This window comes from Streptomyces sp. NPDC058697 (genome assembly GCF_042715345.1).
GTDB lineage: Bacteria > Actinomycetota > Actinomycetes > Streptomycetales > Streptomycetaceae > Streptomyces > Streptomyces liliifuscus.
The window spans coordinates 1-42,960 of sequence record NZ_JBHXSU010000050.1; the positions used below are offsets into that span (position 1 = coordinate 1).

At 71.4% G+C, this 42,960-nt stretch carries 38 protein-coding genes and 1 rRNA gene; 29 read left to right on the forward strand and 10 right to left on the reverse strand.

Features of this window, described 5'->3' with window-relative positions; genetic code table 11:
• The first annotated feature begins 171 nt into the window (after positions 1–171).
• The 3 genes from rrf to ACFWXQ_RS46900 all read left to right on the forward strand — a co-directional run bounded on the left by rrf (position 172) and on the right by ACFWXQ_RS46900 (position 2,638).
• Positions 172–288, forward strand: a 5S ribosomal RNA gene (gene rrf / locus ACFWXQ_RS46890).
• Between the two features lie 245 nt (positions 289–533).
• Complete coding sequence (locus tag ACFWXQ_RS46895) at positions 534–1,880, forward strand: hypothetical protein (protein WP_386270374.1); 1,347 nt, start codon at positions 534–536, stop codon at positions 1,878–1,880.
• Entirely contained in the window at positions 1,772–2,638 is an 867-nt protein-coding gene (locus ACFWXQ_RS46900) for a hypothetical protein (RefSeq protein WP_383938540.1), read from the forward strand. Before ACFWXQ_RS46895 ends, ACFWXQ_RS46900 begins: the two co-directional genes overlap by 109 nt.
• Before the next feature lie 88 nt (positions 2,639–2,726).
• On the opposite strand, the gene ACFWXQ_RS46905 is transcribed toward ACFWXQ_RS46900, so the two are convergent.
• Positions 2,727–4,016, reverse strand: a complete 1,290-nt coding sequence (locus ACFWXQ_RS46905) for a DUF1015 domain-containing protein (protein WP_383938524.1) — start codon at positions 4,014–4,016, stop codon at positions 2,727–2,729.
• Positions 4,017–4,088: 72 nt separating this feature from the next.
• On the opposite strand from ACFWXQ_RS46905, the gene ACFWXQ_RS46910 reads away from it, so the two are divergent.
• From ACFWXQ_RS46910 to ACFWXQ_RS46925, 4 genes are all read left to right on the forward strand, one after another.
• Entirely contained in the window at positions 4,089–5,117 is a 1,029-nt protein-coding gene (locus ACFWXQ_RS46910; RefSeq protein ID WP_383938522.1) for an HAD hydrolase-like protein, read from the forward strand.
• A 147-nt stretch (positions 5,118–5,264) separates the two neighbouring features.
• Positions 5,265–6,308: a FecCD family ABC transporter permease gene (locus ACFWXQ_RS46915; RefSeq protein WP_383938519.1), complete on the forward strand. Its 1,044-nt coding sequence runs from the start codon at positions 5,265–5,267 to the stop codon at positions 6,306–6,308.
• Positions 6,309–6,394: 86 nt separating this feature from the next.
• Positions 6,395–7,438 (forward strand): FecCD family ABC transporter permease, encoded by a 1,044-nt coding sequence (locus ACFWXQ_RS46920; protein WP_383938516.1) that lies wholly within the window; start codon positions 6,395–6,397, stop codon positions 7,436–7,438.
• A gap of 104 nt (positions 7,439–7,542) precedes the next feature.
• Entirely contained in the window at positions 7,543–8,433 is an 891-nt protein-coding gene (locus ACFWXQ_RS46925; protein WP_383938537.1) for an ABC transporter ATP-binding protein, read from the forward strand.
• A gap of 163 nt (positions 8,434–8,596) precedes the next feature.
• On the opposite strand, the gene ACFWXQ_RS46930 is transcribed toward ACFWXQ_RS46925, so the two are convergent.
• Positions 8,597–8,944 (reverse strand): SCP2 sterol-binding domain-containing protein, encoded by a 348-nt coding sequence (locus tag ACFWXQ_RS46930; protein WP_383938513.1) that lies wholly within the window; start codon positions 8,942–8,944, stop codon positions 8,597–8,599.
• 168 nt (positions 8,945–9,112) lie between these two features.
• Here ACFWXQ_RS46930 and ACFWXQ_RS46935 point away from each other — a divergent pair, with 168 nt between their 5' ends.
• The 5 genes from ACFWXQ_RS46935 (at position 9,113) to ACFWXQ_RS46955 (ending at position 14,517) form a co-directional block, all read left to right on the forward strand.
• Entirely contained in the window at positions 9,113–9,430 is a 318-nt protein-coding gene (locus tag ACFWXQ_RS46935; protein ID WP_383938534.1) for a hypothetical protein, read from the forward strand.
• Between the two features lie 7 nt (positions 9,431–9,437).
• Positions 9,438–10,253 (forward strand): TlyA family RNA methyltransferase, encoded by an 816-nt coding sequence (locus ACFWXQ_RS46940; protein WP_200399172.1) that lies wholly within the window; start codon positions 9,438–9,440, stop codon positions 10,251–10,253.
• Positions 10,250–11,155: an NAD kinase gene (locus ACFWXQ_RS46945; RefSeq protein ID WP_383938509.1), complete on the forward strand. Its 906-nt coding sequence runs from the start codon at positions 10,250–10,252 to the stop codon at positions 11,153–11,155. The genes ACFWXQ_RS46940 and ACFWXQ_RS46945 overlap by 4 nt, the downstream gene beginning before the upstream one ends.
• A gap of 209 nt (positions 11,156–11,364) precedes the next feature.
• Positions 11,365–13,107, forward strand: coding sequence for a DNA repair protein RecN (gene recN, locus ACFWXQ_RS46950; protein ID WP_383938506.1), 1,743 nt, complete (start codon positions 11,365–11,367; stop codon positions 13,105–13,107).
• Positions 13,108–13,377: 270 nt separating this feature from the next.
• The gene (locus tag ACFWXQ_RS46955) at positions 13,378–14,517 is read left to right on the forward strand and encodes a glycosyltransferase family 4 protein (protein WP_383938503.1); all 1,140 of its coding nucleotides are present in this window, start codon (positions 13,378–13,380) and stop codon (positions 14,515–14,517) included.
• Positions 14,518–14,538: 21 nt separating this feature from the next.
• On the opposite strand, the gene ACFWXQ_RS46960 is transcribed toward ACFWXQ_RS46955, so the two are convergent.
• The 3 genes from ACFWXQ_RS46960 to ACFWXQ_RS46970 form a co-directional block, all read right to left on the reverse strand.
• Entirely contained in the window at positions 14,539–16,185 is a 1,647-nt protein-coding gene (locus tag ACFWXQ_RS46960) for a PucR family transcriptional regulator (protein ID WP_383938500.1), read from the reverse strand.
• A 219-nt stretch (positions 16,186–16,404) separates the two neighbouring features.
• Complete coding sequence (locus ACFWXQ_RS46965) at positions 16,405–17,787, reverse strand: FAD-binding oxidoreductase (protein ID WP_383938497.1); 1,383 nt, start codon at positions 17,785–17,787, stop codon at positions 16,405–16,407.
• 128 nt (positions 17,788–17,915) lie between these two features.
• The gene (locus ACFWXQ_RS46970) at positions 17,916–19,718 is read right to left on the reverse strand and encodes a glycoside hydrolase family 15 protein (RefSeq protein WP_383938494.1); all 1,803 of its coding nucleotides are present in this window, start codon (positions 19,716–19,718) and stop codon (positions 17,916–17,918) included.
• 473 nt (positions 19,719–20,191) lie between these two features.
• On the opposite strand from ACFWXQ_RS46970, the gene ACFWXQ_RS46975 reads away from it, so the two are divergent.
• The 11 genes from ACFWXQ_RS46975 (at position 20,192) to ACFWXQ_RS47025 (ending at position 33,413) form a co-directional block, all read left to right on the forward strand.
• Positions 20,192–21,859 (forward strand): CTP synthase, encoded by a 1,668-nt coding sequence (locus ACFWXQ_RS46975; protein ID WP_200401900.1) that lies wholly within the window; start codon positions 20,192–20,194, stop codon positions 21,857–21,859.
• Between the two features lie 123 nt (positions 21,860–21,982).
• Positions 21,983–22,609 carry an NUDIX domain-containing protein gene (locus tag ACFWXQ_RS46980; RefSeq protein ID WP_383938490.1) on the forward strand — a complete coding sequence of 209 codons (627 nt, stop codon included), beginning with the start codon at positions 21,983–21,985 and terminating at the stop codon, positions 22,607–22,609.
• Between the two features lie 255 nt (positions 22,610–22,864).
• Positions 22,865–24,955 (forward strand): tetratricopeptide repeat protein, encoded by a 2,091-nt coding sequence (locus ACFWXQ_RS46985; RefSeq protein WP_383938487.1) that lies wholly within the window; start codon positions 22,865–22,867, stop codon positions 24,953–24,955.
• Between the two features lie 159 nt (positions 24,956–25,114).
• Positions 25,115–26,230 (forward strand): alanine dehydrogenase, encoded by a 1,116-nt coding sequence (gene ald / locus ACFWXQ_RS46990; protein ID WP_383938530.1) that lies wholly within the window; start codon positions 25,115–25,117, stop codon positions 26,228–26,230.
• Between the two features lie 422 nt (positions 26,231–26,652).
• Complete coding sequence (locus ACFWXQ_RS46995) at positions 26,653–27,780, forward strand: ParA family protein (protein ID WP_079053143.1); 1,128 nt, start codon at positions 26,653–26,655, stop codon at positions 27,778–27,780.
• The gene (locus tag ACFWXQ_RS47000) at positions 27,765–28,340 is read left to right on the forward strand and encodes a hypothetical protein (RefSeq protein ID WP_359849781.1); all 576 of its coding nucleotides are present in this window, start codon (positions 27,765–27,767) and stop codon (positions 28,338–28,340) included. The genes ACFWXQ_RS46995 and ACFWXQ_RS47000 overlap by 16 nt, the downstream gene beginning before the upstream one ends.
• 18 nt (positions 28,341–28,358) lie before the next feature.
• Positions 28,359–29,435 (forward strand): segregation and condensation protein A, encoded by a 1,077-nt coding sequence (locus ACFWXQ_RS47005; RefSeq protein WP_383938483.1) that lies wholly within the window; start codon positions 28,359–28,361, stop codon positions 29,433–29,435.
• On the forward strand, positions 29,432–30,088 hold the full coding sequence (scpB, locus tag ACFWXQ_RS47010) for an SMC-Scp complex subunit ScpB (RefSeq protein ID WP_383938480.1): 657 nt from the start codon (positions 29,432–29,434) through the stop codon (positions 30,086–30,088). The genes ACFWXQ_RS47005 and scpB overlap by 4 nt, the downstream gene beginning before the upstream one ends.
• Positions 30,088–31,314 (forward strand): pseudouridine synthase, encoded by a 1,227-nt coding sequence (locus ACFWXQ_RS47015; RefSeq protein WP_383938477.1) that lies wholly within the window; start codon positions 30,088–30,090, stop codon positions 31,312–31,314. The genes scpB and ACFWXQ_RS47015 overlap by 1 nt, the downstream gene beginning before the upstream one ends.
• Positions 31,315–31,611: 297 nt before the next feature.
• Complete coding sequence (locus ACFWXQ_RS47020; RefSeq protein ID WP_383938475.1) at positions 31,612–32,397, forward strand: NUDIX domain-containing protein; 786 nt, start codon at positions 31,612–31,614, stop codon at positions 32,395–32,397.
• On the forward strand, positions 32,394–33,413 hold the full coding sequence (locus ACFWXQ_RS47025) for an ADP-ribosylglycohydrolase family protein (protein WP_383938472.1): 1,020 nt from the start codon (positions 32,394–32,396) through the stop codon (positions 33,411–33,413). Before ACFWXQ_RS47020 ends, ACFWXQ_RS47025 begins: the two co-directional genes overlap by 4 nt.
• Before the next feature lie 71 nt (positions 33,414–33,484).
• On the opposite strand, the gene ACFWXQ_RS47030 is transcribed toward ACFWXQ_RS47025, so the two are convergent.
• The 3 genes from ACFWXQ_RS47030 to ACFWXQ_RS47040 form a co-directional block, all read right to left on the reverse strand.
• A complete protein-coding gene (locus ACFWXQ_RS47030) occupies positions 33,485–33,931 on the reverse strand; it encodes a Rieske (2Fe-2S) protein (protein ID WP_383938469.1) in 447 nt (148 codons plus the stop codon).
• Complete coding sequence (locus tag ACFWXQ_RS47035; RefSeq protein ID WP_383938465.1) at positions 33,928–34,512, reverse strand: DUF6529 family protein; 585 nt, start codon at positions 34,510–34,512, stop codon at positions 33,928–33,930. Before ACFWXQ_RS47035 ends, ACFWXQ_RS47030 begins: the two co-directional genes overlap by 4 nt.
• An 89-nt stretch (positions 34,513–34,601) precedes the next feature.
• The gene (locus ACFWXQ_RS47040; protein WP_383938462.1) at positions 34,602–35,276 is read right to left on the reverse strand and encodes a hypothetical protein; all 675 of its coding nucleotides are present in this window, start codon (positions 35,274–35,276) and stop codon (positions 34,602–34,604) included.
• Positions 35,277–35,588: 312 nt separating this feature from the next.
• Between ACFWXQ_RS47040 and aroH the strand changes: the two genes are divergently transcribed.
• The 5 genes from aroH (at position 35,589) to der (ending at position 40,146) form a co-directional block, all read left to right on the forward strand.
• Positions 35,589–35,951: a chorismate mutase gene (aroH, locus tag ACFWXQ_RS47045; protein WP_383938459.1), complete on the forward strand. Its 363-nt coding sequence runs from the start codon at positions 35,589–35,591 to the stop codon at positions 35,949–35,951.
• Positions 35,948–37,033, forward strand: coding sequence for a prephenate dehydrogenase (locus ACFWXQ_RS47050; RefSeq protein ID WP_383938456.1), 1,086 nt, complete (start codon positions 35,948–35,950; stop codon positions 37,031–37,033). Before aroH ends, ACFWXQ_RS47050 begins: the two co-directional genes overlap by 4 nt.
• A 210-nt stretch (positions 37,034–37,243) precedes the next feature.
• Positions 37,244–37,939: a (d)CMP kinase gene (cmk, locus tag ACFWXQ_RS47055; RefSeq protein ID WP_383938453.1), complete on the forward strand. Its 696-nt coding sequence runs from the start codon at positions 37,244–37,246 to the stop codon at positions 37,937–37,939.
• 62 nt (positions 37,940–38,001) lie between these two features.
• A complete protein-coding gene (locus tag ACFWXQ_RS47060) occupies positions 38,002–38,589 on the forward strand; it encodes a lysophospholipid acyltransferase family protein (protein ID WP_383938527.1) in 588 nt (195 codons plus the stop codon).
• 75 nt (positions 38,590–38,664) lie between these two features.
• Positions 38,665–40,146 carry a ribosome biogenesis GTPase Der gene (gene der, locus ACFWXQ_RS47065; RefSeq protein WP_383938450.1) on the forward strand — a complete coding sequence of 494 codons (1,482 nt, stop codon included), beginning with the start codon at positions 38,665–38,667 and terminating at the stop codon, positions 40,144–40,146.
• An 83-nt stretch (positions 40,147–40,229) separates the two neighbouring features.
• Here the strand turns inward: der and ACFWXQ_RS47070 are convergent, their stop codons facing one another.
• Positions 40,230–40,676 carry a hypothetical protein gene (locus ACFWXQ_RS47070; protein ID WP_383938447.1) on the reverse strand — a complete coding sequence of 149 codons (447 nt, stop codon included), beginning with the start codon at positions 40,674–40,676 and terminating at the stop codon, positions 40,230–40,232.
• Between the two features lie 101 nt (positions 40,677–40,777).
• Positions 40,778–41,569: a hypothetical protein gene (locus tag ACFWXQ_RS47075; RefSeq protein WP_383938444.1), complete on the reverse strand. Its 792-nt coding sequence runs from the start codon at positions 41,567–41,569 to the stop codon at positions 40,778–40,780.
• Positions 41,570–42,154: 585 nt separating this feature from the next.
• On the opposite strand from ACFWXQ_RS47075, the gene ACFWXQ_RS47080 reads away from it, so the two are divergent.
• Positions 42,155–42,775: a transglycosylase family protein gene (locus tag ACFWXQ_RS47080; protein WP_383938441.1), complete on the forward strand. Its 621-nt coding sequence runs from the start codon at positions 42,155–42,157 to the stop codon at positions 42,773–42,775.
• The last annotated feature ends 185 nt before the right edge of the window (positions 42,776–42,960 follow it).

The following is a 42,960-nucleotide window of genomic DNA, read 5'->3' on the forward strand; positions in this document are numbered from 1 at the left end:
GCCGGATGTGGAAGCCCTGTAAGGGGTGAAGCTGACTGGTACTAATAGGCCGAGGGCTTGTCCTCAGTTGCTCGCGTCCACTGTGTCAGTTCTGAGACAACGAACAGTTGTCGGCTTTTGAGCAGAACACCCAACTGAAAAGTGTGCTTGTTCGCTCGAAACCATTAGGGTTTCGGTGGTCATAGCGTGAGGGAAACGCCCGGTTACATTCCGAACCCGGAAGCTAAGCCTTATAGCGCCGATGGTACTGCAGGGGGGACCCTGTGGGAGAGTAGGACGCCGCCGAACAATATTTGGAGGACCTCTGGTCCCAGCGACTCGCTGGGACCAGAGGTCCTTTTTTGTTTTCCGAAGCGCGCTGGGTACCCGGCTGCGCGAGAATGACTTGCGGTACCGATGACAGGAGTCACCCATGTCCACCAACTCTCCCGACGAGCGACCGGAGCGCGACCAGCGACGCCGGGACAGTGGTGACCGCGGCGGGTACCGAGGGGGCCCGCGCCGCGACAACGACCGTGGCGGGAACGGCCGGCGTGACGACCGTCGCGATGACAGCCGTGGTGGCAGCAGCAGCAGCGGCGGCGGGGACCGTGGCGGCTTCCGTCGTGACGACAGCCGTGGTGGCAGCAGCGGCGGCGGGGACCGTGGCGGCTTCCGTCGTGACGACAACCGCGGTGGTGGAAGTGGCAGCGGCGGCGGATTCCGCGGGCGCGACGACCGTGGCGGTGGTGGTCGTCCGCCGTTCCGTCGTGATGACCGTCCCAGTGGGCCGAGTCGTGACGACCGTGACCGCGGTGGGTTCCGTCGGGACGATGACCGTGGTGGCCGTCCGGCGTTCCGCCGTGACGACGAGCGGGGCGGCCCGCGCCGCGACGACCGGCGTGACGACAACCGCGGCGGTAGCAGCAGCGGTGGTGGCGATCGTGGCGGCTTCCGCCGTGACGACCGTCGCGATGACAACCGCGGCGGCGGCGACCGTGGCGGTTTCCGGCGCGACGACAACCGTGGTGGCCCTCGGCGTGATGGTGACCGTCCGCCCTTCCGGCGTGACGATCGTCGTGATGACAACCGTGGCGGCGGCAGCAGTGGCGGTGACCGTGGCGGTTTCCGGCGTGACGACAGCCGCAGTGGCGGCGGTGACCGTGGTGGCTTCCGTCGCGATGGCGACCGTCCGGCGTTTCGCCGTGACGACCGTCGGGACGATGACCGTGGTGGCCGTCCGCCGTTCCGTCGTGATGACCGCCCTAGTGGGCCGAGTCGTGACGACCGTGACCGCGGTGGGTTCCGTCGGGACGACGACCGTGGTGGCCGTCCGGCGTTCCGCCGTGACGACGAGCGGGGCGGCCCGCGCCGCGACGACCGGCGCGACGACAACCGCGGCGGTGGCGACCGTGGTGGCTTCCGCCGTGACGATCGTCGCGATGACCGCAGGGACGACCGTCGCGACGGGGACCGTCCGCCCTTCCGGCGTGATGACAACCGCGGCGGCAGCAGCGGCGGTGGTGGCTTCCGTCGGGACGACAACCGCGCAGGTGGTGGCGGTGGCGGGTTCCGTGGCCGCGACGACCGTGGTGGACGAGACGACCGTGGTGGACGAGGTGGCGACGACCGTCGTGGCGGACCGCGTCGCGATGACAGCCGTGGCCGTCCCGCCGGCGGTGGCGGTGGGTTCCGCGGGCGGGACGACCGTGGTGGACGGGGCGGCGACGACCGTCGTGGCGGCGGGCGCTTCCGTGACGAGCGGGACCGCGACCGCGAGCCGATCAAGCGGCTGCCGATCCCGGACGACGTCACGGGCGAGGAGATCGACAAGGACGTACGGCAGGAGCTTCAGAGCCTGCCCAAGGGGCTTGCCGAGGACGTTGCCCGGAACCTGGTGATGGTGGCCAGGCTCATCGACGAGGACCCCGAAGGCGCGTACGGCTACTCCAGGGTCGCGCTGCGGCTGGCGTCGCGTGTCGCCGCCGTACGGGAGGCCGCCGGCTTCGCCGCGTACGCGAGCCAGAAGTACAGCGAGGCGCTCGCCGAGTTCCGGGCCGCGCGGCGCATGACGGGCAGCGTGGACCTGTGGCCCGTCATGGCGGACTGCGAGCGCGGTCTCGGACGGCCCGAGAAGGCGCTCGACATGGCCGGGGCCCCCGAGGTGCAGAAGCTCGACAAGGCCGGCCAGGTCGAGATGCGGCTCGTGGCCGCCGGTGCGCGGAGGGACCTGGACCAGCTCGACGCGGCCATCGTCACGCTGCAGAGCCCCGAGCTCGCCTCCAACTCCGTTCAGCCCTGGACCGCGCGACTGCGTTACGCGTACGCCGACGCGCTGCTCGCGGCCGGGCGTGAGGGCGAGGCACGCGAGTGGTTCGCCAAGGCCGTCGAGTCCGACAAGGACGGCAGCACGGACGCCTCGGACCGGCTCGCCGAGCTGGACGGTGTGGAGTTCGTCGACGCCCTCGTCGAGGACGACAGCGAAAGCGACAGTGACAGCGACGGCGTTGTCGAGGTCGTGAACTCCGAGGCTCCGGAGGCGAAGTCAGTGCCGGACGCAGACGCGGACGTGGAGCTGGAGCCTGAGTCGGCCGAGGACGGCGTCGACGACGATGGCGAGGACGGCGTGGACGGCGACGAGGGCGACCTGAAGGGCTGACAGCCCCGCAGGAGCCGTACGAGTACGACTACGAGTGCATATGAGTACATGGGCGGGATCCCCCGGGGGGTCCCGCCCATTCGTGTTTTCAGGGGCCCAGGGTGCGCAGTACCAGGCCCGATGCCGGCTTCGGGCCGAACGATGTCGACTTTCGGGGCATCGTGACGCCCTGGCTCGCCAGGTCGCGTACGACCTCCTCGTGGACCGGGTGCATCAGGACGGCCGTGCCGCCGTCGCGCTCCGCCTTGGCGACCGTGGCTGCGGTGTCGTGGATGTACCCGATGTGCTCGGGGACGTCGGGTATCTGCCACACATGGTCGAGGAGCGTGGCGTGCAGGACCGTCGCGTCGAGAGTGCGCCAGGTCTCGGGGCGGTCCGCCGGGATCGTACGGGCGAGCAGGTCCGGGGACGGGCGGTCGACGAGGTGGAAGGTGCCGTCGCCCGCAAGGAGGTATGCGTTTCCCTTGGCGGCCGCTACGGAGAGGGCCTCCAGGGCCCTGGAGAGGGGGCCGTCGATGTGGCGTACGCGGAAGTCGTCGCCGAGGGCGGCCAGGGCGTCGGCCACCGGGAGGCGGTGCAGGAGGCGGTGGATCGCGCGGACGCGCAGGGGGTAGCGGGCGGTGTCGACGAGGAGGACCAGGCCGAAGTCCCAGGGGCTGGGGGAGGGATGCTCCGCGCGTAGACGCAAGTACGTCGCCCAGCGGTGGTGGCCGTCGGCGATGAGGGCCTGGCGGTTGGCCAGGTCTGTCCGGATCTCGGCCAGGTGCGCCGGGTCGGTCACGGCCCACAGGCGGTGGCTGAAGCCGTCCTCCGTGGTCGTGGACAGCAGGGGAGGGCGCTCGGCGGCGCGCTCCACGACGGCGGTCGTGCCGGCGGAGGCGCCGTTGCCGCGGTAGGTCAGCAGCAGGGGTTCGAGGTTCGCGGAGGTGGCGCGCATCAGGGCCGCGCGGTCCGCGACGACGTGCGGCATGACGTCCTCGTGGGGCAGGACCACGCCGTCCGTCGCCTCCGACAGGCGCAGGGCGCCGATGATGCCCCGTTGCAGCATGCCGTCGCCGTGGCGTTGCTCGTAGACGTACAGGCCCGGCACGGAGTCCGTGGTCAGGACGCCCTCGGACAGCCAGCGGTGCAGGGTGTCCGCCGCCTGCTCGTTGCGGACGCTGGGCGTGGTGGCCTGGGGGAGGATCAGCCGGACGATGTTGTGCGGGTCCGCCGATTCGAGGTGGTGGAGACCGTCGGGCCGTACGACGACGTCGTACGGCGGGGACGTGACGGCGGAGAGGCTGCCGACCCGGTCGGGGTCGTAGCGCAGACCCCTGAACGGGGTCAGATCAAGGCCCATGCGTGCCGGTACGTCCGCGGGACCTGCAGTGTTCATTGGTGCATCGTAAGTGTGTCAGTGCCATGCGGGATGATCGGGGGAATGGGATCGAACGAGGAGCGATGCGTAATGAGCCAGACCGTGAGGACGCGCCCCGAGGGCAGTGACCGGGCCCTGAGCGAGGCGTACGACACGGCGCTGCTCGACCTGGACGGGGTGGTGTACGCGGGCGGGAACGCGATCGCGTACGCGGTCGACTCGCTCGGCACGGCCCGGGCGGGCGGAATGCGTCTCGCGTATGTGACGAACAACGCGCTGCGGACGCCCGACACCGTCGCCGCGCACCTCACGGAGCTGGGGATACCGACCGAGGAGCCGGACGTCATCACCTCGGCGCAGGCGGTGGCCCGGCTGATCAGCGAGCAGGTGCCCCAGGGCGCGCGGGTGCTGGTGATCGGCGGGGAGGGGCTGCGGGTCGCGCTGCGCGAGCGCGGGCTGCAGCCGGTCGAGTCGGCCGAGGACGAGCCGGTGGCTGTCGTGCAGGGGTACGGCGGACCCGATCTGCCGTGGGGCCGCTTCGCGGAGGCCTGTTTCGCCATCGCGCGCGGGGTGCCGTGGTTCGCGTCCAACACCGATCTGACGATCCCCAGCGCGCGAGGGATCGCCCCGGGCAACGGCGCGGCCGTGGAGGTCGTACGGATCGCGACCGGCGCCGAGCCGCAGGTGGCGGGCAAGCCGTTGCCGCCGATGCACCGCGAGACGATCCTGCGGACCGGGGCGGAGCGGCCGCTGGTGGTCGGGGACCGGCTCGACACGGACATCGAGGGGGCGTTCAACGGCGGGGTGGACTCGCTGCTGGTGCTGACGGGTGTGACCGACGGGGCGCAGCTCCTGGCCGCGCCCCCGCAGCACCGGCCGACGTATGTCGACGCCGATCTGCGGGGGATGCTGACCGGGCAGCCGGAGGTCGTCGAGGCGGGCGAAGTGTTCCGCTGCGGGGGCTGGACGGCGACGGCGGGCACCGAGCGGCTGGAACTGGACGGTGAGGGAGAGGCGATGGACGGGCTGCGGGCCCTGTGTGCCGCCGCCTGGACGGCTGCCGGGGACGGGGCGTGTGAGCTGGACGGGGGCAAGGCGCTGGCGCGGCTGGGGCTTTGAGCGAGGGCCCGGAGGATTCGGCCGGCCCTTCCGCGGGCCGTCGGGGGCTCTTCGGCGGGGCCCGGGAGCGGGGCCTCAGGAGGGTGGTTGCGCAGGTCACCGCGTACGGGATCGTGGCTCGCGGCGAGGGTAGGCTAACCTAACCGGGTGTTGGTCGACAGTCCCCCCGAACCGAGCGCGGAGACCGCCCCCGCGCCCCCAACCCGCCGGGCGATACGGGCCGCTGGGCTCGTCGTGTCCCTCGCCGTGCTGGTGCTCGTCGCCCTGGCGAGCATCGCGATCGGCGCAAAAGAGCTGTCCCTGGAGCAGGTCTGGCACGGCCTGTTCGAGGACTCGGGGACGTACGGCGACGTCGTGGTGGGCGAGCGGCTGTCGCGTACGGTCCTCGGGCTGCTCGTCGGCGCCGCGCTCGGCCTCTCCGGGGCGGTCCTCCAGGCGCTCACCCGCAACCCGCTCGCCGACCCGGGGCTGCTCGGCATCAACGCCGGCGCGTCCGCCGCGGTCGTCACGGCCATCACCTTCTTCGGTGTCACCTCGCTGAGCGGCTATGTGTGGTTCGCCTTCGCGGGCGCGGCCGTCGTCGGGGCGCTGGTGTACTTCCTCGGTGGCAGCCGGGGTGCCACGCCGGTGCGGCTCGCGCTCGCCGGCACCGCGATCAGCGCCGCGCTCTACGGCTATCTGCAGGCCGTGATGATCACGGACGAGGCCGCGCTCGGCAAGATGCGCTTCTGGACGGTCGGTTCGCTGGCCTCGGCCACGAACACGACCATCGAGCAGGTGCTGCCGTTCCTCGCGGTCGGCACGGTCCTCGCGCTGGCCCTCGCCAGGCCGCTGAACGCCATGGCCATGGGCGACGACACCGCCCGCGCGCTCGGGGCGCATCTGAACCGCACCCGAGGGCTGTCCATGGCCGCCGCGACCGTGCTGTGCGGGGCCGCGACCGCCGCCTGCGGGCCGATCGTCTTCGTCGGGCTGATGGTTCCGCACGTCGTACGGTCCTTCACCGGGCCCGACCTGCGCTGGATCCTGCCGTACGCCACCGTGCTGTCGCCGGTGCTGCTGCTGGGCGCCGATGTGATCGGCCGGATGGTCGCCCGGCCCGCGGAGCTCCAGGTCGGCATCGTCACCGCGATCCTCGGCGGACCGGTCTTCATCTTTCTCGTACGACGGCGGAGGACGGCGCAGCTGTGAAGCCCCCACGCAATCAGGCCGTGCAGGACCGGACAGGACACGATCAGGCAGGACGCGATCACACAGGCCACGATCAGGCAGGTCCGGTGCGGGCCTTCCGGGCTCGGACCGTGCGTACCGGCGGGGGGCTTTCGGTCCGTTTCGATGTCCGGGCGTTCACGGTCGTCGTGCTGCTGCTCGTGGCCGCGCTCGCCGCGAGTGTCGTGCTCATCGGCACCGGCGACTTCCCGATACCGGCCGCCGACGTCCTCAGGACGCTGCTCGGCAACGGCGACGCGGGCCAGGAGTTCATCGTCAACGAGCTGCGCCTGCCGCGGGTCCTGGTCGGGCTCCTGGTGGGGGCCTCGCTCGGGCTCGGCGGCGCGCTCTTCCAGACCATCTCCCGCAATCCGCTGGGCAGTCCGGACGTGCTCGGGCTCGGGCAGGGTTCGACGGCGGGCGCGCTCGTGATGATCGTGCTGTTCTCGGGGAGTGCCGCTCAGGTCGCCGTCGGGGCGCTGGTCGGCGGTCTGGTGACCGGGCTCGCCATCTATCTGCTCGCCTGGAAGCGGGGTATGCACGGATATCGGCTGGTTCTGATCGGTATCGGTGTCTCCGCGATCGTCACGGCCGTCAACGGCTATCTGATCACCAAGGCCGACCTCGTCGACGCGGCCCGTGCCGTCGTCTGGATGACCGGCTCGCTCAACGGCCGTGACTGGGCCCAGGTCTGGCCGCTGCTCGGCCTGTGCGCAGTGCTCGTACCGCTGGTCCTCGGCAACGCGCGCGGGCTGCGGATGCTGGAGATGGGCGACGACGTGGCGTACGCGCTCGGAGTGCGCGTCGAGCGGACGCGGCTGCTGCTGTTGGTGGCCGCGGTGCTGCTCACCGCGGCCGCCACCGCCGCCGCGGGCCCGGTCGGCTTCGTCGCGCTCACCGCGCCACAGCTCGCGCGGCGCCTCACCCGTTCGCCGGGACCCAACCTGGTGCCCGCCATGTGTATGGGCGCCACCCTGCTGGTCGTCGCGGACTGGGCCTCGCAGCGGGCCTTCGGCGCTGACCAGCTGCCCGTCGGCGTGGTGACCGGAGTGCTCGGCGGTGTCTATCTGCTGTGGCTCCTGGTCACCGAGCGGAAGGCGGGCCGGATATGAACGCCGACGCCGACCGCACGAGGAGTACGGCCGACGACGGGACGGCGCGTACGGCCGCCGCCGGAGAGACGAGCAGGATGAACACGACGAGCAAGACGAACTCGATGAGCAAGACGAACACGACGAGTACGGGCTCCGATGGCGGGCCGCACACGAACACCCGAAGGAGCACCGTGAACCGCCTGTCCGCCGAGAACGTCACCCTCGCCTACGACCAGCGCGTCATCGCCGAGCAGTTGTCGGTCGAGATACCGGACAACTCGTTCACGGTGATCGTCGGCCCGAACGCCTGCGGCAAGTCCACACTGCTGCGCGCCCTGTCCCGCATGCTGAAGCCGAACCAGGGCCGGGTGCTGCTCGACGGGCAGGTCATCCAGTCGATGCCCGCCAAGAAGGTGGCCAGGACGCTCGGATTGCTGCCGCAGTCGTCGATTGCGCCCGACGGGATCACCGTCGGCGACCTCGTGGGACGCGGGCGCTATCCGCACCAGGGGCTGCTGCGCCAGTGGTCGACCGAGGACGAGCGGATCGTGCGCGAGTCCATGGCCTCGACCGGAGTCGCCGAACTGGCCGACCGGTACGTCGACGAGCTCTCCGGAGGCCAGCGCCAGCGCGTGTGGATCGCCATGGCGCTCGCCCAGCAGACCCCGCTGCTGCTGCTCGACGAGCCGACCACCTTTCTCGACATCCAGCACCAGATCGACGTGCTCGACCTGTGCGCGGAACTCCACGAGGAGCAGGGCCGCACCCTGGTCGCCGTACTGCACGACCTCAACCACGCGGCCCGGTACGCCACCCATCTGGTCGCCCTGCGCGAGGGCTCGGTGATCGCGGAGGGCGCCCCGGCGGACATCGTCACGGCCGAGCTGGTCGAGGAGGTCTTCGGGCTGCGCTGCCAGGTCATCGACGACCCGGAGACTGGTACGCCGCTGGTGGTGCCGGCGGCGCGCAGAACACGTACGACGGCGGGGGCCGTCGGTGTCACGAAGAGCTGAGCGCTCTGCTGGTGTGCGGTTCGTCTGCCGCGGGCCGGTGGGGGCTGGTCGTGCCCACGCGGCGGAGCCGCATATCGATGCAGCCCCGCGCCCCTTCGGGGCGCTGCCGAACCCATCGGGTTTCGCGGGCCCCGCTCAGCCGAGCAGGGTCGGGAAAGCAGGATCAGAGGAGTTTTCTGAGGCGGAGCAGGTCGCGCAGGCCCGCTTCGAGCTTGACGCGGCCCGAGCCCCAGGCCTTCGCGAAGTTCAGCTCGCCGTCGACCATCGCGACCAGGTCGTCGCCGGTCATCGTGAGCCGGATCTCGGCCTTGTCGGGCGGCGGGCCCTGGAGCGTGTCGAGCACCTCGATCCGGCCGTCCTTGAGACGGCCTACGAAGGTGATGTCGAGGTCGGTGATACGGCAGGTCAGCGAGCGGTCCAACGCCGCCGCGCTGCGTACGTCGCCGTCCGCGCCCGCCATGTTGTCCGAGAGCTTGTCGAGTGCGCTGCGGCACTCCTCAATCGTGGCCATCGCGATCGACGGTACCCCAGCGCTTCGCGGTAGCGTCGGGTCATGAGCGACTCCATGACCGGCCCGGAGACGGGGACCTTCGACACAGGCCCCCTCGGCGCGGAGGCCCGGCTTCCGGGCGAGCCCGTGCCCGAGCCGCTGCCGGTGCCGTCCGCGGACCCCGAGGCCATGGCCGAGCCCGGGCCCGGGCCCGAAGGCGAGCCCGATGCTCAGGCCGAGGCCGGGACCGCCGATGAACCCGAGGACGACCCCGCCGCCCCCGCTCCCCTCCACGTGCCGCGTACGCCCACGGGCAACGCCGAGACCGACGCGCAGCTCGACCGGTTGGCCGATGTGGACCACCTCGCCACGGACGGCCATGTGGAGGTGTACGAGGATGTGCACAGGGGGCTGCGCGACGCGCTCACCGCGCTCGACGCCCGCCCGGGACCTCCGGCGCCCCCTGCGCCGCACAGCAGCAACGACAGCAACAGCAACAGGAGCTGAACCGAACGTGGCAGGAGTGGCACGACGCCGCCTCGACGCCGAACTGGTCCGACGTAAACTCGCCCGTTCGCGCGAGCACGCCGGACAGCTGATCGCCGCCGGGCGGGTCACCGTCGGCAAGACCCTCGCGACCAAACCCGCCACCCAGGTGGAGACCGCCGCCGCCATCCTGGTCACCCAGGACGACGACGATCCCGACTACGTCTCGCGAGGCGGCCACAAGCTCGCCGGGGCGCTGGAGGCCTTCGTACCGCTCGGTCTGGCGGTCGAGGGACGGCGGGCTCTGGACGCCGGCGCCTCGACCGGCGGGTTCACCGATGTACTGCTGCGCGCGGGCGTCGCCCACGTCGTCGCCGTGGACGTCGGCTACGGGCAGTTGGCCTGGTCTCTTCAGAGTGATGAACGCGTCACCGTCAAGGACCGTACGAACGTACGCGAGTTGACGTTGGAGGCGATCGATGGGGAGCCGGTGGATCTTATTGTCGGTGACTTGTCCTTCATCCCACTCGGCCTGGTGCTGCCCGCCCTTGTGCGGTGCGCGGCGCCCGGAGCCGACCTGGTGATGATGGTCAAGCCGCAGTTCGAAGTGGGCAGGGAACGGCTCGGGAGCGGCGGAGTCGTCCGCAGCCCCGAGCTACGGGCGGACGCCGTGCGCGGTGTGGCCCGGCAGGCGGGGGAACTGGGACTCGGGGTGAACGGCGTGACGGCGAGTCCATTGCCCGGGCCCTCGGGGAATGTCGAGTACTTTCTGTGGCTGCGTGCCGGGGCACCCGCACTGGACCCGGCCGACGTTGACCGTGCAGTGGCGGAGGGGCCGCGTTGACACAGACCCGAGCTCGTACTGTTTTCCTGCTCGCCCACACCGGACGGCCCGCGGCCATCCGCAGTGCCGAGCTCGTCGTCGAGGGGCTGGTGCGTTCCGGTCTCGGCGTACGGGTCCTGGAGGCGGAGGCGGCCGATCTGCCGTTGCCGGCGAGTGTGGAGCTCGTCAAGGAGGCGACACCGGAGTGCCTCGACGGGTGTGAGCTGTTGATCGTCCTCGGCGGTGACGGGACGCTGCTGCGCGGCGCCGAGTTCGCCCGCGCCTCCGGGGTGCCCATGCTCGGCGTCAACCTCGGGCGGGTCGGCTTCCTCGCCGAGGCCGAGCGCGACGACCTCGACAAGGTCGTCGACCGGGTGGTGACGAAGGCGTACGAGGTCGAGGAACGCATGACCGTCGACGTCGTCGTGCACAGCAACGGCGATGTCGTCCACACGGACTGGGCGCTCAACGAGGCCGCCGTGCAGAAGGCGGGGGCCGAGAAGCTCCTGGAGGTCGTGCTGGAGATCGACGGGCGGCCGGTGACCGGGTTCGGGTGCGACGGGATCGTCCTGTCGACGCCGACCGGGTCGACGGCGTACGCGTTCTCCGCGGGCGGGCCCGTGGTGTGGCCGGAGGTCGAGGCGCTGCTCATGGTGCCGATCAGCGCGCACGCCCTGTTCGCCAAGCCGCTGGTGACCTCGCCGAACTCGGTGCTGGCCGTGGAGGTCCTGCCGCACATCCCGCCCGGGGTGCTGTGGTGCGACGGGCGCCGCACGATCGAGCTGCCGCCCGGGGCGCGGGTGGAGGTGCGGCGGGGGGCCGTGCCGGTGCGGTTGGCGCGGTTGCACCATGCGTCGTTCACCGATCGGCTCGTCGCGAAGTTCGCGCTGCCGGTGGCGGGGTGGCGGGGCGCTCCGCACTGAGTGTTCCGCAGGGGGGCGGGGGATGTTGTTGGTTTGGTGCGGGCCGGTGGGGGTTGCTCGCGCAGTTCCCCGCGCCCCTGAAAGACGGGGCTGCGCCCCTGTCTTTCGTCCTTCGCGCCCGCAGCCGAAGGACGGGCAATTCGGTCAACCGCACCAGGGCGTATGTGGAGGGACTGGGGCGGCGTCGCGCCGGGTGGGGGAAACCTCGTATGGTCATGTCCGTGTTGGAGGAGATGCGGATACGGTCGCTCGGAGTCATCGACGACGCGGTCGTCGAGCTGTCACCCGGCTTCACCGCCGTGACCGGTGAGACCGGCGCGGGCAAGACGATGGTGGTCACCAGCCTGGGCCTGCTGCTGGGCGGGCGCGCCGATCCGGCCCTCGTGCGGATCGGGGCCAAGAACGCGGTCGTGGAGGGGCGGATCTCCGTACCCGACGGTGCCTCGGCCGTCCTGCGGGCCGAGGAGGCCGGCGCCGAGCTCGACGACGGGGTGCTGCTCATCAGCCGTACCGTTTCCGCCGAGGGGCGCTCACGGGCGCACCTGGGCGGGCGCAGCGTGCCGGTGGGGCTGCTCGCCGAGCTCGCCGACGACCTGGTGGCCGTGCACGGCCAGACCGACCAGCAGGGGCTGCTCAAGCTGTCCCGCCAGCGGCAGGCCCTCGACCGGTACGCGGGCGACGCCGTCGCCGTGCCGCTCGCCAAGTACGCGGGCGCCTACCGACGGCTGCGCGCCATCTCCACCGAGCTGGACGAGATCACCACGCGCGCGCGGGAACGCGCCCAGGAAGCCGACATGCTGCGCTTCGGGCTCGACGAGATCGCCGCGGTGGAGCCCCGCCCGGGCGAGGACGTCGAGCTGGCGGCCGAGGCCGAGCGGCTCGGGCACGCGGAGGCGCTCGCGTCCGCCGCCACGGCCGCGCACACCGCCCTCGCGGGCAATCCCGAGGACCCGGAGGGCATCGACGCCGCGACGCTCGTCGCGGGCGCACACCGGGCCCTGGAGGCCGTACGGTCCCACGACGCGGCGCTCGGCGCGCTGGCGGGCCGCATCGGGGAGATCGGGATCCTGCTGGGCGATGTGGCGGGGGAGCTGGCGGGGTACGCCGACGACCTCGACGCGGACCCGCTGCGCCTCGCGGCGGTCGAGGAGCGGCGCGCCGCACTCACCGCGATGACCCGCAAGTACGGCGAGGACGTCGGCGCGGTCCTGACCTGGGCGGAACAAGGGGCCGCGCGGCTCCTGGAGTTGGACGGCGACGACGACCGGCTCGGCGAGCTCACGGCCGAGCGGGACGCACTGCGCGCCGAACTGGGCGGACTGGCACAGGCATTGACCGACGCCCGTACGGAGGCCGCGGAGCGCTTCGCCGCCGCCGTGACCGCCGAACTCGCCTCGCTCGCCATGCCGCACGCGCGCGTGTCGTTCGAGATCCGGCAGACCGAGGACCCGGAGGGCGTCGAGGTCGGCGGACGTCCGGTCTCGTACGGGCCCGCCGGCGTCGACGAGGTCGAACTGCTCCTCGCCCCGCATCCGGGGGCGCCGCCGCGGCCCATCGCCAAGGGGGCGTCCGGTGGTGAGCTGTCGCGCGTCATGCTCGCCGTCGAGGTCGTGTTCGCGGGTACGGATCCCGTGCCGACGTATCTCTTCGACGAGGTCGACGCGGGTGTGGGCGGCAAGGCCGCGGTCGAGATCGGGCGGCGGCTCGCCAAGCTCGCCAAGAGCGCGCAGGTCGTCGTCGTCACCCATCTGCCTCAGGTGGCCGCCTTCGCCGACCGGCAGTTGCTGGTCGAGAAGACCAACGACGGGTCGGTCACGCGGTCCGGGGTGAAGGTCCTGGAGGGCGAGGAGCGGGTGCGGGAGCTGTCACGAATGCTGGCCGGCCAGGAGGACTCGGAGACGGCACGGGCGCACGCGGAGGAACTGCTCGCGACGGCCCGGGGCGACGGGTAGCCGCCGCCCCGCGGCGGGGTGCCGCGTGCGGTTCCGCGGCGGCGCGCGCCTGCCGCTCCGCGGGCCGGCCGCCGTCCACCTCTCACTCATGTGAGTGATCACCCGCACCCCATCTCCGCCACCCACCCCCACCCCACCCCCTCGATGGTCCGCAACTCCCGCGAGCCCTGGCATCCTTGGAAGAGGACCCCGAGCGGTACACCCCCACCGTGCGATCCTTCTGTACGTTTCTTCGTGACCGCCCGACGCCGAACCAGGAGCTCCGGCCACGTGATCCACGTGAGCAGCCACTCACCGCCAGGACAGTCGCCGCTGCGCACTGTCCAAGTGCTCGGCGGAGGCAGCGCGGGCAGCTGTGCCCATGTGCGGTCGCTGACGTCGGGGCTCGTCGCCCGGGGCGTGCGGGTCACCGTGTGCGCCCCGGCCGCGGCCGACCACACGTACGACTTCAGCGGCGTCGGGGCCGACCACGTGCATGTGCCGAGGCGGAACGACCCGACCTCCATGGCCGTGCTGCGGGCGGCCTGCGCGGACGCCGACCTGGTGCACGCGCACGGGCTGCACTCCGCGCTGCGGGCCGCGCTCGCGCTCAGCGGACGGCGCGTCCCGCTCGTCGTCACCCTGCACTCCCGCCCGTACGCCGAGGGCGCGCGGGCACATCTGCTGCGCCTCCTGGAGCGGCGCGTGGCCAGGGCCGCGTCCGTGGTCCTCGGATCCTCGTCCGACCTCGTGGACCGGGCCCGCAGCAGGGGAGCGCGGGACGCCCGGCTCGCCGCCGTCGCGCTGCCCGCCCCGCGCCGGCCCCTCGCCGAGAGCGAGGACGCCGACCGGCTGCGCCCCAAGGCACGCGCCGAACTCGGCGCGACCGACCGGCCGTTGCTGATGGCCGTCGGCTCCCTCGACCGGCACCGGGGGTACGACACACTGCTGGACGCCACGCGCGCGTGGCGTCGACTCGACCCCGTACCACTGCTCGTGATCGCCGGGGAGGGGCCGCTGCGCGGTGAACTCCAGCGGCGCATCGTGAACGAGGGGCTGCCCGTGCGTCTCGTCGGCCCGCGTGACGACATCGGGGAACTGCTCGCCGCCGCCGATCTCGCGCTGCTGCCCGGCAGCTGGGAATCGCGATCGGTACTCGCCCAGGAGGCCCTCCACGCGCGCGTGCCGCTCGTCGCGGCGGCCGCCGGAGGCATCCCCGAACTCGTCGGCGACGCGGCCGAACTCGTCCCGCACGGAGACTCCGAAGCGCTCGCCGAGGCCGTCCAGGCTCTTCTCGCCGACCCCGCCCGGCGCGAGCTCCTCAGGGACAAGGGCACGCTCCAGGTGGCCACTTGGCCGACCGAGGACGAGACGGTGGCCCAAGTCCTCAGCGTGTACGACGAACTGACGAAGCCCTTGCCGCTGCCGTAGGCCCTGGCACGGGGCCTCGCGCTACGGGACGAGTCTGCGGGCCCGCAGCGCCAGACTCAGGGCCAGTACCGTCTGCGGGTCGTCGAGGTCCGTTCCGAGCAGCTCCCCGATTCTCGCGAGGCGGTTGTAGAGCGTCTGCCGGTTGAGGTGCAGTTCGCGCGCGGTCTCCGCCTTGCGGCCCGCGTGCGCCAGATACGTCTCCAGGGTGGGCAGCAGCGGCGGCTTGGAGCGGTTGTCGTGGTCGCGGAGCGGGCCGATGGCGCGGTCCACGAAGGCGGCCAGGTCCCGGTGGTCCCGCAGGCGCCACAGCAGCAGGTCGATGTCCAGGCGGCGGGCGTCGTACCAGGGGCGGTCGGACAGTCCCTGGGCCGCCGTGGCCGTCTCGGCCGCGTGCCGCAGGCTCGCCGACGCGGCCGTCCAGCCGCCCGCCACGCCGACCACCACGACCGGCGGCTGCGCCCCCGGACGCTGCATGCCCGCCCGCTCCACACCGGCCCGCAGCGCCGCCGCGACCCGGTCCGCGACGGTCGTCCGCTCGGACTCCGCGCGCAGGCCCACCAGCAGCGGTACGCGGCCCTCGACAGGGCGTACGCCCAACAGGACCGGCACCCCCACAGAGGCCAGCTCCTCGGCGACCGCGCGCGCCAGGACGGCCCAGCCCCCGCCGGGAGGCAGTCCGTCGGCCAGCCTCATCACCACCGGGAGCAGCGGACCTGGACCGGGCTTGAAGCCGAGCACGCGGGCCTGCGCGGGCGCGTCCTCGGCGGCGATACGGCCCTCGGCGAGGTCGGTGAGGAAGTCGCCGCGCCCGCGTGCCGCCAGTTCCTCCTCCTGGCGGGCCTGCATCAGGACCACGGCGAGGATCCCCGCGGCCCGTTCCGCCGCGATGCGGTGCACGGGTGCGAGCGGGGCGCTGGGGGCGTTCACGGGCAGGAGGACGAGCCGGGCCCGGACCGAGCCGGTGCCGGGACCGCCGCCGGGCACGTCCACGAGGACCGACCCCGCCGGCGGATCGTCCTGGTGCTGGCCGCGCAGCCCCTCCCACACCTGGAGCGGGTCGGCGTTCGCGGGGCCGGTCCCGGCGGCGTACAGGAGCTGTCCGTCCGGGGTCTCCAGGAAGACCGGGTTGCCGCTGAAGTCGGCCAGGATGCCGAGGACCTGGGGGATGCCGCCCCCGCCGAGCAGGGCCTGGGTGCAGCGCCGGTGCACTTCCTCGGCCTGCTGGAGCAGTGCGTAGTGGCCGTTGACGATCTCGGTGTGGATCTCCTCGGTGACCGTCACGAACGGCACCTCGCGGTGCAGTTGGACCAGCGGCAGACCGGCCGTACGGGCCGTCTCCACGAGGGCCGCGGGCAGCCGGGTGAAGCGCGGCCCCAGTTCCACGACGAGGGCCGCGATACCGCGTTCGGCGAGGGTGCGGACGAAGGCGCGCTGGTCGGCGGGGCGGGTGCCGAGCCCGTACCCCGTGGTCAGGAGCAGTTCGCCGCCCTTCAGGAGCGAGGCGATGTTCGGTACCTCGCCCGCGTGCACCCAGCGGACGGTGCGGCCCAGCCGGTCGGCGCCCGCGAGGATCTCCGGCAGGCCGCCGCGCAGCCCGGGCAGCTCCAGGGCCCGCTGCACGGTGATCCCGCCACCGTGCGTGTCCGGCGTGTCGATACGGCTGTCCATGACGCGGACGCTACCTCGTCCTCCACCTGCCGTGACGTGCCGGACAGGGCCTAGGGTGACAATTCCCGCCTGCCTCGCGGCGCCATGCACGCACTCTCGCCGCACCGGGCGCAGATCCAAGTACGTCCAGTACGAGGATCTACGCCCGGCACGCCGAGAGCACGCACCTGACGCCGCGAGGCCGCCCTCCGGGCGACGACGGGAATTGTCAGACAGGCCCTAGGCGGGCGCGATGTTGTGGTTGAAGCGGAACACGTTGTCCGGGTCGTACCGGGCCTTCACCGCCGCGAGCCGCCGGGTGTTCTCGGCGCCCAGGCCCGCCTCCACCCGGTCCTCGCCCTCGTCGCCGATGAAGTTGAGGTAGACCGCGCCGGTGCTCCACGGCCGGACGTCCGCGCGGACGTCCCGTACCCACTGCATGCAGCGGTCGTCGTCCGCGGGGTCCTCCCAGATGCCGAAGGGGTGTACCGCCCAGGGCGCGTCCCGGTACGGCACCGGGTACGCGCGGGGGCCGTCGGCGACCGCGCCGCCCAGCGGGAACAGCGCGTGCTGGGTTCCGGTGGGCACCGGCATCGTGTCCGCGCGGGCGCAGAAGACGTCCACGAGTTCGTCGGGCGCGCCCGTCAGATACTCCGCCGACCAGTAGTTCCGCATCCCCGGCGGATCGTCGATCATGCACTGGAGGTCCGCGTACGGGATGGCCGTGACCATCTCCACCTCGTGCGGCAGCGCCAGCAGGGGCTGGGCCGTCTTGCGCAGGTCGTCCTCGCTGCCGGCGTACGTCACGAGGGCCCCGCACAGGAGCGTGCCGACCAGGTGCTCGGGGACGAACTCCTCGGGCGGTCCCGTCAGGTAGAGCACGCCGCCGGCCGCCTCCACCGGCCCGGTCTCCATGACCTCGCGGAAGACGCGGGCCACCTCAGGTCCGGACTCCGGGCGGTACAGCAGCATGGCCATCGCGAACTCGGGCAGCTCGTGGAGTCTCAGGGTCAGCGCGGTCGCGACGCCGAAGTTCCCGCCGCCGCCGTGCAGGGCCCAGAACAGCTCGGGGTTCTCCTCGGCGCCGGCGTGGACGGCCGAGCCGTCCGCGGTCACCAGGTCGACGCCGAGCAGGTTGTCGATCGCGAGCCCGAACTTCCGCTCCAGCCAGCCGCTTCCGCCGCCCAGTACGAAGCCGCCGACCCCGGTGGTCGAGGCGCGGCCCCCGGTGGTCGCCAGGTGGTACGGCTCGGTGGCGCGGTCCATGTGGCTCATCGTCGCGCCGCCCCCGACGCGTACCGCCGCCGCTCCGGGGTGGACGGTCACCTCGTGCATCCGGCGCAGGTCGACGACCAGACCGCCGTCGTTGAGGGCCATGCCCGCCACGCTGTGGCCGCCGCCGCGGACCGCGATCTTCAGATCCAGGTCCCGGGCGAACCGCACCGACCGTGCGACATCGGCCTCGTTCGCGCACTGCGCGATCACGGCCGGCCGTCGGTCGATCATCGCATTGAAGACCGCCCGGGCCTCGTCGTACCCCGGATCCCCGGGGGCGAGCACGTCACCGGCGAGATCCTCGCGGAGTGCGGCGAGTGCCGCGCCCGCCTTCGAGAGGGAAGCCATGGCCGCCCCCCTTCCAGAGCAGGGGCATGTTGGTGCTTCCAGCCTAGGCGGGTGGGCCCCGTCGGTCGCGCCGGGCCCGTGGGCCGTCTGCCGTGCGGCCGCCCTGGGGCAGCCGCACGGTTCTCGCGTCAGCCTCCGTACGCCCCGGAGGCCGTCAGACGCAGTGCCGTGTCGATCAGCGGCACATGGCTGAACGCCTGCGGGAAGTTGCCGACCTGGCGCTGCAGAACCGGGTCCCACTCCTCCGCGAGGAGACCGAGGTCGTTGCGCAGGGCCAGCAGCTTCTCGAAGAGCTTGCGGGCCTCGTCCACGCGGCCGATCATCGCGAGGTCGTCCGCCATCCAGAACGAGCAGGCCAGGAACGCGCCCTCGTCGCCCTCCAGACCGTCCACGCCCGCGTCCTCGCCGGAGGTCGGGTAGCGCAGGATGAAGCCGTCCGACGTGGACAGTTCGCGCTGGATGGCCTCGATCGTGCCGATCACACGCTTGTCGTCCGGCGGCAGGAAGCCCATCTGCGGGATCAGCAGCAGCGAGGCGTCCAGCTCCTTCGAGCCGTACGACTGCGTGAAGGTGTTGCGCTCCTTGTCGTAACCCTTCTCACACACGTCCCGGTGGATGTCGTCGCGCAGCTCGCGCCACTTCTCCAGCGGGCCGTCCGCGTCACCGGACTCGATGAGCTTGATCGTGCGGTCGACGGCGACCCAGGCCATCACCTTCGAGTGAACGAAGTGGCGGCGCGGACCGCGCACCTCCCAGATGCCCTCGTCCGGCTCGTCCCAGTGGTCCTCCAGGTAGCGGATCAACTTGAGCTGGAGGAGCGAGGCGTAGTCGTTGCGGGCCAGACCCGTCATGTGGGCCAGGTGCAGGGCCTCCGTCACCTCGCCGTAGACATCCAGCTGGAGCTGGTGCGCGGCGCCGTTCCCGACGCGTACGGGACCGGAGTTCTCGTATCCGGGGAGCCAGTCGAGCTCCGCCTCGCCCAACTCCCGCTCGCCCGCGATGCCGTACATGATCTGCAGGTTCTCCGGGTCGCCGGCGACCGCGCGCAGCAGCCACTCGCGCCAGGCACGGGCCTCCTCGCGGTAGCCGGTGCGCAGCAACGACGACAGGGTGATCGCCGCGTCACGCAGCCAGGTGTAGCGGTAGTCCCAGTTGCGGACACCGCCGATCTCCTCCGGCAGGGAGGTGGTGGGCGCGGCGACGATGCCGCCCGTCGGTCCGTACGTCAGCGCCTTCAGCGTGATCAGCGAGCGGACCACGGCCTCGCGGTACGGCCCGTGGTACGTGCACTGGTCCACCCACTCGCGCCAGAAGTCCTCGGTGGCCTCCAGGGAGGCCTCCGGCTCCGGCAGCGCGGGAGGCTGCTTGTGCGAGGGCTCCCAGGAGATCGTGAACGCGATCCGGTCACCCGGCGCGACCGTGAAGTCCGAGTACGTCGTCAATGCCTTGCCGTAGGTCTCGCACTCGGTGTCGAACCACACCGAGTCGGGCCCGGCGACGGCCACCGTCCGCCCCTCGTGCTTGTGCACCCAGGGCACCACACGCCCGTACGAGAAACGCATCCGCAGCGCGGAGCGCATCGGGACGCGTCCGGTGACGCCCTCCACGATCCGGATCAGCTGCGGCGCGCCGTCACGCGGAGGCATGAAATCAGTCACGCGGACCGTGCCGCGTGACGTGTCCCACTCGGATTCCAGGATCAGCGAGTCGCCGCGATAGCGACGGCGCACCGCGGTCGGCGGTTCGGCGTCGGCGGCGTGCGCCGGACCGAGCCGCCAGAATCCATGTTCCTCCGTGCCGAGAAGTCCTGCGAAGACGGCGTGGGAGTCGAAGCGGGGGAGGCACAGCCAGTCCACCGTGCCGTCCCTGCAGACCAGCGCGGCTGTCTGCATGTCTCCGATTAGTGCGTAGTCTTCGATGCGCCCGGCCACGTGCAACTCCAGTCGAACGGCCACGTCGCCCGCGAGGGGCGGTCGCTCTTTGCGGTCAAGGGAACGTATGTAAATCGTCGTCGCGCGACGTCAATTGTCGTGGTGATGTCGTAGCGAAACGAACTGACGAGCTCTCGAAGTTCCGGGCGACGGGCGTGGGTGGTGCCGTTTGCCGGCCTGACTCGGCAGCGATCGTCCGAGCAGGATACGACGCACGATGATGATCCGCGCGCCGCTCCCGACAACCCGTCGAGCCGAACGAGTGAGCACGGGTGTGGTCCGTGTCGACCCATGTGCAGAGCGTGGCCGGAAGCAGCCTCGCCCCGTCGCTGATACCCTGGTAGCCCGTGGACCGGTGGGCGCCCCGGCAGGAAAAGGGACCCCCGAACCGCAGCGACGGCACCTCCGGAATCCTCCGGGTCGGGCAGCCGTACCGCACCAGACACCGCGACCACGGGAGCCCCCTCTTGGCCATGCCGCCCGCTGCTTTTCGAAACAGCACAGCCACGACGACCAAGCACATCTTCGTCACCGGGGGTGTCGCCTCCTCCCTCGGCAAGGGCCTGACCGCCTCCAGCCTGGGCGCGCTGCTCAAGGCGCGGGGTCTGCGCGTCACCATGCAGAAGCTCGACCCGTATCTGAACGTCGACCCGGGCACCATGAACCCGTTCCAGCACGGTGAGGTGTTCGTCACCAACGACGGCGCCGAGACCGACCTGGACATCGGCCACTACGAGCGCTTCCTCGACGTCGACCTGGACGGCTCCGCCAACGTCACCACCGGGCAGGTCTACTCGACGGTCATCGCCAAGGAGCGGCGCGGCGAGTACCTCGGCGACACCGTGCAGGTCATCCCGCACATCACCAACGAGATCAAGCACCGCATCCGGCGCATGGCCACCGACGACGTCGACGTCGTCATCACCGAGGTCGGCGGCACGGTCGGCGACATCGAGTCGCAGCCGTTCCTGGAGACCGTCCGTCAGGTCCGTCACGAGGTCGGTCGCGACAATGTGTTCGTCGTCCACATCTCGCTCCTTCCGTACATCGGCCCCTCCGGGGAGCTGAAGACGAAGCCGACCCAGCATTCGGTTGCGGCTCTGCGCAGCATCGGTATCCAGCCAGACGCGATCGTGCTGCGCGCCGACCGCGAGGTGCCCACCGCGATCAAGCGCAAGATCTCCCTGATGTGCGACGTCGACGAGGCGGCCGTGGTCGCGGCCATCGACGCCAAGTCCATCTACGACATCCCGAAGGTCCTGCACACCGAGGGCCTCGACGCCTACGTCGTCCGCAAGCTGGACCTCCCGTTCCGCGACGTCGACTGGACGATCTGGGACGACCTGCTGGACCGCGTCCACCGCCCGGTCCACGAGATCAACATGGCGCTCGTCGGCAAGTACATCGACCTGCCCGACGCCTACCTCTCGGTCACCGAGGCCCTGCGCGCGGGCGGTTTCGCCAACAAGGCCCGAGTGAAGATCAAGTGGGTCACCTCGGACGACTGCAAGACCCCGGCGGGCGCCGCCAAGCAGCTCGGTGACGTGGACGCGATCTGCATCCCCGGCGGCTTCGGCGACCGCGGCGTGTCCGGCAAGGTCGGCGCCATCCAGTACGCCCGCGAGAACAGGATCCCGCTGCTCGGTCTCTGCCTGGGCCTGCAGTGCATCGTGATCGAGGCCGCGCGCAACCTCGCCGACATCCCGGACGCCAACTCCACCGAGTTCGACTCCGCCACCGGCCACCCGGTCATCTCCACCATGGCCGAGCAGCTCGACATCGTCGCGGGCGACGGCGACATGGGCGGCACGATGCGCCTGGGCATGTACCCCGCCAAGCTCGCCGAGGGCTCGATCGTGCGCGAGGTGTACGACGGCAAGGAGTACGTCGAGGAACGTCACCGCCACCGCTACGAGGTGAACAACTCCTACCGTGCCGAGCTGGAGAAGAAGGCCGGTCTGCAGTTCTCCGGGACGTCCCCGGACGGCAAGCTCGTGGAGTACGTGGAGTACCCGCGGGACGTCCACCCTTACCTGGTCGCGACGCAGGCACACCCCGAGCTGCGCTCGCGTCCGACCCGGCCGCACCCGCTCTTCGCGGGCCTGGTCAAGGCCGCCGTGGAGCGCAAGACGGCCAAGTAGCACGCGGGTTGTACGGTTGCCGGGGTGCGCGTCTTTCGAGACGAGTGCCCCGGTTTTCGTAGGGCCTCGGTTGGGCGTATTTCCGTTGGGCGCAGATTCGTGCGTGTGGGAGGACAAGTCGACATGACCATCAAGGACACCGCCGAGGAGTGGGAGGTCAGGGCGACCGACACCCCGTTCGTGGGCAACAAGACCTCCGTGCGCACCGACGACGTGGTCATGCCCGACGGATCGGTCGTCCGCCGCGACTACCAGGTCCACCCGGGTTCGGTGGCCGTCCTCGCCCTCGACGACCAGGGGCGCGTCCTGGTCATCCGCCAGTACCGGCACCCCGTACGCCACAAGCTCTGGGAGATCCCGGCCGGCCTGCTCGACATCCCCGGCGAGAACCCGCTGCACGCCGCCCAGCGCGAGCTCTACGAAGAGGCCCATGTGAAGGCCGAGGACTGGCGCGTGCTCACCGACGTGTTCACCACGCCCGGCGGCTGCGACGAGGCCGTGCGCATCTTCCTCGCCCGCGATCTCTCCGAGGCCGAGGGACAGCGCTTCGAGGTCGAGGACGAGGAGGCCGACATGGAGCTCTCCCGCGTCCCGGTCGACGAGCTCGTACGGGGCGTCCTCGCCGGGGAGCTGCACAACAACTGCCTGGTCGTGGGCGTGCTTTCGCTGATCGCGGCGCAGCAGGGCGACGGCCTGGACGCCCTGCGCCCGGCCGAGGCGCCGTGGCCCGCACGCCCCTTCGAGGCGTGATCCACTCCGGCACACGCTCCGGACGCCATTCCTGAAACCACTGCTGAGTCCGTTCCTGAAGCCACTGCTGAGCCCGTCCCCCAATCCACTCGGGCCCACGCGTGCGACCTGCCGGTGTGACGATCGCCTGATCCGATCGGGGGACGTGCCCGCCGCGCTCGGCACAGATCGTCGCAGAGCGTGAACTAGGCTCTGGAAACGCCCCGGCCGGAGTCCCGGCGGGCTTGCGCGTGCAGTGGGACGGGAGAGTGGCCCGTGACGGATCAGGCGGTGGACGCCGGCGACACGGCGGTGACGGAGGAAGAGCAGCGCCCGGCTGCCGAGCCTTCCCCCACGGAGAGTCAGTTCCTCGGCCGCACACGAGAGTTGAAGGAACTGCGGGCCGACATCGAGCGGGCCGGTCTGGACACCCTCGCGGGCCGCAAAGCGCCCCGCGCGCGCGTGCTGCTCATCGCGGGCAGGCCCGGATCGGGCAGGACCGCGCTCGCCGAGGAACTCGTACGGCAGGTCGCGGACAGTTACCCGGACGGTGTCCTGCGGGCCCGGCTCACCGAGCCCGACGGCACGCCTGTGGCGACCGAACGAACCGCCCGTGACCTGCTCACCGCTCTCGAACTGACCGCCCCCGCAGGGGCCGACGGGGACGAGCTCTCCGAGCGGCTGCGCGAGGGGCTCGCCACTCGCCGTGTACTGCTCCTGCTGGACGACGCGGCGGACGCCGAGCAGGTCGACGTGCTCCTCCCGGAGACCCCCGACTGTCTCGTCGTGGCCGTCTCGGGAGGACCCCTGACCGGGATCTCCGACGTCCGGCCCTGCACCCTCGGCGGCCTCGACACCAAGTCCGCCCTCGAACTTCTCGACCGGTACACCGGCTCGGTACGGATCACCGTCGACCCGCTGGCGGCCGAAGGACTCGTGCAGATCTGCGCGTCCCAGCCCGCCGCGCTCGTCCTCGCCGGCGCCTGGCTGGCCCACCGGCCCAAGGCGGCCGTGGCCGACCTGGCCAAGCAACTGCGCACCGAGGGTGACGAAGGCCGCCTGCTCGACGTTCTGGAGCGCGTCTTCCGCCTCTCGTACGCGGCCCTGCCCTCGGCCGCCGCGCGGATACTGCGACTGCTCTCGCTCGCCCCCGCGGGGCTCGTGGACCCGCACACCGCGTCCGCGCTGGCCGGCTGCTCGGTCGGCGCCGCCCGCACCACCCTGGACGACTTCACCAGGCTCGGCCTCGTACGGTCCGTCGAGTCGCCCCTGCCGCAGTACGAGGTGCCCGGCTGTCTGCTGCCGCTGCTGCGCTCGCTCACCGAGACCCAGGACCGCCCGGCCGAACTCCAGCTGGCGCGCGCCCGGATGCTGGAGCGGACCGTACGGCTGCTCGTGTCCTGCCGCGCGATCACCGAGACCGACAGCTCCCCGGCCCGCGAGAAGCTCGCCGGGATGCCCCGCGCGCTGCGCTTCCCGAACCCCCGCGCGGCCGCCGACTGGCTGCGCATCCGGCAGCCCGCGCTGCTCGCCGCGGCCCGGCTCGCGGTCGCCGACGGTGAGCTCGACACGCTGGCCCGCCGCCTGATGGCCGCCCTGGTCAGAGCGATGGTCGCGCACTTCGGTACACAGGCGGCGGCGCCCGAGCTGTACGGCATCCACCGGCTCGTCCTGGACGTGGCCGAGCGCCGGGACCTGCCCCGCGAGAAGGCCGCCGCGCTGCTGAACCTCGCCGACCTGGACGCCCAGACCGGCCGTACGAGGAATGCGCTGGCCCGCTACCGGGCCGCCCTGGACGCCGGACGCGAGGCGAACGACCCGTATGCGACCGGCCGCGCGATGGAATCCGTAGGCGGCGCGCACCAGGAGCTCGGGGACCACGACCGGGCCGCCGACTGGTTCGGGCGCGCCCTCGCCCAGCGGCTCGCGCGCGGCGAGCGCGAGGACGTGGCCCGGCTGCACGGACGCATCGCCACCGCGCACACCTACGCGGGCCGCTACGGCGAGGCGCTCCGCAACTGGCGCTCGGCGATCACCGGCTACCGCAAGAGCGGCGATGTGGCCGGTCAGGCAAGGGCGTTGAGCGAGATGGGGCGGGTGCAGGAGTACGCGGGCCGGCCCGAGGAGTCCCTCGCCACCTGTCAGGAGGCGGTCGAGTGGGCGCGCCGAGCCGAGGACCCCCGGCTGCAGGCCGCGCTGCACCTCCGGCTCGCCGACACGCTGGACCGGCTGGGGGACCCCGCGGCCGCCCGGCTGCACCGCGGCGCGGCCGAGCGCATGCTGGGTGACGAGCTCCCAGAGGACGCATCAACCAGGGAACACGACGCTAACGCCTGCGAAATCCGTAGTACATCCGAAGAAGATTGATGCATTGAAAGGCTAGACAGAGGGAATCCCTTCATTAGACTGGATCCGCCGCGTCTTTTCGTGGTGTCTCCCGGTGTGCTCCCGTGCGTGCCGGTATGTCGGGCCATGTCCCGGCATGCGTGACCCCAGACCCCTTCTGAGCCAAGGACCGTGATCGACGTGAAGGTCGGCATCCCCCGCGAGGTCAAGAACAACGAGTTCCGGGTGGCCATCACCCCGGCCGGCGTGCACGAGCTGGTGCGCCACGGCCACCAGGTCCTCATCGAGCAGAGCGCCGGAGTCGGCTCGTCGATCCCGGACGAGGAGTACGTCGCGGCCGGTGCGCGGATCGTCGCCACCGCTGACGAGGTCTGGGCCACCGCCGACCTGCTGCTCAAGGTCAAGGAGCCCATCGCCGAGGAGTACCACCGCCTCCGCAAGGACCAGACGCTCTTCACCTACCTGCACCTGGCCGCGTCCAAGGAGTGCACGGACGCGCTCGTCGAGTCCGGCACCACGGCGATCGCCTACGAGACGGTCGAGCTGCCCAGCCGCGCGCTCCCGCTCCTCGCCCCGATGTCCGAGGTCGCGGGCCGCCTCGCCCCGCAGGTCGGCGCGTACCACCTGATGCGCTCGGTCGGCGGCCGCGGTGTGCTCCCCGGTGGCGTCCCCGGCACACAGCCCGCGCGGGCCGTCGTCATCGGCGGTGGCGTCTCCGGCTGGAACGCCACGCAGATCGCCGTCGGCATGGGCTTCCACGTCACGCTGCTCGACCGCGACATCAACAAGCTCCGCGAGGCCGACAAGGTCTTCGGCACCAAGGTCCGGGCGATCATGTCCAACTCCTTCGAGCTGGAGAAGGCCGTTCTGGAGGCCGACCTCGTCATCGGCGCCGTGCTCATCCCGGGTGCCAAGGCGCCGAAGCTGGTCACCAACGAGCTCGTGTCGCGAATGAAGCCCGGAAGTGTTCTTGTCGACATCGCCATCGACCAGGGCGGCTGCTTCGAGGACTCCCGTCCGACGACTCACGCGGAGCCGACCTTCCCGGTCCACGGCTCGGTCTTCTACTGCGTCGCCAACATGCCCGGCGCGGTGCCCAACACGTCGACATATGCCCTGACGAACGCCACGCTGCCCTACATCGTGGAATTGGCGGACCGTGGCTGGGTCGAGGCGCTGCGCCGTGACCCCGCGCTCGCGAGGGGTCTCAACACCCATGACGGCAAGGTCGTTTACCGCGAGGTCGCGGAGGCGCACGGGCTGGAGCACGTCGAGCTGGACACCCTGCTCGGCTGACGATACGACCGATCTGTCCCGACCCGTCGGGCGATCTCTCCACCGATAAAAGGTGATAGGTCAACACAGGTCGTCAACATGGCGCGTACGGCCGGACCTTGTCCCACAAGGTCCGGCCGGATGTGTGTCGAGTCACTTTGCGAGACTCGTTCAACTCGCCTCGAACGTAACCCTTGAACCGTTTCGCACACCCGTGAAACCTGCCGTGCGACGCCCTTACGCCCTTGACAGCGGGGTGTTCCGTTGCCGACACATCGGGCCGGGTCCGGCGGATTGTGTTGCTGCGGACCGGTGACACGCCATAGAGTCGCCAACCGTCGGCATGGTGCCACGCTGACCTATCTAGAAGTTTCCTGGTCACCAAGGAGGTAAGACGACTTGTGAATGAGTCGACATTTACTCCCGGGGGTGGTCAACCAGGAATGCCCGCGCAGGGCTCAAGGCCCACGGGGCTCGAGGCTGTCGGCTCCGTTGCTGTGCGCACCTTCGCAGCCCACCAGAGTCCGAAGATGACTCAGACAGCACACCAGAGCATGGATGGCCATCACGTGAACGCCATGGCCGGCAACGGAAGTGGCGAGAACCGCACCCACTTCGCCGACTACGACGACCTGCCCGAGGGGCACTTCTACGACCCCGACGCCGAGTACGAGCCAGATCCGGAGTACGCGGCCACGCTCGCGCCCGACGCGGCGCGCCAGCGGCGTGAGCGCATCGGCCCGACCGGGCGCCCGCTGCCGTACTTCCCGATCCCGGGCCCGCTGACCGACCACGGCCCCGCGAAGATCATCGCGATGTGCAACCAGAAGGGCGGCGTGGGCAAGACGACGTCGACCATCAACCTGGGCGCGGCGCTCGCGGAGTACGGACGCCGGGTCCTGCTCGTCGACTTCGACCCGCAGGGCGCGCTGTCCGTGGGTCTCGGCGTCAACCCGATGGAGCTCGACCTCACGGTCTACAACCTGCTCATGGAGCGGGGCATGGCGGCCGACGAGGTGCTCCTGAAGACAGCGGTCCCGAACATGGACCTGCTGCCCAGCAACATCGACCTGTCGGCCGCCGAGGTCCAGTTGGTGTCCGAGGTCGCGCGCGAGTCCACACTGCAGCGGGCCCTGAAGCCGCTGATGGCCGACTACGACTACATCGTGATCGACTGTCAGCCCTCCCTCGGCCTGCTCACCGTGAACGCCCTGACGGCGGCTCACAAGGTGATCGTGCCGCTGGAGTGCGAGTTCTTCGCCCTCCGTGGTGTCGCGCTGCTCACCGAGACCATCGAGAAGGTCCAGGAGCGGCTCAACCCCGAGCTGGAGCTCGACGGCATCCTCGCCACGATGTACGACTCGCGGACCGTGCACAGCCGTGAGGTGCTCGCGCGCGTGGTCGAGGCGTTCGACGATCACGTCTACCACACGGTGATCGGCCGGACCGTCCGCTTCCCGGAGACCACGGTCGCCGGTGAGCCGATCACGACGTACGCCTCCAACTCCGTCGGTGCCGCCGCCTATCGCCAGCTCGCCAGGGAGGTGCTCGCCCGGTGTCACGCCGAGTGAGTCTGCCGGGGGCCGACGAACTGTTCCGTACGACCGGGGGAATGGCGCTTCAGGCGTCCAGCCCCAGGCGCCAGGCCAACGGCGAGGCCCGGGTACCGGCTCCGGCGGGCGAGAGCGACGCCGCTGCCGCCGGGGAGGACGCACCGCAGTCGGTACCCGTGCGGGGCGGCGACGGCGAGGGCGACGAACATGTCGCCTCCGACGCCGAGTCCTCCGACGGGGAGTCCCGGAGTCGGGGCGCCGCCGGGGACCGTTCCGGGCGGCGTCAGGGGGTGCAGGAAGGTTCTGCCGGGCCCTCCGCGGGCGCGCAGCCGCGCAAGCGCGGGCGGGGCTCCGGGCGGCGCCCCAGCGGGCGCGAGCGGCACGACGAGAAGATCACGGTGTACGTGTCCGCCGAGGAGCTCATGGATCTAGAGCACGCCCGGCTGGTGCTCCGTGGGGAGCACGGGCTGGCCGTCGACCGTGGGCGGATCGTGCGGGAGGCCGTCGCCGTGGTGCTCGCGGATCTCGAATCCCGTGGGGACGCGAGCATCCTCGTACGACGGTTGCGCGGGCGGTAGCGGTAGCCTGCGACGGCTATGACCTCGAACGACGTCCCTGCCACGGCCTCCGGCGGTTCCGGTGGCCGTCGGCGTGCGCTGGGGCGGGGGCCCGGGGGCGCCCCACCTGAGCCCCCGGGCGAGGTCTTGCCGCCTGCGGCGGAGCCGGAGCCGCCTGCGGCGGAGAGCCCGTCCGGGGTTGAGGACGGTGCTTCGGCTGCAGGTAGTGGGGCGTTGTGCCCACCCGTTCCGCCCTGCGGAACGCCTGCCCACAACACCGACGGTGAGCCGGAACCCGTCGAACCCGATGACGGGGTCTTCAAAGTTCGGTTGGCCAACTTTGAAGGGCCGTTCGATCTGCTGCTTCAGTTGATTTCCAAGCACAAGATGGATGTCACCGAGGTCGCGCTCTCCAAGGTCACCGATGAGTTCATGGCGCACATCAGGGCGATGGGGCCGGACTGGGATCTCGATCAGACGACCGAGTTCCTGGTGGTCGCGGCGACGCTGCTCGATCTGAAGGCCGCCCGGCTGCTGCCGTCCGCCGAGGTCGAGGACGAGGCCGACCTGGCGCTGCTGGAGGCCCGGGACCTGCTCTTCGCGCGGCTGCTGCAGTACCGGGCGTACAAGCAGATCGCCGAGATCTTCAACCGGCGGCTCGACGAAGAGGCGCGCCGCTACCCCCGAACCGTCGGGCTGGAGGCGCACCACGCCGAGCTGCTGCCCGAGGTCGTCATCAGCATCGGGGCGGAAGGATTCGCCAGGCTCGCCGTGAAGGCGATGCAGCCCAGGCCGAAGCCCCAGGTGTACGTCGACCACATCCACGCGCCGCTCGTGAGCGTGCAGGAGCAGGCCGCGATCGTGGTGGCGCGACTGCGGGAGCTCGGAGAGGCCAGTTTCCGCTCGCTCGTCGAGGACACCGACGACACCCTCACCGTCGTGGCGCGTTTCCTGGCCCTTCTGGAGCTCTATCGGGAGAAGGCGGTCTCCCTGGACCAGGAGGAGGCTCTGGGGGACCTGATGGTGCGCTGGACGGGCGGGGACGGGGATGCGCAGCCGACGGTGACGGACGAGTTCGACAGGCCGCCGGAACCGGTCAAGGAGGAGAAGGCGTGAGCGAGGACACCACCGAGGCCCCGGCGGCTCCGCCCGGCGTCGCCGATCTCGACCTCAGGCCCGCCCTGGAGGCCGTTCTCATGGTCGTGGACGAGCCCGCGACCGTGGAGCACCTCTCGAAGATCCTGGAGCGGCCGAAGCGGAAGATCGCGGACGCGCTGCGGGCGCTGGCCGACGAGTACACCGTCCAGGGGCGCGGCTTCGAGCTGCGGCTCATCGCCGGCGGCTGGCGTTTCTACAGCCGGCCCGAGTACGCGGCGGCCGTCGAACGCTTCGTCCTCGACGGGCAGCAGGCCCGGCTCACCCAGGCCGCGCTGGAGACGCTCGCGGTCGTCGCGTACCGGCAGCCGGTCAGCCGCAGCAGGGTCTCGGCGGTCCGTGGAGTGAACTGCGACGGCGTGATGCGGACCCTCCTGCAGAGGGGTCTGGTCGAGGAGGCGGGCGCGGAACCCGAAACAGGTGCGATCCTGTACAGGACGACGAACTACTTCCTGGAGCGAATGGGCCTGCGCGGCCTGGACGAGCTCCCGGAGCTCGCGCCCTTCCTTCCGGAGGCGGACGCGATCGAAGCAGAGACGCTGGAAGGGGTCCCGTCGTTCGATCCGGACGCACCGGATGCAGATGCAGACGACACGACGACGACGGAACTTTGATGCGAAGCAGTGGCAGCGGCAGTGGCAGGAACAACGGGCGCGGCAACCCCCGCGGAACCGGCGGGGGCGGTAACCCTCGCGGTTCCGGCGGAGGCGGTGCCCCCCGCGGTTCTGGCGGGGGTGGGGGCCCCCGTGGCTCCGGTGGAGGCGGCAACCCCCGCGGTTCCGGCGGAGGCGGCAACTCCCGGGGAACCGGTGGGGGCGGCTCCCCGCAGAGGAGCGCGGGAGGGCGCGACGACAGGCCGAAGCGCGCAGGCAACCCCCGCCCGGAGGAGCGCCGCTACGACGTAGGCCCCGGCGCCACCCACGAGGGCCCGAAGTCGGGGCGCGGCAGCTCGGCCCGTGGCGGCGCCAAGGGCGGTCCCAAGCAGGGCCAGCAGCGCGGTGGCCGTACGGAGAACGCGCGCTCCCGTGAGTACGAGACGCGTACCGAGGAGCGCAACCGCGACCGGTACGCGGGCAGGCCCGAGGTCAAGACGCCCAAGACCTTCCCGGGCGCCGAGCAGGAGGGCGAGCGCCTGCAGAAGGTGCTCGCGCGCGCGGGCTACGGTTCCCGGCGCGCCTGCGAGGAACTGGTCGAGCAGTCCAGGGTCGAGGTCAACGGCGAGATCGTCGTCGAGCAGGGCATGCGCGTCGACCCGGAGAACGACGAGATCAAGGTCGACGGACTGACCGTCGCCACGCAGTCGTACCAGTTCTTCTCGCTGAACAAGCCCGCCGGTGTCGTGTCGACCATGGAGGACACCGAGGGCCGTCAGTGCCTCGGTGACTACGTGACGAACCGTGAGACGCGGCTCTTCCACGTCGGTCGGCTCGACACCGAGACCGAGGGCGTCATCCTGCTCACCAACCACGGCGAGCTGGCACACCGCCTCACGCACCCCAAGTACGGCGTGAAGAAGGTCTATCTCGCGCACATCGTGGGCCCGATCCCGCGCGACCTGGGCAAGCAGCTCAAGGACGGCATCCAGCTGGAGGACGGGTACGCGAAGGCGGACCACTTCAGGGTCGTCGAGCAGACCGGCAAGAACTACCTCGTAGAGGTGACCCTCCACGAGGGCCGCAAGCACATCGTGCGGCGCATGCTCGCCGAGGCCGGATTCCCGGTCGACAAGCTCGTGCGCGTGTCCTTCGGACCGATCACCCTGGGCGACCAGAAGTCGGGCTGGCTGCGCCGGCTGTCGAACACCGAGGTCGGGATGCTGATGCAGGAAGTCGGCCTCTAGAACTCAGGGCCAGTGGGCCTCTGGACCTCAGGGCTTCTGGAGGACCTCCAGAGAAAATCGTCTCCTTCGTAGAGACCTGTTTGGTACGGCATCGGCCGGTTCCGGGACTTCCCGGGGCCGGCCGATGTGCGTTCGGGGGTTGTGGCCGCCCGCCCCGCTATTTATAGTCGTACTGACCATTAAGGAACGCCCTCGCCGGGCGCGGCCGATGGAGCAGGGCCCACGGGGGTGGTCCCGGTCCGGTGGCCGTCGCCCGGCGAGGTGCAGGACGGCCGTGAAGGCCGCGAGGAGGGGGCAATGGAGGGCTACGACAAATACGCCTTCGAACCCTTCGCCGTCACCGTGGACCTCGCGGTGTTCACGGTCCGGGCGGGCGGGCTCCAGGTGCTGCTGATCGAGCGCGGACAGGAGCCGTACGCGGGCCACTGGGCGCTGCCCGGAGGGTTCGTGCTGCCCGCGGAGTCCGCCGGGACGGCCGCCCGGCGTGAACTCGCCGAGGAGACCGGCCTGTCGGACGTCTCCGGGCTGCATCTGGAGCAGCTGCGCACCTACAGCGAGCCCGACCGCGATCCCCGGATGCGGGTCGTCTCGGTGGCGTACACCGCGCTGCTGCCGGACCCGCCCGAGCCACGCGGCGGCGGGGACGCGGCGAGCGCGAGCTGGCTGGCGTACGACGGGCTCGGGCCGCTCGCCTTCGACCACGACCGGATCCTCGCCGACGCCCACGAGCGGATCGGCGCCAAGCTCGAATACACCTGCCTGGCCACGGCGTTCTGCCCGCCGGAGTTCACGCTCGGGGAACTCCAGCAGGTCTACGAGACCGTGTGGGGGACCGCGCTCGACCGGCCGAACTTCCGGCGCAAAGTCCTTGCCACGCCCGGGTTCGTCGAGCAGATCCCCGGCGCGGCCCGGCTGACCGGAGGCCGGGGGAAGCCCGCCGCGCTGTACCGCGCGGGCGACGCCACCGCACTGCACCCACCACTGCTGCGACCGGCACCGGCACCGGCATCAGCGCGGCCACCGGCCCCGGCCTCGACCCCGTCCCTGTCTTCGAACCCGTCTCCGGAAGGACGATCCTCATGACCACGACCGTCAGGAAGCGCGCCGCCACCGGGGCGTTGGTCGGGCTCGCCCTCGGGGACGCGCTCGGCTTCCCGACCGAGTTCAACGACGTGCCGTCGATCCTCGCCAAGTGCGGGCCCTGGCGGGAGATGGAGCTGCCCACCCCCGCGTACGTCACGGACGACACGCAGATGACGCTGGCGCTGGGGCGGGGGCTGCGGACGGCCATGGACCGGGGGCTGCTGGGACCCAAGCGGCTGGAGCGGCCCGTGCGCGAGGAGTTCGTGGACTGGTACCAGTCGCCGGAGAACAACCGCGCACCCGGACGTACGTGCCTGGTCGCCTGCGAGAAGCTGAAGCGCGAAGGCCTGCCCTGGCAGGACGCCAGCCAGATCCACTCCAAGGGCTGCGGCGCCAACATGCGTGTCGCGCCCCTCGGTCTCATCTCCGGACTCAGCGACGAACAGCGCGCGGGCGCCGCCCAGTTGCAGGCCGCGCTCACCCACGGGCATCCGACGGCGCTCGCCGCGTCCGACCTCACCGCGCACGCGGTACGCCTCCTCGCGCAGGGTGCGGAGCCGACCGGACTGGTCGGGCTGCTGCGCTCGTACGCCTACGAGAACCGCACGCGCTACCACGAGCGCTGGCTCGGCGATCTGTGGACGCGTTCCCAGGACCCGACGCCGACGCACTTCATCTCGCGCGGCTGGGACGAGTGTCTGGAGGTCCTGGAGCGGCTTCAGGGGGCCCTGCGTTCGCCGTCGCCCGAGACGGACCCCTGTCTGGCCACGGGGGCCGGGTGGATCGCGGAGGAGGCCCTCGCCACCGGCCTGCTGTGCTTCCTGCTCTTCGTTGACGAGCCGGTGACGGCCCTGCGCCGGGCCGCCTGCACCTCGGGGGACTCGGACTCGATCGCGTGTCTCGCCGGTGCTTTCGCGGGGGCGTACCTCGGTGCCGATGCATGGCCTACGGAGTGGGCCGACAGGATCGAGTACCAGGGGGACCTGATGGCGTTGGGAGCGCTCTGGGACGAATGACCGGCCCGCGGGAAGACCGACCGGCCCACCGGCCCACCGGCCCACCGGTCCGGCGGGGCGTGCGTGGTGGGTCAGGTGACGCTGATCGAGTCGCCCGTGACCGTGATCTGCTTCGCGGGGAGCGGCTTCTGGGCCGGGCCCTTGGCCACCGCGCCGTCGGCGATGCGGAACTCGCTGCCGTGGCAGGCGCAGTTGATCGTGCCGTCCGAGACGGTGGCGACGATGCAGCCCTGGTGTGTGCAGACCGCCGAGAATGCCTTGAAGCCGCCCTGCTCGGGCTGCGTGACGACGACCTTCTCGTCCTTGAAGATCTTGCCGCCGCCGACCGGGATGTCGCCGGTCTTGGTCAGCGCATCACCGGCGGGCGCCTCGCTCCCGGTCCCGCTCTCCGCGGGGGCGACGGAGGACGCGTCCTCGTCGCTGCCCCCGCCGTTCTCGTCCCCGTAGTTGCTGCAGCCGGCGACCAGCGCGGCCGCGCCCGTCGCGAGAACCGCGCGACGCGTGGAGGGGTGGGTCATGTCGTCACTCCGAACGTGCGGAAGAACCAGAGGGCGGAGGTCAGCCAGACCACCGTCAGGGCCGAGAAGACAAGTCCGCCGACGATGGGCAGTACCCAGCCGGGCAGTCGCTCCGAGCGGAGCAGCAGCATCTTGGCACTGAATGCACCGAAGAAGAAGCAACCCAGGACCGAGTGCCACAAAACGCGTGGTTCGTACGTCTGATAGCCCAATGCGTACAGACAGTGCACAGCGACCGGAACGGCGACAAGGAACGCGATTCGTCCCGACCAGCGGTGCAGCACGCCGGACCAGCTCGGGCCCGGGATGCGCCCGTACACCATGAGTGCCGACACGAGCTGGACGACCGCGAAGCCCATGGCGGCCGTGGCGAGCCACGACTTGACCGCGCTCGTGCTGCTGAAGCCCGCGAGGTTGAAGGCGGTGCCCTCCGGGTCGTGCACATTGCCGTAGACGCCGAGGCCGACCGCGACCGCGCCCGCGACCAGGGCCGGTACGAGATAGGTGGCGGCTCCCGGGCGGCGGGGAGCGGGGGCGGGCGGCGGAAAGCCCTGGGTGGCGGCGTTCGGGTCCACGGTCATGGTCGGCTCCCTGCGGGCACGGGGTCATGGAGCAAGGGGCGGAGCGAAGAGCGCAGTGCGGGGTGGAGCGGAGAAGCGGGCGAAGGGGGTCACGGGGTCACGGGCTCGGCCGTGAGCTGCTGTCCGTCGACCGTCACGGCGCCGGTCTCGGGGTCGATACGGGGTGCGGGGCTCGGCTTGCCCGCGCGGTTGAGGATGCCGACCTGCTGGCCGCTCGGCAGGACGATCCAGCCGCCGTCGACCTCGGCGCCGCGCACGGTGGCGGTCGCGCGGTACAGCCCGGAGGGCTTGACGGCCTTGTCGGCCGTGAAGCCGTACTCGCGCTGTCCCATGTCGACAGTGCCGCGGATCTGCTTGCCCTTCAGCTCGCCGGTGAGGACGTTGCCGTTCCGGCCGGTGAGCCGCATGCTGCCGTCGGGCTCGACGTCGCCCTTCAGCCACGACTCCTGGTCCTTGCCGTCGCAGAAGTACGCGACCGCCTTGCCGTCGCGCAGGGTGACCGCGACCGCGGAGGAGTCGTCGTCCGTGCGGCCCGCGTAGTCGGCGTTGGGCACGGCGGTCTTCGAGGGGCTGGGCGAGGGCGAGGGTGACGGCTTGTCCGACGGGGGCGAGGCCGTGGGTGTCGGGCTCGCCGACACGACATCGCTCGAGGACTCGTTCCCGGTCGACGTACTGCGCGTCCCTGACGTCACATTGAGCGACAGCATGAACAGGGCGAGCAGCAGTCCCGCGAGGAGCGTGAAAAGTGGTCCGGAACGCTTCATCGAGCCTCCCCCGAGGCGTGGCGCGGACAGCCTCACCATGCAAGCGGACCCGCGGCCCCTGCGTCCAGAGGCGCACAGGAGCGACTTCGCGGAAATTGGAGGACGATCACACCGGAGAGGGCATTTTCGCTCCAAGTAGCACTATGAAGTGATTCAGGTGACATTGACGGAATCCGGGATGTGCGGGTGCCCCTTCGGGAGCGCGCGGCGGTCGTCTCGGCAGGCGGGCGCCGACTGCCGGGCGACTGGGGGCTGACTAGGCTGGACGCACCAAGAGCCGAAGCGGTACGTAGATCAGCAAGGAGCATCACCGTGGCGGTACGAGCGGTCCGGGGCGCCGTCCAACTGGAGCGGGACGAGGCCGGCCACATGGACGAGCAGGTCAGCGAGCTGCTCACCGCCATCCTTGAGCGGAACGGGCTGACCACCGAGGACCTGATCAGCATCTGGTTCACGGCGACACCCGACCTGCACAGCGACTTCCCGGCGGCCGCGGCACGCAAGCTCGGCATCGTCGACGTACCGCTGATCTGCGCTCAGGAGCTGGACATCGAAGGCGCGATGCCCCGGGTCGTGCGGGTCCTCGCGCACATCGAGTCCGACCTGCCGCGCGCCGGGATCGCGCACGTCTACCTGGGTGCCGCGGGCGCACTCCGCAAGGACATCGCCCAGTGAGAACCGCACTCGTCATCGGCACCGGACTGATCGGCACGTCCGCCGCGCTGGCCCTGGCGGGGCGTGGCGTCGTCGTGCACCTCGCCGACCACGACCCGGAGCAGGCCCGTACGGCGGCCGCGCTCGGCGCCGGCACGGACGAGGAGCCCACGGGGCCCGTCGACCTCGCGATCATCGCGGCGCCGCCCGCGCACGTGGCCGCGGCGCTCGCCGACGCGATGCGGCGCGGGGTCGCGCGCGGCTACCTCGACGTGGCCAGCGTCAAGGGCGGCCCGCGCCGCGAGCTGGAGTCGCTGGGCCTGGACCTGTCCGCGTACATCGGTACGCATCCCATGTCGGGCCGTGAGAAGTCGGGTCCGCTGGCCGCGACCGGGGACCTCTTCGAGGGGCGTCCCTGGGTGCTGACGCCGACCCGGGACACGGACACCGAGGTCCTCAACCTCGCCCTGGAACTCGTCTCGCACTGCCGTGCCGTACCGGTCGTCATGGACGCCGACGCCCACGACCGAGCGGTCGCCCTCGTCTCCCACATGCCCCACCTGGTGTCGAGCATGGTCGCCGCGCGGCTGGAGAACGCCGAGGAGGCGGCCGTACGCCTCTGCGGTCAGGGCATCCGTGACGTGACGCGGATCGCCGCCTCCGACCCGCGGATGTGGATCGACATCCTCTCCGCGAACCCGGGCCCGGTCGCCGACCTCCTCGCGGACGTCTCCGCCGACCTGGACGAGACCGTGCAGGCCCTGCGCGCCCTCCAGTCCTCCGACGAGGCCAAGCGCAGCGAGGGCTTCACCGGTATCGAGGACGTCCTGCGCCGGGGCAACGCCGGCCAGATCCGCGTCCCCGGCAAGCACGGCGCCGCCCCGACCGTGTACGAGAGCGTCGTCGTCCTCATCGACGACCAGCCGGGCCAGCTGGCCCGGATCTTCGCCGACGCGGGCCGCGCGGGCGTCAACATCGAGGACGTCCGCATCGAGCACGCGACCGGCCAGCAGGCGGGTCTGGTCGAGCTGATGGTGAAGCCCTCGGCGGCGCCCGTGCTGACGGCCTCGCTGCGGGAGCGGGGCTGGTCGATCCGGCAGTAGGGCCGGGCGGTGCGCGACGCGACGCCGTGACCCCGGTTCCGGTGGACGTGTCGATGATCGTCCTGGTGATCGTTGCGGCGGTGGCCCGGGGGCTGTGGCGGGGGCACCGCGGGGTCCGTAAATCGGGGTCCGGGAAGCCAGTAACCTTGTTCGGGGCACGATCGCGCCCGAACCAGCCCACCACCCCGTACCAGGAAGGTGCCCGCACCCGTGGAAACCACCGCCGCCCGGACCGCTCCGGCCGTGATTGTCGCCATCGACGGTCCCTCCGGCACGGGCAAGTCGAGCACCTCCAAGGCCGTCGCCGCGAAGCTCGGCCTGAGCTACCTGGACACGGGCGCCCAGTACCGGGCGATCACCTGGTGGATGGTGACCAACGGCATCGACGTCACCGACGCCTCCTCGGTCGCGGCCGCGGCAGGCAAGCCCGAGATCGTGTCCGGCACTGACCCCTCGGCACCGACGATCACGGTCGACGGCACGGATGTCGCGGGCCCGATCCGCACCCAGGAGGTCACCTCCAAGGTCAGCGCGGTCAGCGCCGTGCCCGAGGTGCGGGCCCGGATCACCGAGCTGCAGCGCTCGATCGCCTCGGCGGCCGGGCAGGGCATCGTCGTCGAGGGCCGGGACATCGGCACGACCGTGCTGCCCGACGCCGACCTGAAGATCTTCCTCACCGCGTCCCCGGAGGCCCGCGCGGCCCGCCGCAGCGGTGAGCTCAAGGGCGCCGACGTCAACGCCACCCGCGAGGCCCTGATCAAGCGGGACGCGGCCGACTCCAGCCGTAAGGCCTCGCCGCTCGCCAAGGCGGACGACGCGGTCGAGGTGGACACCTCCGACCTCACGCTCCAGCAGGTCATCGAGTGCGTCGTCACCCTCGTCGAGGAGAAGCGGGCCACGAAGTGAGCGTCGCGTCCGTGCCCTCGGTCAAGGGCGCCGAGGTCGGGCGGCGCATCGGCGTCGGCCTGATGTACGGCCTGTGGAAGCCGCGGGTCCTGGGCGCCTGGAAGGTCCCCGCGACCGGCCCGGTGATCTTCGCGGTCAACCACTCCCACATCGTCGACGGCCCGATGGTCATCGGCGTGGCGCCCCGGCCCTCGCACTTCCTGGTCAAGAAGGAGGCGTTCGTCGGCCCGCTCGGCCCGTTCATGACCCGCGTCGGCCAGATCAAGGTCGACCGTGACACCACCGACCGGACGGCCATCACACGCGCGCTGGGCGTGCTGGAGAACGGCGGGGTCCTCGGGATCTTCCCGGAGGGCACCCGCGGCGAGGGCGACTTCGCCGCGCTGCGCGCCGGGCTCTCCTACTTCGCCGTCCGCAGCGGGGCACCGATCGTCCCGGTCGCCGTTCTGGGAAGCACGGAGCGGCGCGGACGGTTGATAAAGGCGCTGCCCCCGCTGCGCAGCCGGGTGGACGTCGTCTTCGGCGACCCCTTCGAGGCGGGCGACGGCAGCGGACTGCGTACGCGCAGGGCGCTCGACGCGGCGACCGAGCGCATCCAGAAGCAGCTCACCGCGCACCTGGAAAACGCCAGGCGCCTCACGGGGCGTTAAGAGACACTTCAGTAGTGGATCATCCGATACGGGTGGTCCACCGATCACCACGATGAACTACGAGGTACGGACTTCATGAGCGACCACATCCAGCCCGACGGCTCGGCAGGCCCTGCCGAGCACGAGCACGGGGCGCTCGGCGATGCCGAGTACGCGGAGTTCATGGAGCTCGCCGCGGAAGAGGGCTTCGACGCCGAGGACATCGAGGGCGCGATCGAGGCGGCCGGCCACGGCCCGCTCCCGGTCCTCGCCGTCGTCGGCCGTCCGAACGTCGGCAAGTCGACCCTGGTGAACCGGATCATCGGCCGCCGCGAGGCGGTCGTCGAGGACAAGCCCGGCGTCACCCGCGACCGCGTCACCTACGAGGCCGAGTGGGCGGGCCGCCGCTTCAAGCTGGTCGACACCGGCGGCTGGGAGCAGGACGTCCTCGGCATCGACGCGTCCGTGGCCGCGCAGGCCGAGTACGCGATCGAGGCGGCCGACGCGGTCGTCTTCGTCGTCGACGCCAAGGTCGGCGCCACCGACACCGACGAGGCGGTCGTGCGCCTGCTCCGCAAGGCCGGCAAGCCCGTCGTCCTGTGCGCCAACAAGGTCGACGGTCTGAGCGGCGAGGCCGACGCCTCGTACCTGTGGGCCCTGGGCCTCGGGGAGCCGCACCCCGTCTCCGCGCTGCACGGCCGTGGCACCGGCGACATGCTGGACGCCGTCCTGGAGGCGCTGCCCGAGGCGCCGGCGCAGACCTTCGGCACCGCCGTCGGCGGCCCCCGCCGCATCGCCCTCATCGGCCGCCCGAACGTCGGCAAGTCCTCGCTGCTGAACAAGGTGGCCAACGAGGACCGCGTGGTCGTCAACGAGGTCGCGGGCACTACCCGTGACCCGGTCGACGAGCTCATCGAACTCGGCGGTGTCACCTGGAAGTTCGTCGACACGGCCGGTATCCGCAAGCGCGTCCACCTCCAGCAGGGCGCCGACTACTACGCCTCGCTGCGTACGGCCGCCGCGGTGGAGAAGGCCGAGGTCGCCGTCATCCTGATCGACGCCTCCGAGACCATCTCGATCCAGGATCAGCGCATCGTCACGATGGCCGTCGAGGCCGGGCGAGCGATCGTTCTCGCCTTCAACAAGTGGGACACCCTCGACGAGGAGCGCCGCTACTACCTGGAGCGCGAGATCGAGACCGAGCTCGCCCAGGTCTCCTGGGCGCCCCGGGTCAACGTCTCGGCGCGCACGGGCCGGCACATGGAGAAGCTGGTCCCGGCGATCGAGACCGCCATCGAGGGCTGGGAGTCGCGTGTTCCCACGGGCCGGCTGAACGCCTTCCTGGGTGAGCTGGTCGCCGCCCACCCGCACCCGGTCCGGGGCGGCAAGCAGCCGCGCATCCTCTTCGGCACCCAGGCGGGCACGAAGCCGCCGCGGTTCGTGCTGTTCTCCTCCGGCTTCATCGAGCACGGCTACCGCCGCTTCGTGGAGCGCCGGCTGCGCGAGGAGTTCACCTTCGAGGGAACGCCGATCCACATCTCCGTGCGGGTGCGCGAGAAGCGCGGCAGGAAGAAGTAGCCGCACAGGACGTGTACGCACATGGGTGAGGGCCCCGCAGAACAGCGGGGCCCTCACCCATGTGCCTCAGTCTTCCCGATGACTCAGCGTTCCCGGCGCGGTCCGGGCGGGAGCGCCGCCGGGATCAGACCGGTGGCGTGCTGCCGCGCCACCGGCTGCCAGACGGACGTGACCGTCTGGCTCTGGTGCGCGGCCACCTGCCCCGTCTGGTGCTGTCCGACGTGCCGCATGCCGTACGCGGTCGGTGTGTACGCACCCGAGTTGTACGAGCTCGTGCTGAGCAGCCCCGTCCCGTACAGCCCCGAGCCGTAGAGACCTCCGCCGTGCGGCCCGGTTCCGAAAGCCGTGAAGCCGAGCTCCTCCTCGCCGCTGCGGTCGCCCGGCAGGGTCCGGAAGGCCTTGCGGAACTCCGCGAAGAGCGCGTCGTAGATCGGCGTGGCCGAATGGGTGCCCGCGGTGTCCTGGACCGGCCGCATGGCCGGGATCGGGGACGTGTACGGCAGGCGGCGGGGGGAGTCGTAGGTGTGCACGTCTGTGCCAACGACCCCGCCGCCCTTCGGATGCGGCCGATGGAGCGCATTGGCCGGTCACCGGGAGCGTTTCCGGCGCATTCGTGGACCGGGGCCCGCGCTCAGGTGCCGGCCAGGGGCATCGCGCTCGCCACCAGCTGGCCGCCCGCGGCAGCCTTGTCGAGGGCCTGGCGCAGCAGGTCCTCGCGGGGCTGGCGGCCGATCGAGCCGACCGGGGCCGCGAACAGCAGCACCTGCTGGTGCTTGTTGGCGGCCGCCCGCCAGCTGTCGGTGACCTGGAGCGGCTGGTGGGCCTGCCACCAGGCGACCGGCGAGCCACCGCCGGTGCCGGGCTGCAGGACCGCGTGCAGCTGGCCCATGGCGAGCAGCACGGACCAGCCGTGCAGCACTGGCGGCACCTCCGTGAGTCGGCTCAGCGGCATGAAGCCCTGCTCGATGAGGAGCGGCAGGAAGTCGTCGCCCGCTCCTCCCGTCGTGCCGGGCCGGGCGATGCGTCCGGTCGGCTCGACGACGAGCGCGGGGTGCAGCTCGCCGCCGAGCAGGACGAGCCCGCTGGTGACACCGAGGACGGCCTGCTCGGGCAGGGCCTCGGCGGGGCGCTCGTCCCCGGTGTGGGAGTCGCCGGTGATGGAACGGACGGCGCCCTGCAGTTGCTCCTCGGTCACCTGGACGACCTGCGAGGGCAGGCAGGTGGCGTGGGCGAAGGCGAGTACGGCGGTCTCGTCGCCGATGAACAGGACGGTGCTGGTGCGCTCCTGTTCGGAGTCGCCCTGGGTGCGGCAGGACGTGCAGTCGTAACTGCCCGGGGCGTTCTCTCCGGCGAGCAGCCGGTCGGCTTCTTCGTCGCCGATCTCGGCGCGTACGTCGTCGCTGACGTCGAGCATGCGCGGCACGGGTGGCTCCTCGGGATGCGGTGCGTGGTGCGGCCGGGTGGCCCCCGGCCCATGAACCGGATGGGTTCCCGGCTCATGAAGAAGACAACGGGCGATCTGTGGCCGGGGTCACGCCCGGGAGCGAACGGAATCGAACCATCCTGCGCACAGGGTGAACCCGGCTGCGGAATCTGTTACTCCACGCCAACTTCTCGGGGTTCCAAGGAAGTTGATCCGGTGAGGTGAGTCACAGATCGTCAGGTCCGTTGGTCGACAAATCCGGAAATCAGCGAATGAAGCGGGTGTCTCAAATTCGACGATACTCCCGGTAACGGCGAACTGGCCTGGAATGACAAGGAGTTGGTTGTTACCGGGCCTCCCGGCTCTCTACATTGCTCCGCCGTGTGCAACGAGCACCGCTCGGGTACGTCCGCCGACCGCACCGCAGCCTGTCAAATGCGCCATCAGCACCACCGGCGCCATCAGCACCACCGGCGCCAGCACAGCACCAACTCCGGCGGACGGGGCGAAACGGAAGGGCCGCGTCGACACGCGGGACCTTCCGTGCCGCCTTGGGGGAGCCCGGGTCCGTGGAGAGGGAACCACATGTCCGAATGTGCCGATACCACTCGTAAGACCCGTACCACGGCGGTCCTCGCCGGGGCGGCACTGCTCGCCCCGCTCGGACTGCTGGCCGCCACCGGCAACGCCGCGGCGGCCGACAGTGGAGTGTGGGACCGCATCGCCCAGTGCGAGAGCGGCGGCAACTGGCACATCAACACCGGGAACGGCTACTACGGAGGACTCCAGTTCTCCGCCGGCACCTGGCGCGCGTACGGCGGCTCGGCCTACGCGTCCACCGCCGACAAGGCCTCCAAGGCGCAGCAGATCGCTGTCGCCACCAAGGTGCAGCGCGGGCAGGGCTGGGGCGCCTGGCCCACCTGTTCGTCACGCGCGGGCGCGTCCGGCGGTGCGCCCGCGGCGTCCACGCCCGGCACCCCCACCACCAAGGCCGCCCCGTCGAAGCCGGCGAAGGCGCCGGACCGTTCGACGGGCCACACCGGCCGCGGCTCGTCCCGCGGCGACTACACCGTCCGCAGCGGCGACACACTGAGCACCATCGCGGCCCGGCACGGCACCACCTGGCAGCGGCTCTACGCCGCCAACAAGGCCACCATCGGCGGGGACCCCGACGTGATCGTCCCCGGCCAGCGTCTGGAGTTCTGAGCCCGGGGGCCTGAGTCCAAGGCTTGAGCCCGAGGCTCTGAGCCCGGTGCTTCGAGCCGGGCTCTCGCCCTCGGGCCGGGGGGCCCCCCCCGGCACCCCCCCCGGGGGGGGCCCCCCGCCCCCCGCGCGGCGGGGCGGGGGGGGGGGAGCAACCAGCCCAACGAGGGCCCCCGAGGAAACAACGG

Excerpts from the sequence above, each read along its gene's own strand:
- ACFWXQ_RS47015 (WP_383938477.1), top strand. The coding sequence starts at position 30,088 with ATGCGAAGCAGTGGCAGCGGCAGTGGCAGGAACAACGGGCGCGGCAAC.
- ACFWXQ_RS47005 (WP_383938483.1), top strand. The coding sequence starts at position 28,359 with ATGACCTCGAACGACGTCCCTGCCACGGCCTCCGGCGGTTCCGGTGGC.
- ACFWXQ_RS46960 (WP_383938500.1), bottom strand. The coding sequence starts at position 16,185 with ATGGACAGCCGTATCGACACGCCGGACACGCACGGTGGCGGGATCACC.
- ACFWXQ_RS47025 (WP_383938472.1), top strand. The coding sequence starts at position 32,394 with ATGACCACGACCGTCAGGAAGCGCGCCGCCACCGGGGCGTTGGTCGGG.
- ACFWXQ_RS46995 (WP_079053143.1), top strand. The coding sequence starts at position 26,653 with ATGCCCGCGCAGGGCTCAAGGCCCACGGGGCTCGAGGCTGTCGGCTCC.
- ACFWXQ_RS47035 (WP_383938465.1), bottom strand. The coding sequence starts at position 34,512 with ATGACCGTGGACCCGAACGCCGCCACCCAGGGCTTTCCGCCGCCCGCC.
- ACFWXQ_RS47020 (WP_383938475.1), top strand. The coding sequence starts at position 31,612 with ATGGAGGGCTACGACAAATACGCCTTCGAACCCTTCGCCGTCACCGTG.
- ACFWXQ_RS46905 (WP_383938524.1), bottom strand. The coding sequence starts at position 4,016 with ATGAACACTGCAGGTCCCGCGGACGTACCGGCACGCATGGGCCTTGAT.
- ACFWXQ_RS47030 (WP_383938469.1), bottom strand. The coding sequence starts at position 33,931 with ATGACCCACCCCTCCACGCGTCGCGCGGTTCTCGCGACGGGCGCGGCC.
- ACFWXQ_RS46930 (WP_383938513.1), bottom strand. The coding sequence starts at position 8,944 with ATGGCCACGATTGAGGAGTGCCGCAGCGCACTCGACAAGCTCTCGGAC.
- ACFWXQ_RS46980 (WP_383938490.1), top strand. The coding sequence starts at position 21,983 with ATGACCATCAAGGACACCGCCGAGGAGTGGGAGGTCAGGGCGACCGAC.
- ACFWXQ_RS47080 (WP_383938441.1), top strand. The coding sequence starts at position 42,155 with ATGTCCGAATGTGCCGATACCACTCGTAAGACCCGTACCACGGCGGTC.
- ACFWXQ_RS46935 (WP_383938534.1), top strand. The coding sequence starts at position 9,113 with ATGGCCGAGCCCGGGCCCGGGCCCGAAGGCGAGCCCGATGCTCAGGCC.
- ACFWXQ_RS47040 (WP_383938462.1), bottom strand. The coding sequence starts at position 35,276 with ATGAAGCGTTCCGGACCACTTTTCACGCTCCTCGCGGGACTGCTGCTC.
- ACFWXQ_RS46910 (WP_383938522.1), top strand. The coding sequence starts at position 4,089 with ATGAGCCAGACCGTGAGGACGCGCCCCGAGGGCAGTGACCGGGCCCTG.
- der (WP_383938450.1), top strand. The coding sequence starts at position 38,665 with ATGAGCGACCACATCCAGCCCGACGGCTCGGCAGGCCCTGCCGAGCAC.
- ACFWXQ_RS46925 (WP_383938537.1), top strand. The coding sequence starts at position 7,543 with ATGAGCAAGACGAACACGACGAGTACGGGCTCCGATGGCGGGCCGCAC.
- recN (WP_383938506.1), top strand. The coding sequence starts at position 11,365 with ATGGTCATGTCCGTGTTGGAGGAGATGCGGATACGGTCGCTCGGAGTC.
- ACFWXQ_RS47060 (WP_383938527.1), top strand. The coding sequence starts at position 38,002 with ATGTACGGCCTGTGGAAGCCGCGGGTCCTGGGCGCCTGGAAGGTCCCC.
- ACFWXQ_RS46965 (WP_383938497.1), bottom strand. The coding sequence starts at position 17,787 with ATGGCTTCCCTCTCGAAGGCGGGCGCGGCACTCGCCGCACTCCGCGAG.
- ACFWXQ_RS46975 (WP_200401900.1), top strand. The coding sequence starts at position 20,192 with ATGCCGCCCGCTGCTTTTCGAAACAGCACAGCCACGACGACCAAGCAC.